Origin of the sequence: Candidatus Caccoplasma merdavium (assembly GCA_018715595.1) — a bacterium.
Classification (GTDB): Bacteria; Bacteroidota; Bacteroidia; order Bacteroidales; family UBA11471; genus Caccoplasma; species Caccoplasma merdavium.
In genome coordinates, this window is sequence record DVLI01000002.1 from 1 (window position 1) to 57,671 (window position 57,671).

The following is a 57,671-nucleotide window of genomic DNA, read 5'->3' on the forward strand; positions in this document are numbered from 1 at the left end:
TCTTTGAGCTCTTCTCCGCTGACGGCGGGAACGATGGTTTCGGCTCCGATGGCATAAAGTACCCACAGGAGCATGCCCAGGAGGAGGGCCGATGCGGTCTTGTCGATGCGCAGCGGGTGCTCGAGCGCGATCGCCAGGTAGCCGATGATGAACAGTACGGTAATAGCAACTAACATGGTAATTAAATTTTTTAAGTTAAGAAATAAAATTGTATTTCAAATTGCAATGCAAAGGTAGCAAAATAATAAAAACGTCTCTGCGAAGAGACGTTTTTATTTTAATTATTTTTCGCGAACGATGATGTTTATGGGTGTCCCGGTAAAATTCCATTTGTCCCGGATCTTGTTTTCGAGAAAATGCTTGTAGGGATCTTTCACCCATTGCGGAAGGTTGCAGAAGAAAATAAAGGTGGGGACGGGAGTCCCTTTAAGTTGGGTTACATACTTTATTTTCACATACTTGCCTTTGTTTGCAGGGGGCGGATAGTTCTCGATGACAGCGAGCATCTCTTCGTTGAGGCGAGCCGTGGGTACATGGCGATGCCGGTTTTTATACACTTCCGACGCACATTCAAGGACTTTGAATATGCGTTGCTTGGTGAGAGCCGAAGCATACACGATGGGGAAGTCGGTAAAAGGTGCCAAACGGGCGCGTATGGCATTTTCAAAGGTTTTGATGGCTTGTGTGCTCTTGTCTTCGACAAGGTCCCATTTGTTGATGCAGACCACCAGCCCTTTCTTGTTTTTCTGTATGAGCGAGAAAATGTTGAGGTCCTGGCTCTCGATGCCGCGGGTGGCGTCGATCATGAGTATGCACACGTCGGAGTTTTCGATGGCTCGTATCGAACGTATCACCGAGTAATACTCGATGTCTTCATTGACTTTGCCTTTTTTGCGGATACCGGCCGTGTCGATGATGTAGAAGTCGAATCCGAATTTGTTGTATCGCGTATTGACCGAGTCGCGTGTCGTGCCGGCGATGTCGGTGACGATGTAACGGTCTTCTCCTATGAATGCGTTGATGATCGATGACTTGCCGGCGTTGGGACGTCCTACTACGGCAATGCGGGGAATCTCTTCTTCGAGTTCTTCTTCGGTGACTTTGGTGGGGAAGAGGGCTACTGTCGCGTCGAGCAGCTCGCCCGTGCCCGAGCCGTTGATGGCCGATATGCAGAAGGGGTCGCCCAATCCGAAGGAGTAGAATTCGGCCGAGCTGTATTGTGAAGCGTTGTTTTCGACCTTGTTGGCGACCAGCAGCGTCGGCTTTTTGCTGCGTCGCAGTATGGCGGCCACTTTGTCGTCGAGGTCGGTGATGCCGTGTGTGGCATCGACGACAAAGAGTATGACGTCGGCCTCTTCGATGGCGATGGCTACTTGTTTGTTGATTTCTTCTTCGAAGATGTCGTCGGAGTTGACCACCCACCCGCCGGTGTCGACGATCGAAAATTCGTGCCCCACCCAGTTCACCTTGCCATATTGGCGGTCGCGCGTGGTGCCGGCCTCGTCATTGACGATGGCTTGACGGCTTTGGGTGAGCCGGTTGAAGAGGGTCGATTTCCCCACATTGGGGCGGCCTACGATAGCTACTAAATTTCCCATAGTTATCTTGTTTTGTTCAGTTGGCAGAATTATCGGTCTCAGTCGAGCTGGTAACCGAATGTTTTTAGTTTGCTCTCTTTGTTGCGCCAGTCTTTTTCGACTTTGACATAGAGTTCGAGATATACCTTTTTCTCAAAGAAGGCTTCGATGTCTTTGCGTGCCAAGGTTCCCACCTGTTTCAGCATTTTCCCGCCTTTGCCTATGATGATGCCTTTTTGCGAATCGCGTTCGACGAAGATGACGGCCATGATGTGTATCTGCTTGTCGTCTTCCTTGAATTGTTCCACGGCCACTTCGCAGGCATAGGGTATCTCCTTGTCGTAGGTGAGGAGTATTTTTTCGCGAATGATTTCGGTTACGAAAAAACGGGCGGGCTTGTCGGTGAGGGCGTCTTTCTCAAAGAACGGTGGCGAGGGGGGCAACAGCTCTTTGATGCGGCGCATCAGGTAGTCGATGTTGAAGCGGTGCTGTGCCGATACCGGGATTATCTCGGCCTTGGGCAGCCGTTCCTTCCAGTTCTCGACGAGCGTTTCGAGTTGCGACTGGTCTTGCAGAAGGTCGATTTTGTTGATGAGGAGTATGACCGGTATGGTCTCTTGCGAGACACGTTCGAGAAATTCCGGATTTTTGTCGGGGGTTTCCACGACATCGGTGACATAGAGCAAGATGTCGGCGTCGGTGAGGGCCGATTGCGAGAAGTTGAGCATCGATTCTTGCAATTTGTAGTGCGGGGCGAGCACTCCCGGCGTGTCGGAGTAGACGATTTGCATGTCGTCGGTGTTTACGATGCCCATGATGCGATGGCGGGTTGTCTGTGCTTTGGAGGTGATAATCGAGATGCGTTCGCCCACGAGCGAATTCATCAGGGTCGATTTCCCCACGTTGGGATTTCCCACGATATTTACAAATCCGGCTTTATGTGTCATAGTCGTGTAGCTTGGATTGAAAAAAGGCGGCATATCTTGCCGCCTTTTTTGGTTTTTATGAAAAACACTCGACGGGTGTTTCTTCTTATACGGTTTCTTCGTTGTCTTCGTTGTCGGCCGGCGTGTCGGCAATCTCCTGCACGTCTTTGGGATCATATCCCCATTTCAGGTAGACCGAGCCCCAGATGAATCCGGCGCCGAACGAGGTGAGAATGATTTTGTCGCCTTTCTTGAAGTTCTTTTCCCAGTCGGCCAGGCACAAAGGTATCGAGGCGGCGCTGGTGTTGCCATATTTCTCGATGGTGACGATGACTTTCTTGGGGTCGATGTTCATGCGCTCGGCAATGGCCTCGATGATACGGAGGTTGGCCTGATGCGGGATAAACCAGTCGATGGTGTCGACCGAGAGGTTGTTGCGTTGAAGTATCTCTTCCGAGACTTGGAGCATCGACGAGACGGCGTATTTGTAGACGATGCGGCCTTCTTGGTAGACGAAGTGCTCGCGATGATCTACGGTTTCGTGGCTGGCGGGGCGTACCGAGCCGCCGGCTTTCATGTGGAGGAAGGGAAGTCCTACGCCATCGGTGCGGATAAGCGTGTCTTTCACGCCAAAGTCTTCTTCGGTGGCAACCACCAGGGCTGCGGCACCACCGTCGCCAAAGAGCGGACAGGTCGAGCGGTCTTGATAGTCGGTGATTGACGACATTTTTTCGGTGGCAACCACCATTACCTTTTTACACATTCCGCTGCGGATATAGGCCGTGGCGGCTTGCAAGGCAACGATAAATCCCGAGCAGGCGGCCTGTATGTCATAGCAGAAGGCGTTGTTGATGCCGGCTTTGCGGGCTACAATCGATGCGGTAGAGGGAAAACGGTAGTCGGGGGTGGAGGTGGCGCAGATGACGGCGTTGATTTCTCCGGGGTCGGTATTGGTTTTGCGCAATACCTTTTTCACGGCTCGTGAACCCATTTTTGAGCTCCCCAGCCCTTCTCCTTTCAGTATGTGACGGGTCTTGATACCTACGCGGGTGGTAATCCATTCGTCGGTGGTATCGACCATTTTCGAAAGTTCTTCGTTGGTGAGAATGTCTTCGGGCACATAAGAGGCTACGCCCGCAATCATAGCATTTACCATAGCAGTAAAAAAGAAATAAGCACACTAAATATTGTGTGTGTCGAAATATTTAGTGTGCTTTATTAAAGGTTATACAATCAGTTCAAAAGCCGAGAGGGAAGCCTCTCTGGCGCAAAACCTCTAAAAAGTCACACTTTTTAGATGGCTGCTTCTTTCTCGATGGCTTGTTTGCCGCGATAGTAACCGCATTCTCCGCATACGGTGTGATAGATGTGCCAAGCACCGCAGTTGGGGCATACAACCAGGGTGGGGGCTACAGCCTTGTCGTGGGTTCTTCTTTTGGCTGTTCTCGTTTTCGATTGTCTTCTTTTAGGATGTGCCATTTCTGTATAGGTTTAATTATTTGTTTCCTTTTAGTCCTTTCAATGCGTTCCATCGCGGGTCTATGGGTGCCTCGTCGTCTTGCTCCGAGACGGTTGCGCTGTGAACCTTTAACAGGTTTTCCATTTCGGGATTGCACATGCCTTCGGGGTGCGTGTGTTTCAACGGAATGGTGAGGGCGATACATTCATAGAGATACCACGCCAGGTTGATAGTGCCTTCGCTTTCGGGTACCACGATGAGGTTTTCGTCCTCTTCGCTGTACGATTCCCCGAATTTCACATAAAGGGTATTTTCGGTCTCTACCGGCAACTCCATGTCGTCGAGACATCGGTCGCACGGAATGATGATGTGCCCTTTGATGGCGAAGTGCAGCTCGAACGTGTCGCCGGTGCGCTTCAACGTAAGCCCGACATTTACCTCTCCTTTGTCTATCTCGTGAGAGTCGGTTTCTGCAAAGAAGTCTTCGCCGAGGGCATATTCGTAGGTGTGTGTTCCCTCACTCAGGCTTTTTAATGCAATCGTGTATTTGTCGGTCTTTCCCACAGTTCACTGCTATTAAAACCCTGCAAAGGTACAAAAAATAATTGTTCTCGTGCAAAATCCTTATAAAAAAAGATTTTTATCTCGTTTTTTTGTCGCCTCGACGGTTGGTTTTCTTTCTGAGGGTGATGGTGTTACCGTTGCCGTTATGTCCGTTTCATCTCTATGCGGAAAGTCGTTCCTTTGCCGATTTCCGACTCTTTGACGTAGATGCGGCCGTTGTGGTACTCTTCGATGATGCGTTTCACAAGGGTGAGCCCCAGTCCCCAGCCCCGGCGCTTGGTGGTATAGCCCGGGTGGAATATGGTTTTGAACCGGTTGCGGGCAATGCCTTTGCCGGTGTCTTTGACGTCGATGTAATATCGGGATTCATCGTGGGTGAGGGTGATGTCGATATTTCCTTCGCCGTCCATGGCGTCGATGGCGTTTTTGCAAAGATTCTCGAAGACCCATTCTATGAGCGGACGGCACAGGGGTTGCGGTTCCAATTTCTCTTCGGGGGTGTGCATCGTGATGTGCACTTTCCCCGAGATGCGGTGCTGCATGTAGTCGACGGCCGTGTCGATGACTTCCTTCACGTCGGCCGGCTCACGCTCGGGTTGGGAGCCGATTTTCGAGAAACGCTCGGCGATGGTCGACAGCCGTTGCACGTCTTTCCCCATGTCGTCGATGATTTCCGGGTCGGTGCCTTGTGATTCGAGCATGTCGAGCCATGCCATGAGTGATGAGAGGGGGGTTCCCAACTGGTGGGCGGTCTCTTTTGAGAGTCCTACCCACACTTTGTTTTGCTCGGCTTTCTTGCTGCTCATCAGCGCCACATAGGCGATGACGAGGAAGAGTATCATGACTCCGAGTTGTATGTAGGGAAAGTAGGAAAGCCGTTTTAGCAGCGTGGAGTCGTCGTAGTAGAGGTATTGCGACGTGTCGTTGTCGATATAGATTTCGATGACCTGCTCTTTGTCGCGGAGTGATTGTAATTTTTTTTGCAGGAATTGTTCGCCGTGCCGGTTGGGAATTTCGAGGTTGTGGGTTTGCAGGACTTGCCCTTGGTCATCGGCGATGATAATCGGAATGGTGGTGTTGCTTTGCAGAATCTTCAAGATGAGATTCATGTCGACATTTGTCACATTGCTGGCTGCCGAGCGGGTGGCTTCGGCCCAAATCTCCATCTTGTTGTGTTCTTCGGTCGACAGGTCTTCGACCAGTCGGTTCGATATGATGAGGAATAGGGCGACCAAAAGGAGCGAAACCGCCAGAAATGCGATTTTCAGTTTTTGCCTGACGTCATAGAGATTGCCGTGTGCCATCGTTCAGTGTGTTTAAAAGAGGTGAATCTGTTTTAATAAACGTTTGCCGTCTTTTTTTATTGCGCCATTTGGGGCTCTTGTGTGCGATTGCTTTCTTGTCGGGCTCGTGAGGTGGGTCGATTGTCTTGCCGCCTCGCTTTTCGTTGTGCGGTGCGGGGGGGGGGTAAAAGAAGAGACACCGGAGAATGCTCTCCGGTGTCTCTTTCTTGTCGGACAATCGAGCCGGTGTCTTATTCTGCATTCAACGTGAAACGACGGAATGCTGTTACCGTGAGCTCTTTGTTTTGGGCTTTGAGGTATTGCTCGATGGTGTGTTTGGGGTCTTTTACGAATTCCTGTTGCAGGAGGGTAAATTCTTTGTAGTATTTCTGCAACGAACCTTGTGCGATGCGGTCGATGAGGTTTTCGGGTTTGCCGGCTTCGCGGGCTTTTTCGCGGGCGATTTCGAGTTCTTTCTCGATGATGTGGGCGGGAACCTCTTCGGGACGTACCGAGATGGGGTTCATGGCAGCTACCTGCATGGCCACGTCGCGGGCTACTTGGTAATCGACATCGGCCAAGTTGAATCCTACGATGGTAGCCAGCTTGTTACCCGGGTGAATGTAGAAGATGGTCGAAGCGGCCGAGAGAGAATCGAAGTAACCGAGTTCCATCTTTTCACCGGTGACACCGCTTTGGTCGGTCACGAGTTCGGCGATGGTGCGGCCGTCGAGTTTGAGGGCTTTGAGAGCTTCGAGGTCGGCGGGTTTGTTTTCGATGGCGGCATCGAGGATTTTTTGGGTGAGGGCAACGAAGTCTTTGTTTTGGGCAACGAAGTCGGTCTCGCATTTCAGGGCCACGATAGCGGCGTAGTCGCCTTTGTTTGCAGCAAGAACGCAGCCTTCGGCGGCTTCGCGGTCTTCACGTTTGGCGGCGATAGCCTGACCTCTTTTGCGAATGATTTCTATGGCACCGTCGAAGTCGTTGTTGGCTTCTTCAAGTGCTTTTTTGCAGTCCATCATACCGGCTCCGGTCATTTTGCGGAGCTTGGTAATATCTGCCATTGTAACAGCCATAATATTTTTCTTTTTAAAGGTTTCTATAAGTAACAAAGAGCAAGTCCCGTAGGTTTTTGCGGGGCTCACTCTTTGCCGGTAGTTGTATGTGTCTGCGGTAGGGCGATGCGATTATTCTTCGTCTTCGTCCTGCTCTTTCATTACTTTTGCAGCAACATTGGCGTTGAGGGCCTCGTCGTCTTCGGCTTTGGTGCGTTTGATGCGGGTCTTACGCTCTTTTTTTGCCGGAGCTTCGCCTTGTGCTTCTGCGGCTTCTGCATCTACTTTCTCGATTTTGCGTTCTTCGAGACCTTCGGCAATGGCACCGCATACGGCGTTGAGGATTACCTCAATCGATTTGGTGGCATCGTCGTTGGCGGGAATGACGAAGTCGATGTTCGTGGGGTCGGAGTTGGTGTCGACCATGGCGAATACGGGAATACCCAAGCGGTTGGCTTCACGCACGGCGATGTGCTCTTTCATCACGTCGACAACGAAGAGGGCCGACGGCAGACGGGTCAGGTCGGCGATGCTGCCGAGGGTTTTTTCGAGTTTGGCGCGTTGACGGGTTACTTGCAGTTTCTCCCGTTTCGAGAGGTTGTCGAAGGTTCCGTCTTTGATCATTTTGTCGATCGAGGCCATTTTCTTCACCGCCTTGCGAATGGTGGGGAAGTTGGTGAGCATACCGCCCGGCCAACGCTCGATAACGTAGGGCATGCCTATTTCGGTAGCTTTGGCGGCGAGAACCTCTTTGGCTTGCTTTTTGGTGGCAACAAAGAGGATTTTTTTGCCCGATTTGGCGATTTGTTTCAATGCAGCAGCTGCTTCATCGATTTTGGCGACCGTCTTGTAGAGGTCGATGATGTGGATACCGTTGCGCTCCATGAAGATGTAAGGAGCCATAGCCGGGTTCCATTTTCTTTTCAGGTGGCCAAAGTGTACGCCGGCTTCTAATAATTGGTCAAATGTTGTAATTGCCATTGTTGTTTGTTGTTTGCTTGTTTACTTTCTACTGAATCAATCTCCGGGTAGTCGTTGCCGGCGTCGTCGCCTCGTGTGCGTGGCACGCCTCTTTGCAGCAGAATCCCGAAAATTTGGATACTAAACGTTGCATACTTGCCGAGGAATAGCTCGCAAATACCATTAACGTTTGCTGAACTGGAATCTCTTTCTTGCTTTGGGTTGTCCCGGTTTCTTGCGTTCAACAGTACGCGGGTCGCGAGTCATGAAACCTTCGGCTTTGAGAGCGGGTTTGTCCTCGGGATTGATTTTCACCAATGCGCGGGCGATAGCCAAGCGGAGAGCTTCGGCTTGGCCTTTGAATCCGCCACCGTCGATGTTCACCTTGATGTCATATTTCTCGGCGACACCCAGTTTGGTGAGGGGTTGTTTCACGATGTACTGCAGAATGCTCGAAGGGAAATATGCAGCAAGATCTTTGTTGTTGATGGTAATGACACCGGTTCCCGCTTTTACGAATACGCGGGCAACAGCGGCTTTACGTCTTCCTATTGCATTAACTATTTCCATACGGCTTATTTAAGGGTGTTAATATCTATAACTTTGGGTTGTTGTGCTTCGTGCGGGTGTTCGCTGCCGGCATATACATAGAGGTTGCGCAACAACTGGTCGCCCAGACGATTTTTGGGAAGCATACCTTTTACTACCTTATGGAAGAGGTATTTGGGACCTTTCTTCATGAGGTCGGCCGGTGTATGCAGGTGTTGGCCGCCGGGATAACCCGTGAAACGGATATAGATGCGGTCATTCCATTTTTTGCCGGTAAGTTCCACTTTGTCGGCATTGATGATGATGACATTGTCGCCACAATCTACATGCGGAGTGTAGCTGGGTTTGTATTTTCCTCTCAGGAGTTTGGCTACCTTGGCGGCGATGCGACCCAAAGATTGGCCGGTGGCATCTACCACAACCCATTCTTTTTGGGCGGTTGCCTTGTTCACCGAAATGGTTTTGTAACTTAACGTATCCACTTTGTTAATTCTTTAATTGTTAATTACTTATTGACGCGCTTTCCAACGAAGCCCAGGCCAAAGGGCTGTCGCTGTTGCCACGTCGGGTTGCTTTTGTGGTAATAATCGGACTGCAAAGGTACGCTTTTTATCTGTATTCCAAAACATTTCCATCAGATTTTTTTCTTTTTCTCTTTCCTCTCTTCGCCCCTTGTCCTTTTTCGCGGCTGCGCGACTGTTCTCTCTCTTGGCGTGTGGCAAAGGCCGGCTTTGCACTTTGAGGAATATAAATTTGCCCGATTGGCGATATTGTCTTATTTTCGTCCGTGAAGTAAAAGAAGAATACCTACCATGAAATCTCTTGTCTGTGTTTTTTCTCTGGTTTTGCTCTCCGTGACGGGCTGTCATCTGGTGTCGAAGTCGCCGTCACCCTCCCTGTCGACGATGGCAGGGGCGTTTTCTGTTCCTCCCGACTCGACCCGCACCAAAGTGTGGTGGTTCCATGGCGAGACCGAGACCACCCGCGAGGGTATCACGGCCGACCTCGAAGCCTTCCGCCGTGCCGGTGTGGGCGGGGTGGTCTACTACGACCAGGTGCACAACAAAAAGACGCCCGGGGCACTTCGGGCTCTCTCGCCCGAGTGGTGGGAGATGCTGGTTTTCTCGGCTCGTGAAGCCGAGCGCCTGGGACTCTCCTTTGAATGCCACGTTTCCAACGGCTATGTCGCCGGCGGGCCTTGGATTACGCCCGAGCTGGGCATGCAGATGTTGTTGGCCACCGACACGTTGCTCGAAGGCGGCGCTGATATTGAGACGCCGCTACCCCTCCCGGCGTCGTCTTGTTATAAAGATGTGGCCGTATTGGCTTTCCCTGTCCCGGCGGCGTGGAACGATGACAGCCGGCGGGTTGCCCCCAGGTTGTCGTCGAATATCTCTTCGCTCGACGTGGCCTCTCTTTTTGCCCCGGGGAAGAAGCTGACAAAAATACCTTCGCAGGGACCGGGTGAATCGGTCTATGTCACACTCGACTTCGGCCGTCGTTTTACGGCTCGTTCCATTACCTACCAAGTCGCCCCGAGAGGGAAGGCCACGACCAGTGCCACCAATGTGCCCGGCCCTCCCGGTGAAGTGTTTGTGGGTACCGGCTATCAGGTGCTTCCGCCGCTGGGACAACTCGAAGTCTCCGACGACGGAACCCATTACCGCAAGGTGTGTGATTTGGCTCCTATATACAAGGCTCATTCGTCGTGGCGACAGAAAACCGTCGCCTTCCCCGCGGTCACGGCTCGTTATTTCAGACTCAACCTGCACGACTGGCAGACGCCCGACCGGCCGCAACTCGATATGCAGTTGGGCGACGTGCGCTTGTCTTCGCGGGCGTCGGTCGATGACTGGGAAGAGAAAGCCGGACTTTATTCCGAGTATATTGATGGCGATTCCACTCCTTCCTACACGGCGGCCGAGGTCATCGATCCGGCAACCGTGCTCGACCTCTCGGCTTGCCTGGGTGACGATGGTGTGTTGCGTTGGCAGGCTCCCAAGGGTACTTGGGCCGTGCTGCGTTTTGCCCATGTGCCCACCGACAGCAAGACGAAACACGGACGTCCCGAACTTCGGGGCTTGGAGTGCGACAAGATGTCGGTGACCGCGGCCGAGTTGCAATGGAAACACTATTTCGGCGCCATTGCCGACACGTTGGCCCGTCACGGCATTGCCTTGCGGGGTATGGCCATGGACAGCCACGAAGCCGGTTCGCAAAACTGGACGCCCGGTTTCGAGCGGGAATTCCTGGCTCGTCGCGGGTATGATTTGAAGAGATATTTGCCCGTGATGGCCGGCTATGTCGTGGGGTCGCCGCGGGAGTCCAATGCCGTACTTTACGATGTGCGCCGCACCATGGCCGACCTTATTGCCGATAATTATTATGCGACGTTCGACCGTCTGTGTCGGGAGCGTGGTCTCGATTTCACGGCCCAGGCCACCGGCAACGCCCTTTGCATCGTGGCCGACCCCATACAGGCCAAAGGCCGGGTGTCGAAACCGCAAGGGGAGTTTTGGGCGATTCACCCTGACGGTAATTACGACATCAAGGAGTGTTCGTCGGCTGCCCATCTCTATGCCAAACCCATTGCTTCGGGCGAAGCCTTCACCGATGCCAAGTTTTCGCACTCCTTGTCCTATATCAAGTCTTTGGCCGATTATGCCTACTGTTTTGGTATCAATGAGTTTGTTGTTTGCGCTTCGGCCTACCAGCCCTGGCTCGACCGTATTCCCGGCAATACCGGGGGCGGACGTCATTATTGTCTCCACCGCAACAATTCCTTTTGGCCGTATAGCCGCCCGTTTTGGGATTATCAGGCACGGTGTGCCTACCTCATGCGGCAGGGACGGCCGGTTGTCGACTTGGCGGTCTATTTGGGGGAGAATGCCCCGGTGAAAATCCTGACCTATCGCTTGCCCGACATTCCTTCGGGCTATGATTTCGATGCCTTTACTTCCGATGCCCTCTTTACGCGCATGGCCGTTCGTGACGGTCGGGTGGTGCTGCCCGACGGCATGAGCTATCGCATGGTGGTCTTGCCCCGCAATGGGGAACTGACGCTGGCCGCGTTGGAAAAAATCGCTTCTTTCGTCAAAGCCGGAGTCCCGGTCTATGGCTCCCGGCCGATAGCCTCTCCGGCGCAACGCGACATTCCTTGCCGCCGCGAATATGACTTCTGGGTGAAGACGCTTTGGGGTGAGGAGGATACTCCGCGGGGAAGTCATTCCTATGGCCGCGGAAAGGTTTATTGGGGCATGCCTCTGTCCGAAGCCGTGCAGCAAGCCGGCCTCGTGCCCGATGTGGCGATGAGGCGGGGCGACGTGAAGGCCGACAAGCTCTATTTTGCCCATCGCCGCACCTCCGTTGCCGACATTTATTTTCTCGATAATCACACCGACAGTGGGTGGGTCGATACCTTGACATTCCGCACCCCTTTCCGGCAGGCCGAGTTGTGGAATCCTGTCGAGGGGCGTTGCTATGCCTTGCCGTTGCTCTCGGCCGATTCCCACACCGTGACGCTCCCTCTGCGCATGGCACCGCGTGAATCTTATTTTGTCGTGCTGGCCGACTCGTCGCGCACGTTACCCCCGGTGACTTGGCAAGCGACGCAACGGGAGGAGCCTGTCGCTGGGCCGTGGCAGGTCTACTTCGACCCCGAAAAAGGCGGGGCGGGAGAGGTGACGTTCGACGAGCTCGTCGATTGGTCGACGCATGCCGATTCCCGCATTCGGTATTATTCGGGGACGGCGGTTTATCGCGGTCGCCTCATGGTGCAGCGTCGCGATGCCGCGGAGAAGGTTTTCTTGCGCTTTTCGTCTCTCGGAGCCGTGGCGCGGGTCATCGTGAACGGCCAAGAGGCGGGTATCGTGTGGTGTTCGCCTTGGGAGACCGACCTCACCCCGTTTGTGCGGGAAGGCGACAACGAAATAGAAATCGAGGTGGCCAATTCGTTGATGAATCGCATGATAGGCGATGCCGCCCTGCCGGCCGAGGAACGTCTGACCTATGCCTATCCCGAGATTGTCACCCCGGCCGACACCCTGGTCGCCTCGGGTATCATCGGGCCGGTGTCGTTGCTCTACCGCGGCAAGGAGGGGCAGTGAAATGCTCTCCTTCCCGAAAAACGACAGGGCAGTCTCTTGCGGGACTGCCCTGTCGGGTATAAAGATGTAGCCGTTTTTAGAATTCGGCGTTTTTGGGGGTGCGGGGGAACGGTATCACGTCGCGAATGTTGGACATGCCGGTGACGAAGAGCATGAGCCGCTCAAATCCCAGTCCGAAACCGGCGTGCGGGCAAGTTCCGTATTTGCGGGTGTCGAGATACCACCACATGTCTTTCATCGGGATTTTCAGCTCGTCGATGCGGGCGAGCAGTTTGTCGTAGTTTTCTTCACGCACGCTGCCGCCGATGATTTCGCCTATCTGCGGGAAGAGGACGTCGGTGCCTTGTACGGTCTTGCCGTCTTCGTTCTGTTTCATGTAGAAGGCTTTTATCTCTTTGGGGTAGTTGATCATGATGACCGGTTTCTTGAAGTGCTCTTCGACGAGGAAGCGTTCGTGTTCGCTGGCCAGGTCGCAGCCCCAGTAAACGGGGAACTCAAATTTGTGGCCGTTGGCGATGGCCTCTTCGAGTATCTTGATGCCTTCGGTGTAGGGCAGGTGCACAAACTCGGTCTCGACTACTTTCTGCAAGCGTTCGATGAGACCTTTGTCGAACATGTCGTTGAGGAATTGCAGGTCGTCCTGGCAATGTTCGAGGGCCCATTTCACGCAATATTTGATAAATTCCTCTTCGAGGGCCATCAGGTCGTCGAGGTCGGCAAAGGCCACTTCGGGTTCGACCATCCAGAACTCGGCCAAGTGGCGCGGGGTGTTGGAGTTCTCGGCACGGAAGGTGGGGCCAAAGGTGTAGATGGCACCCAGGGCGGTGGCGGCAAGCTCCCCTTCGAGTTGTCCCGAGACGGTGAGGCTGGCTTGCTTGCCGAAGAAGTCGTCGTCGTAGATGATGGAGCCGTTCTCGTCTTTTTTCAGGTTGTAGAGGTTCTTGGTGGTTACCTGGAACATCTGTCCGGCACCCTCACAGTCCGAGGCGGTGATGATGGGCGTGTGGAAGTAGACGAACCCTCTCTCGTGGAAGAACGTGTGTATGGCGTAGGCCATCTGGTGCCGCATGCGGAAGATGGCGCCAAAGGTGTTGGTGCGGGGACGCAGGTGGGCAATCTCGCGCAGGAACTCCATGGTGTGGCCTTTCTTTTGCAGCGGATAGGTCTGCGGGTCGGCCGTGCCATATACTTCGAGCGTTTCGGCTTGTACTTCGGCCTCTTGCCCTTTGCCTTGCGACTCGACCAAGCGGCCGGTTACGGCGATGCAGGCTCCCGTGGTTACGGGTTTCAAGGTCTCTTCGTCGAATTTTTCAAGGTCTACGACGATTTGCAGGTTCTTTATGGTGGAGCCGTCGTTCAGGGCGATGAATCCTACTTGTTTGTTTCCGCGACGGGTGCGTACCCAGCCTTTTACCAGCACGGTTGTGCCTATGGGCTTGGTGCGGAACAGGTCGGCGATGCGAGTGCGTTTAAGCGTTTCCATATATCTTATCTTCTTGTTCTTGATTTATATCTTGTTGGTAATTGTTATTCGAAAGAACCCATTTTCAGGAAATTCACTTCTTGTTGGGTCAGGTAACGCCAGCGTCCGCGGGGCAGGTTTTTCTTGGTGAGGCCGGCGAAATATACGCGGTCGAGTTTCACCACGCGGTAGCCCAGCGACTCGAAGATGCGGCGCACGACCCGGTTGCGGCCCGAGTGGATTTCGATGCCTACTTGGTTACGGTCGGTTTCGGTGGCGTAGCTGATGGCGTCGGCATGTATGGGGCCGTCTTCGAGTTCGATGCCGTCGGCGATGCGTTGCATGTCTTCCTCGGTCACGTCACGGTCGAGCCATACATGGTAGATTTTCTTTTTCACAAACTTCGGGTGCGTCAGTTTCGAGGCCAGGTCGCCGTCGTTGGTGAGCAGCAGCACGCCGGTGGTGTTGCGGTCGAGGCGGCCTACGGGATAGATGCGTTCGGTGCAGGCATTGCGCACGATGTCCATGACGGTGAGGCGGCCTTGGGGGTCGTCCGAGGTCGTTACGCAATCTTTGGGCTTGTTGAGCAACACATAGATTTTGTGCTCGGGCAGCACCACTTTGTCGTTGTGGGTGACGACATCGTTGCGGGTGATTTTCGTTCCCAATTCGGTCACCACTTCGCCGTTGACTTTGATTTCGCCCTTCTGTATGAACTCATCGGCTTCTCGGCGCGAGCACACGCCCGAGTTGGCCAGGAACTTGTTGAGACGTATCGGCTCGTTGGGGTCGACCATGCTCTCGTCATAGACGATGCGGCGGGGTATGACCACTCGTTGCTGGCGGTTGTTGCCTCCGCCGTAGGAGCGGCGTTGGTTGCCGCCATAGGGCTTGTTGTAGCCTCCGCCGCGGTTGTTGAATCCCTGACGGTTGCCTCCTTGTTGGCGGAACGGACGGCTCTCGCCCACGGTGTTGTAGTTGGGCTCTTCGCCGTTATCGGCGTGCGGGCGGTAGGGGCGGCGGTTGTTATAGTTGTTGCGGTTGTAACCTCCTTGGTAGTTGTCGGGGCGGTTGTAGCCGCCCTGGCGTTCGCCATAGTTGCGGTTGTAGCCGTAGTCGTTGGTTGCGTAACGGTTGAAGTTGTCCTCGCCGGCGGTATTGTTGTCGGCATTGTAGTTGCGCTGGTAATGGTTGCCTCCGCCGTAATTGTCGTTCCGGCGGTTGTAGTTGCGGTTATCGTTGTTGTAGGGTCGGCGGTTGTAGTTGTAGTCGTTGTCGTTGTCGTTGCGACGGGTGTAATTTACCTTTTCGTATTTTTCATTGCCACCTTCGCGGCTGGCTGCCCCTCTTGCCTCTCCGATGCGCGGGCGACGGGGTTTCTGTCCTTTTTCCATAATGAATTTTATTCTCTAAAATAACATCTTCTGTCCTCGCGGACAGTCGTTTGTGTTTAACAATCTTTTGAGTGCAAAGATGCAAATATTTTTTTTAAAACAAGTGCTTTGAGTTGTTTTTCTTTATTTATAACACTTTCAGACGATATTTGTTTTCTAAAACGGCGCTCTTTCTTTGTTAATGGTAATTTTCGGGAACGACGCTGTGAATCTGAAAAACCTTTCGTACCTTTGCCGCCAATGTCGTGAATTTATTTTTAATATCATTTTATATGGAAACAATCAAACCCGGACAATTTGTCGAATTGACCTATGATCTTTTTGTGGGTTCAGAGAATGAACTGATGGAAAGTGCCACTGCCGAGGCCCCATTTCAATTTGTATTTGGGGTGGACCAAATGCTTCCCTCGTTCGAATCGCATATCAAGGATTTGAAAGTGGGCGATACTTTCGATTTTGTGATTCCTTGCAACGACGCTTACGGCGAGCGTGACGAGGAGCATGTCTTGGAACTTGACAAGAAGATGTTCGAGGTCGATGGTAAATTTGATGACGAATATATTTTCCCGGGCAATACCGTTCCTATGATGGACGCCAATGGCAACCGCCTCAACGGTTCGGTGCTCGAAGTGAAGGACAATATCGTGGTGATGGATTTCAATCACCCCCTTGCCGGTGAAGACCTGCACTTTGTGGGTACCGTCAAGACGGTGCGTCCCGCCACGCCCGAGGAGCTCAACCCCGTTCATTCCTGCGGTTGCGGTTGCGACAGTTGCGGCGGCGGTTGTGGCGACCATGGCCATGACGGTTGCGAGGGTGGCTGCTGCCATTGATACCCTTGCTGTTGATGTGACAGAGGGGAGAGTCTCGATGGCTCTCCCCTCTGTCGTTTTGGGTCATGAAGGCAGGTGGTTAATGAAGCATCTCGGCCAGTTGCCGCAATTCGTTGGGAATCGATTTGCGTTTGTAGAGAATGTTATACACGGCATTCAGAATGGGCATTTCTACCTGCAACTTTTCGTTGATTTCGGTAATGCACTTGGTGCCGTAGTAGCCTTCGGCAATCATCTCCATCTCGGTCTGTGCGGCCTTTACCGAGTATCCTTTGCCAATCATGGTGCCGAAAAGGAAGTTGCGGCTGAACCGTGAATAGGCTGTTACCAGCAGGTCGCCCAGATAGGCCGGCTCGCAGATGTTGCGGGGCATGGGGTTGGCCACGTTCACAAACCGTTGGAGTTCCTGAATGGCGTTCGACACCAGTACGGCTTGCAAGTTGTCGCCATACTTCATGCCGTTGCATATTCCGGCCGCAATGGCATAGACGTTTTTCAGCACGGCGGCATATTCGATGCCTTCGACGTCGGTCGAGGTGGTGGTGCGCATGAACGGGGTGCGCAGCAGGTCGGCCGCGATTTGGGCGTTGCGCAGGTCGGGGCATCCGATGGTGAGGTAGGAGAGGCGTTCGAGGGCCACCTCCTCGGCGTGGCAGGGGCCGCCGATGACAGCCAGGAGATTGCCGGGTACCTTGAAGTTCTTTTTCAGGTAATCGGTAATGATTTGGTTTTCATCGGGTACGATGCCTTTGATGGCCGAGATGATGAATTTGTCTTGCAGGGCTTTGCTTTTCAGCTTTTTGAGCTGGGCCTTGATGTAGGGCGACGGTGTGACCAGTATCAGCGTGTCAGACTCCTTGACGACATTGTTGATGTCGACAGAGAATCCGATGCGGCTGATTTCGAATTTCACGCTCGACAGGTACATCGGGTTCCTTCCCGAACGGATAAACTCCTCGATGGTGTTTTCGTTGCGGATATACCAGTTGATGGAGTCGGCATTGCACAAGACAAGTTTTGCAATGGCGGTAGCCCAAGTGCCGCCTCCGATGATGGCTACTTTTCCCGGGAGATTCATCGTTATTCCTCCTCTATTTTGGTTCGTCCTCTTCTATCGGGCATTTTCGACCCATGCTTTCACCTCTTCGGGGGTGGGGTTGGCCAGTTCGAGTTTGAACTTTTTGTTCAGCCCGCACAGGTCTTGTTGAAGTTTGTTGGGGTTGGCTCCCGACAAGGCTTCGAGGGTGAGATACCCGGCTTTCTGTATGGCCGGAATCCATTCTTTGGGAACGCCGATGCCGATGTATGCGCTTTCGGGGTCTTTCTTCTGGGTTTTCTCGGGACGCATCTGCGGGAAGAAGAGAACTTCCTGTATGGTCGATTGCCCCGTCATGAGCATGACGAGACGGTCCATGCCGATGCCCATGCCCGATGTGGGGGGCATACCGTATTCGAGGGCGCGTATGAAATCGTTGTCGATAAACATCGCTTCGTCGTCGCCTTTTTCCGAGAGCCGCAGTTGCTCTTCGAAGCGGTAACGCTGGTCGATGGGGTCGTTGAGCTCGGAGTAGGCGTTGCACAACTCTTTCCCGTTGACCATCAACTCGAAGCGCTCGGTCAGCTCGGGGTTGTTGCGGTGACGCTTGGTGAGCGGCGACATCTCGATGGGATAGTCGGTGATGAAGGTGGGTTGAATGAAGTGCCCTTCGCATTTCTCGCCGAAAATCTCGTCGATGAGTTTGCCTTTGCCCATGGTGTCGTCGATTTCGATGTCGAGACGGTGGCACACGTCGCGCAGCTGCTCTTCGTCCATGCCGGTGATGTCGACCCCGGTAAACTCCTTGATGGCGTCGGTCATCGTGATGCGTTTATAGGGAGCCTTGAAGTCGATGAGGTTGTCGCCCACCTGCACCTGGGTAGTGCCGTTCACGTCGAGGGCGATTTTTTCGAGCATCTGTTCGGTGAAGTTCATCATCCAGTTATAGTCCTTGTAGGAGACGTATATCTCCATGCAGGTGAACTCGGGGTTGTGCGTGCGGTCCATGCCTTCGTTGCGGAAGTTCTTCGAGAACTCATACACCCCTTCGAATCCGCCCACGATGAGGCGTTTGAGGTAAAGCTCGTCGGCGATGCGCAGGTAGAGCGGTATGTCGAGCGCGTTGTGGTGGGTGATGAAGGGCCGTGCGGCGGCACCGCCGGGAATCGATTGGAGAATGGGGGTTTCTACCTCCATGTAGCCGCGCGAGTTGAAAAATTCGCGCATGGAGTTGTAGACCCGGTTGCGCTTGATGAAAATCTCTTTTACTCCTTCGTTCACGACGAGGTCGACGTAGCGTTGGCGGTAACGCAGTTCGGGGTCTTCGAAGGCATCGTAGACGACACCGTCTTTTATCTTCACGATGGGCAGCGGGCGTAACGATTTCGACAAGACGGTGAGCTCTTGTGCGTGAATGGTGATTTCTCCCATTTGGGTGCGGAACACAAAACCTTTGATGCCGATGAAGTCTCCGATGTCGAGCAGCTTTTTGAATACGGTGTTGTAAAGTTCTTTGTCTTCACCGGGGCAGAGGTCGTCGCGGGAGATGTAGACCTGTATGCGGCCTTTCGAGTCTTTGAGTTCGATAAAGGAGGCCTTGCCCATGATGCGGCGGCTCATGATGCGGCCGGCAACCGATACTTCGCGGCGGGGGGCGTCGTCGGAGAATGTTTCTTTGATTTCGTCGGTATAAGCGTTTACGAGGTATTCGGCGGCAGGATAGGGGTCGATGCCCATCTTGCGCATTTCGTCGAGGCTGTTGCGACGAATGATTTCTTGTTCGCTCAGTTCGAGTATGTTCATTGGTTTCTTAATTTCTTTCCAGCTCGGGAGATGGGTTTTCTCCCGGGCTGGGTTAATGTATGATTTCTTGGGTGGAACGGCTTCCGGGTGTTAAGCCTCGCGGCCGTGGCAGTTCTTGTATTTCTTTCCGCTTCCGCAGGGGCAGGGGTCGTTGCGCCCTATCTTGGGGGCGGCTTTTACCGGTTCGGGGCGACGTTGCGGGGCATTGGGTTGAGCGCCGTTGGCCGGCTGTCCACCGCCTATTTGGTCTTTTTGGGTGCGGTAGCGGCTGTAATCCTGACGGGCTGCGGGGGCGGCCTCCTTCACTTGTTGCGGGTCGCGCATGGGAATCTGCCCGCGCATGAGAATCGATATGGTCTTGGTGTTGATGGTGTTGATCATCTCCTTGAAGAGCCCGAACGATTCGAGTTTGAAGATGAGCAGCGGGTCTTTCTGCTCGTAGCTGGCGTTCTGTACCGACTGGCGCAGTTGGTCGAGATCGCGCAGGTGCTCTTTCCAGGCTTCGTCGATGGTGTGCAGGAGTATCGATTTCTGGAAGGCTTTGTTCACGGCTTTCGATTCGCTCTCGTAGGCTTCTTTCAGATTACATACTATATTATATATGCGTTTGCCGTCGGTGATGGGAATGACGATGTTGTCGTAGCGGTCGCCCTGCTCTTCATAGACGCGCTTGATGACCGGGTTGGCCACGGCGGCAAGCGTGTCGATTTTGCGCTTGAAGGCGGCGATGACGGCTTCGTACAGGGCTTCGGTGAGAACGTTCTCTTTTTCCGAACGCAGGGCGTTGGCGTCGAACGGCACTTCGATGGCGAAGGTTTTCAGCACGTTGGCCTGCAACCCTTCGTAGTCGCCGGCTTGGGCATATTCTTCGACGAGAGCCTGGGCGGCGTCGTACATCATGTTGACGATGTCGATGCCGATGCGTTCGCCCATGAGGGCGTGGTGGCGTTTCTTGTAGATGACTTCGCGTTGGGCATTCATCACGTCGTCGTATTCGAGCAGGCGTTTACGAATACCGAAGTTGTTCTCTTCTACTTTGCGTTGGGCCCGTTCGATCGATTTGGAAATCATCGGGTGCTCAATCATCTCGCCCTCTTCAAATCCGAGACGGTCCATCACCTTGGCGATGCGTTCGGAGCTGAACAGTCGCATGAGGTTGTCTTCGAGCGATACATAGAAGACCGAAGAACCCGGGTCGCCTTGACGTCCCGAACGTCCGCGCAACTGGCGGTCGACGCGGCGTGACTCGTGGCGTTCGGTACCGATGATGGCCAGACCTCCGGCTTCGCGCACGGCCTCGGAGAGCTTGATGTCGGTACCACGACCGGCCATGTTGGTGGCGATGGTCACCGTGCCGCTCTGTCCGGCTTGGGCCACGATGTCGGCCTCTTTCTGGTGGAGCTTGGCGTTGAGGACGTTGTGCTTGATTTTCCGCAGGGTAAGCATGCGGCTCAGCAATTCCGATATTTCGACCGAGGTGGTACCTACGAGCACGGGACGACCCTGCTCGACCATCTTGGCGATTTCTTCGATGACGGCGTTGTATTTTTCGCGTTTGGTCTTGTATACGCGGTCGTTGAGGTCTTCACGGATAACGGGCTTGTTGGTGGGAATGGTTACCACGTCGAGCTTGTAGATGTCCCAGAACTCGCCGGCTTCGGTCTCGGCCGTACCGGTCATGCCGGCCAGCTTGTGGTACATGCGGAAGTAGTTTTGCAGCGTGATGGTGGCAAACGTCTGGGTGGCGGCTTCCACTTTTACATGCTCTTTGGCTTCGATGGCCTGGTGCAGTCCGTCGGAGTAGCGGCGGCCTTCCATGATACGGCCGGTCTGCTCGTCGACGATTTTCACCTTGTTGTCGATGACCACATACTCGTCGTCGCGCTCGAAGAGGGCGTAGGCTTTGAGCAGCTGGTGCACGGTGTGCACGCGCTCGGCCTTGATGGCGTATTCCTGCGTGATTTGGTCTTTGCGTTCTTGGCGTTCGGCGTCGGAGAGCCCCATGTTGTCGAGCTCGGCCAGTTGGGCGCCGATGTCGGGGAGGACAAAGAATTGCGGGTCGTCGCTGTCGCCGGTAATCATGTCGAGACCTTTGTCGGTGAGGTCTACTCCGTTGTTTTTCTCGTCGATGACGAAGTAGAGCGGGTCGGTGACGATGGGCATGTTGCGGTTGTTCTCCTGCATGTAGTATTCCTCGGTTTCGAGCATGAGCGATTTGATGCCCGGCTCGCTGAGGTATTTGATGAGGGCCGAGTTCTTGGGCAGGCCCTTGAAAGTGCGGAACAACAGCAGGGCGCCCTCTTTACGCACCTCTTTGTCTTCGGAGGCGATTTTTATCTTGGCGTCGGCCAGCAATTTGGTGGCCAATGCTTTTTGGGCTTTGTAGAGCGACTCGACTTTGGGTTGCAGCTCCTCGAAGAGTTGTACCTCGCCTTTGGGCACGGGGCCTGAGATGATGAGCGGGGTACGGGCGTCGTCGATGAGCACCGAGTCGACCTCGTCGACGATGGCGTAGTTGTGGGCTCTTTGCACGAGGTCCTGGGGGGTGATGGACATGTTGTCGCGCAGGTAGTCGAAGCCGAACTCGTTGTTCGTTCCGAAAGTGATGTCGGCGTTGTAGGCGCGGCGGCGTTCTTCGGAGTTGGGCTGGTGCTTGTCGATGCAGTCGACCGAGAGGCCGTGGAACATGTAGAGCGGGCCCATCCACTCCGAGTCACGTTTGGCCAGGTAGTCGTTCACCGTGACCACATGCACGCCGTTGCCGGTAAGGGCGTTGAGGAACACCGGCAGGGTGGCCACGAGGGTCTTGCCTTCACCGGTGGCCATCTCGGCGATTTTGCCTTTGTGCAGTACGACACCACCGAAGAGTTGCACGTCATAGTGCACCATGTTCCAGGTGATTTCGTTGCCGCCGGCTACCCAATGGTTCTGGTAGATGGCCTTGTCTCCTTCGATGTGCACGAAGTCGTGCCCTTTGGCGGCGAGGTCGCGGTCGAATGGGGTGGCGGTGACTTCGATTCGTTCGTTCTCGGCAAACAGCTTGGCGGTGGCTTTGACCAGGGCGAACACTTGCGGAAGCGCTTCGTCGAGGGCTTTCTCGTATTTGTCGAGAATGACCTTTTCGAGCTTGTCGACCTCTTCCCACATATTCTCGCGCTCGTCGTACTCCACGTTTTCGATGTTTTGCTTGATTTCGGCGATGCGGGCCTTTTCGGGGGCGACGCTCTCCTGTATGTGAGCTCTGATGTCGGTGACGCGCTGGCGCAGTTCATCGTTGCTGAGCGATTCGATTTTGGCGTACTCGGCCAAGATGCGGTCGACGTACGGTTGTATTTCGCGTAAGTCGCGTTGCGACTTGTTTCCAAATAATTTTTTCAGAATGTCATTAAAACCCATAGTGGTATTACGGTTGTGTTATTTAGTGCGGTTATATAAAATGGCGCATGTGCCACCCCTCTTTCGAGGCAGGAGGACACAATACGGTGCAAAGATAGTGAAAATGCTTGAATTTCGGGCTTTTTCTCCCATAAAATAGCTTTAAGGGCGCACTTCCTCTCGCTTGGAGGGTCGAGGGGTGCCGCGGTGGGCGGGAGGGGAGGGTCAGAGACGTCCGTTTTTCTGCTCGATTTTGAGCCATGCGATGCTGCGGACTGCCGGTATGAGCGCCAATGGGATAAAGGCCGGATTGAACTTTTGCGGCAGGAATGGCATCGCCACGAGGGTCGCCAACGTGACGAGCAGCAGCAGCGACATGAGCTGCGTCGTGATGCGCTTGCGGGGGGCAAATGCTTCGCACAGGGCAATGACCCACAGCAGGGGGTGGCACCACAAGACCGAGTAGTTGGGCGATGTGGCCGGGTGTATCGAGATGAAGATAAGGAAAAACAACACGCAGCCGAATAGCCCATAGAGCCCGAAGATCACATAGTCGGGGGCGCGTATGTGGCGGCCCCGGCCATACTCCCACATCGAGAATACGACGACAAGGGCGAAGAGCAGCGTGAAGACGACGGTGGGCGTAAACGGCGTCGGGGCGTTCTCGTCGAGAGCGCCTTGGGCACCGGCATAGGTATGGGTCTCTCCGGTCAATAACCGCACCGTACCGTCGCTTTCGATGATACGCGCCTCCTCGGCGCAACTGCGGTAAATCGAGGGGAGGAACATTTGTTCCCGAAGGGTGAGGGTGCGGTCGAGCGGAGCTCCCAATGCGAGGTCGATGCCGAAGGTCAGCCACGGGTGGTTGCGGGTGTGGCGGTGTATGAGCTCCCTGAATGTCGTCGTGGTCGTGTCGCTTGGGTTGTAGGCAATCTGGCCTGAGATGCAGCGCTCTATTTTGTCGCGCGGACGGGTGGCGCAGTTGTCGAAGAGAAAGTTGTAGCGGTAGATGCGTCGGCCGGGCTCCATGTTCAGGAGCAACGTGTCGAGCAGTCGGCCTGCCTCGTCGCCCGAGAGCAGAAGCTCCTGCTCATACACCGTGCTGCCGCGCAGCACATAGCTGTAAACGAAGTCTCTGTATCCTGCGGCACCGATGCTGTAATCGGTCTCCCCCTTGGTGAAACGGTAGAAAAAATGGGGGGCGTTGAAGTCGAACACGCCGTAGTGGAAGACAATATCGTTGCGGCCGTCGCGTATGCGTATGCCGGTGTGGCCGAAAAGCTCATACGACTGGCTTCCCGGTGCGGCCGTGAGGAGCGATACGCGCAGGCTGTCGACCCGCTCGGCTACGGCGGGAACGCAGAAAATAAGTGACAGCAGGCAAAAGTAAAACTTCCTCATGGCGTTTTTTCTGATGCGGCAATGCCGGGTTGTCCTTGTACGCTTCCCGGCGGCTTGTGTGCATTTTCGGCCGATAAAGGTACGCTTTTTTTCAAAAGTAACCATTGCTATCCCGCTCTTTTTGCATTTGTGCTCGATTCTGCGAAAAATATTTTCCTATTGTTTGCCGATTTCTGTGAAAATATCTAATTTTGAGAAAAAGAAAAACACAAGTAATCGAAATACTATGGAAACAATCAGATTTTCTTACGAAAAAGCCCTTGGTAAGGGGGCTGTTGAGGCTGTGGCCGCAGAAGCTGCCGCCGCACAGGAGACATTGCACGCCGGTAATGGCAAAGGAAACGACTTCTTGGGGTGGCTCCATCTGCCCTCGTCGATAACCCCGGCTTTCCTCGATGAGGTCGAGGCCGTGGCCGCCTCTCTGCGGGAACGTTGCGAGGTGGTTGTCGCTATCGGCATCGGCGGCAGCTACCTGGGTGCCAAAATGGTGGTGGAGGCGCTGTCCGACTCATTTGCCCACCTCAAAGCAGCCGGCGGCACACAAGTGCTTTTCGCCGGTCAGAACATCGGAGAAGACTACCTTTATGAATTGCAGGAACTTCTTCGCGGCAAACAGTTCGGCCTCATCAACATTTCCAAGTCGGGAACCACGACCGAACCGGCCATCGCTTTCCGCCTGTTGAAAAAACAACTCGAAGACCAGGTAGGAAAAGCCGAGGCACAAAAACGCATCGTGGCCGTGACCGACGCTGCCCGGGGTGCCCTGCGCAAACTGGCCGACATGGAAGGTTACAAGACCTTTGTCATTCCCGATAACGTGGGCGGGCGTTTCTCGGTGCTCACTCCCGTGGGTTTGCTGCCCATAGCCGTGGCCGGTTTCGACATCAAACAACTCGTGGGCGGCGCTGCCGACATGGAAAAAGCCTGCGCCGAAACGGTACCTGCCGGGCAAAATCTCGCCTTGCAATATGCTTCGGCCCGCAACGTGCTTTATCGCCAAGGCAAGAAGGTCGAAATTCTGGTCAACTTCAATCCGAAGCTGCACTTCCTCGCCGAGTGGTGGAAGCAACTCTATGGCGAGAGCGAAGGAAAAGACCACAAGGGTATATTCCCGGCTTCGGTCGATTTTACTACCGACCTCCATTCGATGGGTCAATGGATTCAAGATGGCGAACGCACGATTTTCGAAACCGTCGTTTCGGTGAAGAATATGAAGCACGAATTGGCGATTCCTGCCGATGAGGAGAATCTCGATGGCCTGAATTTCCTGGCCGGGAAGCGCATCGATGCCGTCAATAAGATGGCCGAATTGGGTACGCAGATTGCCCACGTCGACGGCGGCGTTCCCAACTTGAAGATAGAAATACCCGCCATTACCGAATATTATCTCGGGCAACTTATCTATTTCTTCGAGAAAGCCTGTGGCATTAGCGGCTATATGCTGGGTGTCAATCCGTTCGACCAGCCCGGTGTAGAGGCTTACAAGAAGAATATGTTTGCCTTGCTCGATAAACCCGGATACGAAGCCGAGAGCAAAGCCATCAAGGCTCGCTTGTAAACCGGACATGATGTAAAGCGGCCGCGCTTTTCGGGGCACGGCCGCTTTTTTCTAACAACCTTTTTTGACCGAATGACATCGGGCGACTTTTTAAAAATCTTTTATGGACAGAACGACAAGTATAATTCTCTTTATTGTTTGTGTAATTGCGGTTGTAATGCTCTCTTATTTCGATTTGCGTTCCGACGTGAATTCCTGGTGGCCTGCTTTGAAAAATTCATGGTTGGGCATTTTATTCTATCTGTCAATTTTGGCGGTTATCCTCCTTTTTGTATGGCTCTATTTCTTGGCGAATTGATGACGTGGAAAAATTTTTAACAGATTCTTATGGACAAAACGACAAGTATAATTCTCTTTATCGTCTCTTTGGCTGTTTTTGTGGCAATCATTTATTATTATGTGTTTTCCGATAAGGAATTCACTCGCTATTTTCTGAAAATGGCTGGTTTGGGAATTATAATTTTGGCGGTTGTCGTCCTTTTTATATGGCTCTACTTCTTGGCGACTTGATAAATAAAAACAGGCCGTTATTTTCATAACGACCTGTCTTGAAAAGCGAGCGGCAAACGGGGTTCGAACCCGCGACCCTCAGCTTGGGAAGCTGATGCTCTACCAACTGAGCTACTGCCGCCTGTTTCCTTGTTGGAAATGCGACAGCAAAGTTAGTACATTTTTCTCTTTTTGCAACAAAGAATGTGTTTTTTATTTATTCCTGTTGCTTCTGAGGCTGGTTACAGTCGTGCCGCTCTTTGGGGGCGCTTATTTCTTTTTCTTCTTTTGCCCTCTCTGCGTTTTTGTTTTTTTGTCACCATCTCCCAGTTTGTCTATACCGAACATGTCTTCGTAGGCACTGAACGGTGTGCGGGTGTCGTTTGCCTCTGACGAAGAGGCTCCCGTCTCCGGCTCTCGGCCTAAATTGCCGTTCCCCGGGGAAAATTCACCATTCGGGTCGCTCTCTCGTGGAATCATTCTGAGGCCGTTGGGGTCGATGGTTCCGGGATTCTGATAGGGACGGACATAGGTGCCCGGCGCGGCAAGCGGTCCTCGGCGGTAAGTGGCGAAGGGGATTCTTACGGGGGTGTTATCGATGTGCAGACCCTCATTTTCGATGGCATTGCGGACGATGGGGCTGAGTGTGCTCCTTTCGACTCGTATCGGCCTGTTGAAACGATAATAACCGATGTCTGGAATGGAGAGGTTGTCGGGGTGAGCGTTCGTTGTGCCATTTATCATTCCCGATTCGTCGGGAATTTCTCTGAATATTTTTCGCGTACCAGCTTTGTTCATTGCGTGACCAACTGCGGTGGTTCCCAAGCCGGTCATAGCTCCTATGGCGGCACCTCTCAATGCATTCGAGGCGATCTCTCCGGCCGTGAGGTCGTCGCCTAAAATGAGATTTTGTCCGATGTCGTTAGATGCCGAGCCGATACCTCCGGCGATTCCTTGCGCGGCGATGTTTTTACCCAAGCGGTTGAAAAAGGGCTGTGTGGCGCGTATGCCTTTCATGGGGAGGAGCAGAGAAGTCCCGATGTCGACGCCGGCACCCAAAGCCGTTTGGCCGAGGCGCTGTGCCGTGGAAACATCTTCTCCGGTTCTTTCTTCGATAAGGTCGGCCTGCATATTGGTGCGTGCCCAGTTTTGAATAGTCGCATCGCCCGTACCCCCTAAGATGGCAAAGGGTGCAGTAATCGGATTTCTTGTGGCCGCGGCGGTGATGAGTGTTTTGGGAATTTCCCAGCCGATGCTGCCCACCGTACCCCAGCCTTTGGTCGGCCGGTAGTTTTTCTGTTCTTCGATGGCTTCGGCCATGCGTTGGATGCCCGTGCCGCCTTGGGCGATGTAGTCGTTGCGCCAGGCTTCGGCCTCTTCGGGGGTAGCGCCCTTGTAGTATTGCTGTTGCATGGCATACAGTCCGCGTATTTTTTCAGAGTCTTTCAAGATGGCCGCTTCATCTTCGGGGGTTCCTTCGCCGGCTTCGATGCGGTTCTGACGTTCGGCAATGCCTCGGCGCAACGTTTTTATGGAGCGGTTTATCTCCTGCACGTTGCCCCGGCTCAGTTCGGGATTCTCGTCGAGCGCCTGCAAGCCGTACCGGATTTCGTCTTCGTAATTTATGTTTTTCAGGAAGCGTCCATAACCGTAGCTGTAATTGTTTTTCCATTGGTCGAACGCTTGCTTGAAACCTTCCCCGAATGTCGTAATGGGTTGCGGCTCGGCCGGTACACTGTCCGGTTGGACGTTTTGTGACAAGAGGGCGATGTTGGGGGCTTGCGGGTATTCTCCGGGTGTGAAATGGTACACGGGATAGGCGATGTAGTCTCGCGGGTCGGTCCAATACTCGGGAATGATATATTCGAGCGTGCTTGCCGGTTCGGGAGTGACCACCGACAGATTGTCGGCAGGCATTCCGTAGTGAGAATAGTGGCCCAGCTGTCGTTGCAGTGTACTGTCGATTCGGGCCCAAGGTTTATGTGGATTGCTCATGGATAATGGGGTTAGATGGGTGAATACATTCTTTCGACCTGTTTCTCGGCCTCTTGCGGGGTCATGCCGCGGGCAATCATCAGGTTGAAAAGGTGGAATTTCTGTTGGTCCGACGCATCGCGTGTTGAGCCTGTCGGCTCAACGGGGGTGAGTCGTCGGGGTGGGGGCGTCATTTGTGACGGCAGTCGCCGCAAGATATAGAGAAAGCCCTCTTGTTGCGGATAGTCGCGGTGTGAACGGCAATGTTGCACGATAAGTTCTTCGAGTCGTTGGCCATTGTCGCCCGGCAGTTCGATTTCATTCTCTTTCCGGGGCCTTTTTGCCAGCAGGGTGAGCGTTTCGCCCAGTTGGTCGAACAGGTTGGCCGGGTTGCTGTTACCGTGCAACTTCGACATGAGACTGTTGAAAAAGCCTTTTCCGGTTGCCACGCCGTGACGAATGTCGCGTGTCTCGCGGTCGGCATGTTCTGTTTTTTTCATATCTCCTCCTTTCTTATGGGTTTAAACTCCTGCTCCCAGTGCGCTGCCGGCACTTCCTACAAGGGCGGAGGCAATTCGTGTGTAATTGTCGAGTGCTTGTGACATGGAGTCGTGTGCCGCTTGTCGGAACTGGTTGGCTTGTTGCGCCCACAGGTTATATTCCTGGTTGTTGAGGGCCATGGAGTTGTTGATGTAATTGTTGAGCACGTTGCTTTTCCAGTTCGACATGTTTGCGCCTATCTGGCTGTAAGTGTTGCCCATGAGGGTGGCGGCATTGTTTTGTTGGGCGGCGAGAGCTTCGGGCGTGGAGCCCATGACGGCGGCCATGCTGTAATTCATCGCGTTTTGTTGACGCATCTGGTCCTGCATGCTGCGCATCATCGATTGCACGTCCGAGCGGTTCATGTAGTCTCCGTAATACTCGCTGTTAAAGAAATTGTCGAGTTGCGCTTGCTGGCTGTTGAGCGTGTTCAGTGCCTGGGTTTGAGCGTTTTCGGCTGCACGTCGGTTACGGGCGTTGCGGATAATGCCGCTGAGTAAATTGACAATCATAATATCTCTTCATTTTTTTTGAGGTTAATACTGCTTTTTGTAAAGAATCACATCACGCCGCAAATATCACCCCGTAAATTTGTGACTCGATGTGATATTTATAAAATCGTAGAAACTATGAAGAAAAACCAATCATTGCCGGACGGAAATCCGGCACACGGACCCCTCGACCGTCGCGAAGAGATGCTCGAACTTTGCTATAACCGACTGAAAGAATTGATACCCGAATGCACCAGTGAAGTAAATCTGTTGAAGTGCATCGAGATTCTCGAAAAACAGGGCCATGCTTCTGCCCAGGCGGAAGGCGAAGCGGCCTTGTCGGTGATTACCGACACGCTCGACCGACTGGCGGCCCTGCGCCGATGATTTGATAAAAAACACACCCGAGGTCGCCTTTGCCGCTGCATCTTTGCCGATAAAAAAAGGAATCATGAATCTGACCGCAGACGAAATCAATGACATGCTGGCCGAGAACGACCGTCGCAAGCGTCTCCGTTCGCAGCCTTATCACCCCGAGACGGGCGAAGGGGCTGTCGTGGGCGAACGCATCGTCATGCATCTGCCCGACGCACCGATACCGTTGCAGCATATCCCGCGGGAGATGCTCGACGAGGTCGAGCTCGTGCAGGGGCTGCGCCGGTGCGGTTCCATCGCCTCTTTTATCGAGAAGGAACTGGGACGTTTGCCCTGTACGCATTGGAAAGAAGAGGTGTGGCGGCGTTGGGTGAAGGTGCGTATCCGGTACGATTTCGAGTTTTGGGCCGTGATGTTTGTCCGCATCAAGGACAAGATGGGCGATGGCGATGTGCCGTTCCGGCTCAATCTCCCGCAGCGCAAGTTGCTCATGCGGCTCGAATCGCAGCGTCGTGCCGGGAAACCCGTGCGCCTGATTTTGCTGAAAGCCCGCCAGTGGGGCGGTTCCACGCTCGTGCAGCTCTATATGGCCTGGATACAGCTGGTGCACCGCAAGAACTGGCACAGTGTGATATGTGCCCACCTCAAAGATGCGGCAGCGCATATAAAAGGAATATACACCAAGTTGCTCGACAATTATCCCGCTTGGCTCATGCCCGATGGGGTGGCTCCCCGCTTCCGCCCATACGAGCGTACCGGCAATACTTCGGTCATCGAAGGGTCGGGTAGCCGGGTGACTGTCACCTCGGCCGAGACCCCCGAGTCGGTGCGGGGGTCCGATGCCGTCATGGCCCATCTTTCCGAGGTCGCTTTTTGGCCCCGCACCCGACTGCGCTCGCCCGAGTCGCTGGTGCGCGCCATCTGCGGGTCGGTGGCTTTGCTGCCCGACTCGCTCGTGGTCATGGAGAGCACGGCCAACGGCACGGGAAACTATTTCCACCAGGAGTGCGAGCGCGCCAAGCGGGGCGAGAGCGACAAGGAGTTCTTGTTCGTTCCCTGGTACGACATCGAGATGTATGCCCTGCCGGTCGACGACCCCGCGGCCTTTGCCGCGTCGCTCGACGACTACGAACGTTCCTTGTGGCAGCGCGGCGCCACCCTCGAAGCGATTGCCTGGTACCGGCAGAAGCGCAAGGAGTATCCCGACCATGCCGACATGATGGCCGAATACCCTTCCGATGATGTCGAGGCGTTCAATCACAGCGGTGAACGTGTCTTCGACATACGGCAGGTGCAGCGGTTGCGGGAGAACTGCCGACCGCCCGACCGGGTGGGCGAACTTTATGGCGCCAAGACCTTCGGCCGGGAATCGCTGCAAGAGCTGCATTTTGTCGATGAGGCGGCCGGGAAGTTGCAGGTGTGGGCACTGCCCGACGATGCGGCGCGAGTCCGTGACCGTTATGTCGCCGTTGTCGACATCGGTGGCCGGTCGGTCTCGGCCGACTATTCGGTGATTGTCGTCTTCGACCGCTATTGGCAGATGTATGGCGGGGTGCCCGAGGTCGTCGCACAGTGGCGCGGGCACATCGACCACGACCTGTTGGCCTGGAAAGCGGCCCAAATCGCCGCATTCTATCAGGAAGCCCTGTTGGTCATCGAGAGCAATACCCTCGAAACCGAACACACCGACGGCGAGCATACCGAGTATATACTCGATACCCTCTCCGATGCCTATTCGCACCTCTATGCGCGCACCTCTTCCGAGATGATTCGCTCCTCGGCGCCTTCGCGCTGGGGCTTTCACATGAACCGTTCGACCAAAACGCTTATCATCAACCATCAGATACAGATGCTGCGCGAGAGCGGCTATGTAGAGCGAGACCTGCTGGCCTGCTACGAGCACGACGTTTTCGAACGCAAACCCAACGGCAGTTTCGGCGCCATGGACGGCCACCACGACGACATACTCATCACCCGCTGCATCGGCACCTATATCTGTTATACCGAGCCGTTGCCCGTACCGGTCGGCGATAACCGAAAGAGCCGCCGCCGACCATCACAACCTCTCAGTGAGGCCAGTATGTAGAGAAAAATAATAAAATCGGCAGCAAAAAATTTGGGTTATTGAAAATTAGTGCATAACTTTGCGGCTCTTATTCCGTGACGGGTACATAAGAGCGGTTCACGACGAACGGCCACCCGGCGGAGGTAACCTGTAATTATTTAAACAGATGTACGTAATTGTAGAAATCCAAGGACAGCAGTTCAAAGCCGAAGCCGGCAAGAGACTCTATGTTCACCGTTTGGACGCTGAGCAAGGTGCTGCTGTCGAGTTTGACAAAGTATTGTTGGTCGACAACGACGGAGCCGTAAAAGTTGGTGCTCCCACCGTAGAAGGTGCAAAGGTCGTTTGCGAAGTCCTCTCTCATCTCAAAGGCGAACGTATCATCGTCTTCAAGAAGAAAAGAAGAAAAGGTTATCGTAAACGCAACGGTCACCGTCAATGCTTTACCGAAGTGTTAATTAAAGATATTGTTGCTTAAACCACTGATTAAACGAGAAGAAAATGGCACACAAGAAAGGTGTCGGTAGTTCAAAGAACGGCCGCGAATCAGAAAGTAAAAGATTAGGTGTGAAAGTCTTTGGCGGACAAGTAGCGAAAGCTGGAAATATCCTCGTGCGTCAGAGAGGTACGGTACACCACCCCGGAGTAAACGTAGGTATGGGCAAAGACCACACCTTGTTTGCACTCATCGACGGTGTCGTAGTGTTCCGTAAGAAACAAGACAACCGTTCATACGTTTCGGTTGAACCCCAAAACTAAGAATATTCCTCAGAGGTGACGCTTGTCGTTGCAAACAAGGAACATAGAAAAGTCAAGGAAACAGGGTATCGGTTATGCCGATACCCTGTTTCGTTTTGAGGACTCGCTTTCTTCCCGCAGAGAGGTTCCTCTTTTGACTCTTTTTCACCTCTTTATCGACAATAATAATTTGAGGGTCGCCTCGAAAAGCGTATCTTTGCGCCCAAATATAAATTCGGTTTAGCCTATGACGATGCATGCCACCCCCGAACGTCCTTGTCGCGTACTTTTTGTCTGCTTGGGCAACATCTGCCGTTCCCCGGCCGCCGAAGGCATTATGCGACACATGGTCGAGGAGCGTGGCCTCTCGACCGCGTTTTACATCGACTCGGCCGGTACTTACGGCGGCCATGCCGGAGAGCTGCCCGATGCCCGCATGCGCAGCCATGCCGCGCGGCGGGGTTATCGTCTCGACCATCGTTCCCGTCCCATAACGGCTGACGACTTCGACCGCTTCGATGTCATCATAGGCATGGACGACATGAATATCGAGAACTTGCGCCGTTTGGCACCCGATGCCGACTCCCTGTCGAAGATTCACCGCATGACCGACTATGCTCGCCGGTATGGCCACGATTATGTGCCCGACCCCTATTACAGTGGAGCCGATGGTTTTGAGCTGGTGCTCGATTTGCTCGAAGATGCGTGCGGCGGGCTGATAGATGCCCTTTCGGCCCCCGATGCTTAATCGGCAGGAACTTAATTTTTTTTGCTTATGAAGAAATGGATATTTTTGATATGTCTCCTTTTCTCTTGTGAGAGTTGGATAGCTGCTCGCTCCCACACCGATGGAGATACTTTGACACAGATTTTCCCCGACATCGAGGCGGTGCGACAGGCGGTGCAGAATCCCGAGTCGCCCTGTTTCTATCCACGGCTCATTGCCCGGTACATGCAGCGTGATACCACGCTTACCACCGAGGAATACCGTTGCCTCTATCTGGGCTATTCGTTCCAAGACGATTATGACCCTTATCGGGTGTCGTCTTACGAAATGTCGCTCGATACCCTTTATCGGCGCAATGACCTCACGGCGGCCGAATGCGAGAAACTCATTCGATATGCCGGTCAGGTGTTGGCCGACAATCCTTTCGACCTGCGCCGCATGGCCGTCCTGGTCTATGCCAACACGATGCTCGGCAATCACGCCGAAGTGAATTTCTGGCAGACACGCATTCACCATCTTGTCGATGCCATACTCTCTACCGGAGACGGTCGCACGCCCGAGACAGCCTGGTATGTTATCGAGCCGGTACATGCCTATGATATACTCAATACGTTAGGTGTCGTTGCCGAAGCCTACGAGTTCGAGCCCCCATGTTACGATTACATTCAGGTTTATGACCTCATTGGCAATGCTCGCGGGTTTTACTTCAATGTCAGCCGCATACTCGAAGAGTACCAGCGTAAGTTTGGCACGGAGTGAGCGGCTGAGCTGGAACAAGGAAATGAAAAAGGAGGGGAAATTTCCCCTCCTTTTTCATTTTTGTATCTTGAATATCGGAAAAATCCGGTTCAGCGGTTTGTCGGGCAATGTTATTTCCAAACCGTCGGCCGTGCGGGAGAATTTTCGCGTTGCGGAACCATTCGGGTACCTGATAGGACGACAATGACTCCCATGTGGGTCGGAATTGCCCCTGCATCATGGGCTCATCGTCTTCTGTGACGGGTACTTGATAAGTCTGTGCCGACATGAGTCCGGCGGAGAAAATCAGTGATAAGGAAAAGAGTTTGAGTTTCATGGCAGTTTTTCAGGTATCTCTGTTTTTAACAAAGATAGTGATAATAAGAGACAAATAGATATTTGCCGGGAAATTTTCACACGACAATGATGAGCCCCCTTTCTCCATGACGAGTGGCGGGAAATCTTCCCGCCACTCGTCATGGAGAGAATTGGACAACAAAGAAATTTATTGTGCCGACAGCAGGGCTTGCAAAAGCGGTTGCTGTAATGCCTGGGCTCCATTTGAGCCGTTCGGGCTTGTGAGCCCGAGGGCTTGCTGCTTTTGTCTCTCTTCTTTTTCTTTCTCGATGCTTTGCAGCAGACGGTCGGAGAAGGGGAAGGCTCCGTTTTCGAGCAAGGTTTCGAGGGAGATTTGTCCCATGCGGAAGAGTTGCAGCAAGAACTCGTTCGAGGCCGAACGGAATACCGGCGAGGCTGTCGACTCGGTGATGTTGATGTCGACCTCGGCGTGCTGCACTTCGTCGGGCGTGTAAGGTACCTGGCTCTCGTCGACCTTGTCGCCGGCAATGTCGAGGTAACGTTGGCGGTCGTAGTATTGCTGCACGGTTTTCAGCAGTTTGGTGTCGCGATTTTCCCGGAAACTTTTGAACGACTCGAAGATGTCGATGAGGTTGATGCCGGCATTCTGCACCTGTTGCATGTAGAGGTTGGCCGGCGTCCCGGGCGAGGGTGTCTGTCCCTGCATGGCGCCGTGCACGCCCGATATGTCGTCGAGCAGTTTCATTTGCAGGTTGAGCAGTTCGTATGCGCCCACGTTGGTGGCGTTCACGGCAACTTGCTGCGGCAGGGCTTCGCCCGGCTTGGGCTTGAAGAGAATCACCCCGTTGTAGCGGGTCCACTCTTCGGCGATGTCTTCGATGGTCATGCCATCGGGAATTTGGTTCTCGGGGAAGAGAAGTACCCCTTTGGCGCTCGACCCCATGATGAAGTCGACCAGGGTGATGAGGCGGTTGATGTAGCGTTGCTGGTCGATGACATCTTCGACAAATGAGTGTATCTCCCCGTCGATGAGCGGGTAGAGTTTGAAAGCATAAGGGTGTTCGCCGTGCCAGTAGGGCGTTTCTCCCTCGGCCAGTACCTCCCCGAAGGGGGTGAAGAAGCGGTAGTACCAGAATTGGTCGACAAACCATTCGGTATCGATGAGGGGTACATCTTCCCGTGCGATGCCTCTGCTGCGGGCCTCGTTGATGCGCCGGCGGTTTTCCTCGGCGATTTCGTCGGCACGGGCGACCTCTTCCTTGTAATAGCTTCCCGAGAGCCGGTCGTGGCACCTGAGCCGTTCCCGGCTTTCGAGACGCCACACCTCGATGATGCGGCACAGGTGCGTGTCGGCGGGCATGAAAAAGTCGATGTTGTCGAGTCGTTCGCTCGACAGGTTCTCGTAGTTTTCCCTGATGTGGCTCTCGGTGGCGTTGCCGTACATTTCGCGCAACTCTTCTCCGCGTTTGCGTGAGCCGTGGGCAAAGTGCGTGAGCACTTGGGCGACAGGCACGTCGTGCAGTTCGCCGATGAGGGTGCAATCCCAGTGTCGCGGGTCTTCGATGTTGTTGAAGAAGATGCGATTGGGATTTACCTCGTCGATCCACACATCGGTTTTGTCGTGCCGTTTCCCGTACCCTATTTTATGGAAGCAGCTTCCCGAGATGAGGAACTCTTCGAGCGAGCGTCCGTCGATTTCCCACAGGTGGTTGTGTTGGTGCACATATTGCAGGGCCGCGCTCAGGACCTCGCTCAGCGGCTGGTCTTTCCGGTTGCGGGCGATGCACACCGGTTGGGTCTGTACCGAACGGAACTGGCCCACGACATTTTTTACCAGTTTGCGTATCAGGTTGTTTTTCAGCGGGACTTTCCCTTGCTCTTTCAAGTATTGCTCTTCGCTCAGGGTGCGTCCGTCGGGCAGGTCGATGTTGTCGCCCCATTGGTTGCCGAAGGTGTAATTGCGGCTGCGGGTGCGGGTATGGCGGTAACGGTCGAGGTTGTCCCAGGCGCGTTTGGCTTGCCACAAGACTTCGAGGTCGGTCTCGTCGGGCTCTTTTTTCCCTTGTGTATCGACCGAGGCGATGCTTTTCCCGGGCTGCTGTTGCGGCATCAGGTTCCGGTTGTTGAAAATGCGATAATTGGTTTCTTTCATAAAAATATAAAATTGGTTTGACGTGGAGCGGCCGGGCCGCAATGATTTTTCACGGGACAAATAAAGCGATGAATTTTCCCCGCGGCATGTGAAGTTTATAAAAAGCGTCCGCCTGCGACCGATTTGATAAATTCCCCACGGAGCCCCTTGGCTCGTGGCATACATTTGTTGCTGTCATAACCAACTTTTAAATTACGAAAATATGCAAGACCAAAAACGATTACAGATAACCGGTATGTCGGCTCTTTTGCCGCCGGCAATTTCAACCGACGGGGAGTGCAGTCATGTTGTCAATCTCCGTTGCCGCGATGGCGTGTGGTCTCCAGTCGGCACGCCGGCCTGTTGCTACACGCCGACCGATGCGTCGCATCGCCTTGTCTTCGTCCATGTGAACGAGGCTTACAAGCACTATTTTACCTACGACGGTACGACTCTCTTTTATGAAGCAGAGGAGACCGATGGCGCGATTGTGCCCCTGAAAAGCCCTTCGGGTTTTCAAATCTCCGGATTGGAGCGCATCGAGGCGGTGGGAAATGCCATGGTTGTCTTCACCGATAAGGAGATGCAATACCTTTTCTATGTCGACGGCACCTATCGCTTTCTCGGAGAGCGCCCCGATTTTCCCGAGATTACATTTACCCTGAAAGAGAAGACCTCCCGCTCGGAATTTTGGAACGACTATGTGCTGGTCTCCTCTTCTACGCCCGATGCAAACTTTATCCTCTCCGACAACGATAAGTTGCGGTTCACCTCCTTGGTTTACGGTACATACAGCCGGGCCAAGAGTGCGTTGCTCGACGATGGATACCTTTCTTTCCCGTTTATGGTGCGCTATGCCCTGCGGCTTTATGACGACAGCTATATCTATCCCTCGCCCCCTGTGCTGATGTGTGGTTCCGATGTTTTGCCTTTCGATAATAACTTGGCTTCGATGTGCAAGGTCGATGATAAGAAGGTGGTGCAACTCTATCACAACCCCTTCACCCTCTCGGGAGAGAAGGTCTATTACACCGTGAACAAGGCCAATCTCGAAGCGTGGAGCGATGTGATAAAGGGGGTTGATGTCTTTTTCTCCCGGGAGTTGCCCGTAGTGAAAGATGCTACCATCGAGTCATATTACCTCGTTCAGGAGCCTGACGGAAATGGAGACCCGGTGCCGGTCATGCGGTTTGCGATGCCTTTGCTTCCGGACGATGAACAACGGGAGCAGATTGTGAACGAGTCGCTCTTTTATAAAGTGGCCTCGTTCGACATAGAAGAGTTGACGGCCGACCCCGAGACGTCGGCTCCGTTGACCTATACCTGCTCGCTCTCGAACCTTGTGCAGCAGCGCAATCTCCCGCTCGACAACTTCTCACTGCATACCCTTCGGGCCAAGGAGTCGTGTGTTTACAATGGACGCCTTCACTTGGGGAATGTGACGACCCGCTTTTTCGATGGGTATCCGCTTTCACTTTTCTCGACGGAACAAGAGAATTATCGAGGAAGTACACCTACATCTCATTCCATGCAGGGCTTTATGCGGATAACACTGAAAGGAACGACAGGGCAGAGCCAGATGTTTGTCCCTTTCGAGCCTGGTACATATCGACTCACACCTTATCTTTCCTATCCCGACAGTCGGGCTGTGAGAATTGAGATTTTGGGCTTTAATCAATCGGGATCTCCCCGTTATTATGGCCGATTTCCACTGAAAGCCGCACCCAACGAAAACATGGCATATTATCTCAATCCCGAATTTTCTCCCATACAACTGACCTTGGACTTTTCTTCAATGGACGGGTCATTTCAACCTGAGGTAAAAAATCCCGAAGAGCACATTCCCGGCAAGTTGCGGGTATCGGCCGTGTATAATCCGTTTACCTTCCCCCAGACCCTCACCTATACGCTCTCCTCGGGGGCGATTCTCGGCATGGCGGCGGCAACGGCAGCCCTCTCGCAAGGACAGTATGGCGAGTTCCCCCTTTATGTCTTTACCAGCGATGGCATATGGGCTTTGCGGCAGGGCAGCGGCGAGGTGTTGTATGCCAGCCAGTCGCCGGTGAATCGCGAAGTGGCCCTTTCGCCCCGACACATCATCTCGGTCGATGATGCCGTGCTCTATCTCTCCGACCAGGGATTGATGGCCTTGCTCGGTTCCGATTCGGAACTCTTGTCGCGACCCTTCGACGGGACTCCCGATACCCTGCCGGGGCCGGCTCTTTCGGTGCTCGATGCAATGGAGCCGGTGATGACGTCGGCCGTCGACAATACGCCCTTCCGCACGTTTGTGGAGAATGCCGAGATAGGATATAATTACATCGAGAAGGAGTTGCTTTTCCTGTCGCCGGGCTATTCCTATATGTGGGTGTTCGATTTGTTGTCGGCGCAATGGACGCGGCGCAGTGCCTCGTATGTCTCGTTTTATTCGCTTTATCCGACATTGTTGGCCGTCGATGATGAGTCGCGGGTGTATGACCTGTGCGATGAGCAGGCGGCCAATAGGGTGGAGGTGGCGCTTGTGACACGGGCCATCAAGCTGTTGCCCGATGTGGAGAAACGGATACCCCGGTGGGCCTTGCGTTGCAGCGACGATAACGCCTCGCTCGCCTTTTCGCTTTGGGCCTCGAACCGCGCCGATGAGGGATATGGAGCCATTTTCAGGGCACGAGCCGAAGGGGCTATCCCCGGCCGCGTTTCCTTGCGTACCATAGCTCCGCCATATAAATATCATCGGCTTTCGCTCTCGGGCGTGGTCTCTTCTCGGTTCCATCTCGATGCCGTCGATGTGGTGTACGAGCCGGTGTATTCATCGAAGCTCATATAAAAGTCCCCCTCGCCGCACACTCCTGTGCGGCGAGGGGGACTCGATGAGAAATTGTCGCAGGTCAGAACATTTGTGCCACCCGCTTTACGGCGGCGACAAAAGCCTCGCACTCTTCGATGGTGTTGTAGAGGGCAAAAGAGGCGCGCAGCGTGCCTACGATGCCAAAGCGTTCCATGAGCGGTTGGGCGCAATGGTGACCCGAACGCAGGGCAAATCCCAGCTTGTCGAGCAGCATGCCCATGTCGTAGGGGTGAATGTCGCGGACGAGAAACGAGATGACGCCGCATTTCTGAGGGGCGGTCCCGTAAATGCGTATGCCGTCGATTTCTTCCAGCAGCCGGCGGGTGGTATATTGCAGCAGCTCCTGTTCGTGGGCGGCGATGTTTTCTATGCCGATGCGGTCGATGTAGTCGAGGGCACTGGCAAAGGCCATCGTACCGATGTAATCGGGTGTCCCTGCCTCGAACTTGAACGGCAGCTCGTTGAAGGTCGTCTTCTCGAAGGTCACATGCCCTATCATCTCGCCGCCACCTTGATAAGGGGGTATGGCATTGAGCCATTTCTCTTTGCCGTAGAGGACGCCGATGCCCGTGGGCCCATACATTTTATGAGCCGAGAGCACATAGAAGTCGACGTCGAGTGCCTGCACGTCGACCCGGTGGTGCAGGGCGCCTTGTGCGCCGTCGATGAGCACCGGTACCTGGTGGCGGTGGGCCATGTCGATAATCTCCTTGATGGGATTGACCGTTCCCAGGACATTCGACACATGGGTGATGGAGACCAGTCGGGTCTTTTCGTTGAAAGCCGAGGCAAGCGCCTCCATGTCGAGCACGCCCCGGTCGTCGATGGGTATGACGCGCAAGGCAATCTTCCGCTCGCTTTGCAGCAGTTGCCACGGCACGATGTTGGCGTGGTGTTCCATCTCCGAGATGATGACTTCGTCGCCGTCGTGGAGGAATGCCTCTCCGAAGGAGTGCGCCACGAGATTGATCGACTCGGTCGTGCCGCGGGTGAAGATAATCTCTTTTTCGCTGGCGGCGTTGAGGAATTGTTGTACGCGTCGGCGCGCATGTTCATGACCGTCGGTGGCTTCTTGGCTCAGGCGGTGCACGCCGCGGTGCACGTTGGCATTGATGCGGGTGTAGCCGTCGGTGATGGTCTCGATGACGCAGCGCGGTTTCTGGGAGGTGGCGGCATTGTCGAGGTAGACCAGCGGCTTGCCGTAGACTTCACGCGCAAGAATGGGAAAGTCTTCTCTTATTTTGTCGATGTCGAGCATGATATGTCTCCTTCCTTTATTGGCAGATGCGGCAGCCGGCACATTTGTCGAGGGTGCCTCTGAACCGGCGTTCGACCATCTTGTGCAACCTCTCCCGCAGGCTTTCGATGCGCACCTTCTCGATGACATCGTGTGTGAAGGCCACCATGAGCAACATGCGGGCTTCGGCTTCGGGTATTCCTCGCGAACGCATGTAGAAAAGGGCGTTCGTGTCGAGTTGCCCGGTCGTTGCGCCGTGGCTGCACTTCACGTCGTCGGCATAGATTTCGAGTTGCGGTTGGGTATAGATGTGAGCCTCCTTGGTGGTGCAGAGGTTGCGGTTGGTCTGTATGGCTGAGGTCTTTTGGGCGCCCTGTCGCACGAGAATGCGGCCGTTGAATACCCCTGTGGCCGAGTCTTCGAGTACATACTTGAAGAGCTCGTCGCTGGTGCAGTGGGCGGCTTTGTGGTCGATGAAGGTGAAGTTGTCGACGGCCTGACGCTTGTCGGCCACCGCCATGCCGTAGAGATGCGTCTCGGCGCCTTCGCCTTCGAGCGTGATGGTGAAGTTGTTGCGCGTGTAGCCGTTGTGCAGGGTGATGCCGTTGACCAGCACGTTCGATGAGCGTTCTTGGCGTATGAACGTCGATGCGACGCGATGGGTGTTGAGGGTCGACTCTTCGAGGTCGTAGTAGTCGAACTTGGCGTCGGGACCTACAAAAATCTCATTGACAGCCGAGGTCAGGAAATGCCCTTTGTCGAGCGTGTGGTCACATGCGAGCAGATGGGCCTGTGCCCCCTCTTCGAGCACGATGAGCATGCGCAGGTTGGCCATGAAGTCGTGCGAGCCGTGGGTGAGGTGTACGATTTGCAGCGGCTCTTCGATTTTTACATGACGGGGCACATAGAGAAAGAATCCGTCTTGCACGAGGGCCGTGTTGAGTGCCACGGTGCCGTCTTTCCCGGTGCCGGCCAGGCGGCCGTAGTAGCGGTCGACCAAGTCGGGGTAGCGGGTGGCTGCTTCGCAGAGGCTGCAAGCCAATACGCCCTCGGGCAGGGGCTTGGTGTTGTTGCCCGAGAATATGTCGCCGACGAAGAAGTAGGGCTGGCTTTCGAGGTCGGGAACGGCACATCGGAAACTCTCTTTTATTGTGGCTTGCGGGGCGATGCGTGCCAAGTTGAGCCCGTAGTCGGGCGCATAGAAGGCTTCGATGTCGGTGTGCAGGAACTCCTCTTGCCGCTTGTGGGGCAAACCCAGCCGTTCGAAGTCGCGCATGGCGGCATCGCGTCGGCTGTTCAACACGGCAGCCGAGTGGCGGTCGATGAGTTCCCGGTGCTGGCGGTAGAGGTCGATATATTGTTGTGCGGCATTCATAGGTGAAAGTTTTTAAGCGTCAACCTCTTTTTTTATCCAGTCGTAGCCCTTCTCTTCGAGTTCGAGCGCCAACTCGGGGCCGCCCGATTTGACGATGCGGCCCTTGTAGAGTACATGCACGAAGTCGGGGGCGATGTAGTCGAGCAGCCGCTGGTAATGGGTGATGACGATGGTGGCGTTTTGGTCCGATTTCAGTTGGTTGACCCCTTGCGATACGATGCGCAGGGCGTCGATGTCGAGGCCGCTGTCGGTCTCGTCGAGAATCGACAGCCGGGGTTGCAACATGGCCATCTGGAATATCTCGTTCCGTTTTTTCTCTCCGCCCGAGAATCCTTCATTGACCGAGCGGCTGGCCAGTTTGTTGTCGAGCTCGACAATGGCGCGTTTTTCGCGCATCATTTTCAGGAAATCGGTGGCCGACAGAGGTTCTTCGCCCCAGTATTTGCGTTTGGCATTGATGGCGGCACGCATGAAATTGACCATGCTGACTCCCGGTATCTCCACCGGGTATTGGAAACTGAGGAAGAGCCCTTCGTGGGCGCGGTCTTCGGGTGAGAGCGACAGCAGGTCTTTCCCGCAAAATTCGACACTTCCCTCGGTGACTTCAAAAGCCGGATTCCCGGTGAGTACCGACGACAGCGTGCTTTTTCCCGAACCGTTGGGCCCCATGATGGCGTGCACCTCTCCTTGTTTTACCGTCAGGTCGATGCCTTTCAATATCTCTTTGCCGTTGATGCTGGCGTGCAGATTTTTTATGGTGAGCATATGTCAGTATTTTTTTATTCTTTCCTTGTGCCCGGGCGAGACGCCGGCCTCTTATCCGACCGAACCTTCGAGCGTGATTTGCAATAGTTTCTGGGCCTCTACGGCAAACTCCATGGGCAGTTTGTTCATCACTTCCTTGGCATATCCGTTCACGATGAGGCCCACGGCTTCTTCGGTGGGAATGCCCCGCTGGTTGCAGTAGAAGATTTGTTCTTCGTTGATTTTCGACGTCGTTGCTTCGTGTTCCACGATGGCGGTGTCGTTCTTGATGTCCATGTAGGGGAACGTGTGGGCTCCGCATTGGTCGCTCAGCAACAGGCTGTCGCATTGGGTGTAGTTGCGGGCATTGTCGGCGCCGGGAGCCACGCGCACCAGTCCGCGGTAGCTGTTTTGGCTCTTGCCGGCCGAGATACCCTTCGACACGATGGTGCTGCGGGTGTTTTTCCCGATGTGTATCATCTTGGTGCCGGTGTCGGCTTGTTGGAAATTATTGGTCACGGCAACCGAATAAAATTCGCCGATGGAGTTGTCTCCGGCCAAAATGCAGCTGGGATATTTCCAAGTGATGGCCGAGCCGGTCTCTACCTGGGTCCAGGATATTTTGGAGTGGTCGCCTTTGCACAGTCCCCGCTTGGTGACGAAATTGTAGATGCCGCCGCGCCCCTCTTTGTCGCCGGGGTACCAGTTCTGCACGGTCGAGTATTTTACTTCGGCCCGTTCGTGGGCGCGTATCTCGACGATGGCGGCGTGCAGCTGGTTTTCGTCGCGCATGGGGGCGGTGCAACCTTCGAGGTAGCTTACATAACTGTCGTCGTCGGCGATGATGAGGGTGCGTTCGAATTGACCGGTGTTGGCCGCATTGATGCGGAAGTAGGTCGACAGCTCCATGGGGCAACGCACTCCTTTGGGAATGTATACGAACGAGCCGTCGCTGAATACCGCCGAGTTGAGGGCGGCAAAGAAGTTGTCGCGATAGGGAACCACCGTGCCCAGGTATTGGCGCACCAGGTCGGGGTAGTCTTTCACGGCCTCGCTGATGGAGCAGAAAATGACCCCCAGTTCGGCCAGTTTCTCCTTGAAGGTGGTTTTTACCGAGACGCTGTCCATGACCGCGTCGACGGCGATGCCCGAGAGTTTCATTTGCTCTTCGAGCGAAATGCCCAGTTTGTTGAAGGTGTCGAGCAGTTCGGGGTCGACCTCGTCGAGACTCTTGGGCGACTCTTTCTTCTTGGGGGCGGCGTAGTAGCTGATGGCTTGGTAGTCGATTTCGGGAATGTCGAGGTGCGCCCAGTGGGGCATTTCGAGCGTTTTCCAGTAGGCAAAGGCTTTGAGCCGGAAGTCGAGCAACCATTCGGGCTCGTGTTTCTTGGCCGATATGAGCCGCACCACGCCTTCGTTCAGACCCCGGGGAATTACTTCGGTGTCGATGTCGGTGACAAAGCCGTATTTGTAATCCGACGAGGTGACTTCATCGATGATTTTATCCGTGTCTCCATTCCCTTTGGGAACTTGGGGCACCGGTTGTCCGTTATGCGGGGAATTGATATTGTCTTTTTTCATTGTCGGGTACATGACGCAGTTGGGGCGATAGGCCCCGGTTTAAGGTAAGAACGACGGAAGGTCGTCTTTGTTTATTTCCGGCAGGGAGATTTGTATGTCGGGCAATTCGACCCGTTCTTTCGACCAGTCGATGACCACGGGAGCCACCTTCATGACCATTTGGCTCAGTCGGGCTTCCTGAGGGATTTGAGGTACGACCTGCTTGTCTCCCTGCGATAATATGGTATAGAGGTTGAGCAGCGCGCTGATGACAAGCAGGTATTTGAAGAAGCAGAAAATGCAGCCGGCGATGCGGTCGAACCACCCCAGGTGCAGCATGAGAAGCGTCTTTTTGAGCAGCCGCGCCAACAGGTTGCACCCGAAGAGCAACACCAGGAATGAGATGAGATAGGCCAGCTGGTGGGTGATGCGCGGGCCGGCGAAGTCGAACTGGTTGAGCAGGTTCTCGAACAGGGGCGCGAAGAGGTTGGCAAACAAGATGGCCACAATCAGCCCGCCAAGTGCTCCCAGTTGTTGCACGATGCCTTTGTGGTACCCGTGCACCAAACCGTATGCAAGAATGGCGCCAACGATAATATCTATGAATTCTACGTTCATCGTTGTTCTTTCGGGAAAAGGAGATAAGGCGGCCCGTGCGGTGTCGCAGAAGCCGCCTTATCGGGTTTTGTCAGAGTGTCTTTTTAACCTCTACTTCTTCGTAGGCTTCGATAAGGTCGCCTACCTTTATGTCGTTGTAGTTGGCGATATTGAGACCGCACTCATAGCCTGAGGCAACTTCTTTCACGTCGTCCTTGAAGCGTTTGAGTGAGCCGAGCTCGCCGGTGTATATGACGATGCCGTCGCGTATGAGGCGCACCTTGTTGGTGCGTTTTATCTTGCCTTCTTTCACGATACCGCCGGCAACGGTACCCACTTTTGAGATGTGGAAGGTCTCGCGCACTTCGACCGTGGCGGTCACTTCTTCCTTGATTTCGGGTGAGAGCATGCCTTCCATGGCGGCTTTTACCTCCTCGATGGCGTCGTAGATAATCGAGTAGAGACGTATGTCGACGCCCTCTTTCTCGGCCAGTTTGCGGGCGGCCATGGAGGGGCGCACTTGGAAGCCGACGATGATGGCGTTGGAGGCGGCAGCCAGGGTGACGTCCGATTCGGAGATTTGGCCTACGGCTTTGTGCAGGACGTTGACTTGTATCTCCTCGGTCGACAACTTGATGAGCGAGTCGCTGAGGGCTTCGATGGAACCGTCGACGTCGCCTTTCACGATGATGTTCAACTCCTGGAAGTTGCCGATGGCGATGCGGCGTCCGATGTCGTCGAGGGTGAGCAGCTTGTGGGTGCGCAGACCCTGTTCGCGTTGCAACTGTTCGCGTTTGGTGGCAATCTCGCGGGCTTCTTGCTCGCTTTCCAATACCTTGAACTGGTCACCGGCCGTGGGGGCGCCGTTCAATCCCAAGATGAGCACAGGTGCCGAAGGCCCGGCCTCCTTGATGCGGGCGTTACGTTCGTTGAACATCGCTTTGACGCGGCCAAACTGGGTGCCGGCCAATACGACGTCGCCCGTGTGCAGGGTTCCGTTTTCGACCAGTACCGTGGCTACATATCCGCGGCCGCGGTCGAGGGCCGATTCGATAATCGAACCTGTGGCCCGGCGGTTGGGGTTGGCTTTCAAGTCGAGCATTTCGGCTTCGAGCAGCACCTTCTCCATCAGTTCCTTCACGCCGGTTCCTTTCTTGGCCGAGATGTCCTGCGACTGGTATTTTCCGCCCCACTCTTCGACCAGGTAGTTCATGTTGGCCAGCTCCTCCTTGATTTTGTCGGGGTTGGCGTTTGGCTTGTCTATCTTGTTGATGGCAAAGACGATAGGTACGCCCGCGGCCGAGGCGTGGTTGATGGCTTCGACCGTTTGGGGCATGACGTTGTCGTCGGCAGCCACGATGATGATGGCGATGTCGGTGACTTTGGCACCGCGGGCACGCATGGCGGTGAAGGCTTCGTGACCCGGCGTGTCGAGGAAGGTGATGCGACGGCCGTCATCGAGAACGACGTTGTAGGCGCCGATGTGCTGGGTGATGCCTCCTGCTTCACCCGCGATGACGTTGGCGTTGCGTATGTAGTCGAGGAGCGAGGTCTTTCCGTGGTCGACGTGACCCATGACGGTCACGATGGGCGGACGCTGCGTGAGGTCTTCTTCGCGGTCGGCCTCTTCTTCCATGGCTTCGGCCACTTCGGCGCTCACATATTCGGTTTTGAACCCGAATTCTTCGGCCACGATGTTGATGGTCTCGGCGTCGAGGCGCTGGTTGATCGATACCATGATACCGAGGCTCATGCAGGTGGCGATGACATTGTTTACCGGCACGTTCATGAGACTGGCCAGGTCATTGGCCGTCACAAACTCGGTGAGTTTCAGGATATGGCTTTCTTCCATCTCCCGTTCGGCCGCCTCTTGGGCTTTGGTCGAGAAGGCTTCCCGTTTCTCTTTCCGCCATTTGGCGCTTTTCTTTTGACCTTTGGCGGTGAGGCGGGCGAGGGTCTCTTTGATTTGTTTTTGCACGTCTTCTTCGTTGACTTCGGCTTTTATGGGCTTTTTCAACTTCGAGGGCTGTTGCTGTTTGCCGTTGTTGTGGCGGTCGCTGCTGTAAGAGTTGTCGATATTGTGTTCGATGTCGATGCGCTCTTTCTTGATGCGTTTGCGTTTTTTGCGTTCCCCGTCGTTTTCGGTATTGTCGTTTGGTGGCGTGGCCGGGCGCTTGTTGTTGTCGACGCGCTGTTTTTCTTTGGCTTCACGCTCCTTGCGTTTCTCTTCTTTGCTTTTTTTCTTCGGACGGGTCTGTTGGTTGATGGCCGATAGGTCGATTTTGCCGACGACGTTGATACCCGGCGTCTTGACCGTGCTCAACTTGAATATATTGTCGCCTTTCTCGGCAGGAGCGGCCTCTTTGGTTTCTTCCGACGCTTCTGCTGCGGCTTCTTGCTGCGTTACTTCGTTTGGGCCTTCAACCTCTTCGGTCGTGGTTTCTGCCTCGGGCTCATCGTCTTCTTCGTCGTAGCTCTCTTCTTCATCGTTCCAGGTGTCGTCTTCTTCGGCATCGGTTTCTTCCGGTGCGGGTTCCGATGTTTCGGTCGGGGCTTCAACAGGAGACTCTACGGTAACTTCCGGCTCTTCGACCTCAGGTTCCTCTACGGGTTGCGCTTTGGGCTCTTCGGCCTTCTTGTGCAAGCTGTCCAAGTCGATTTTGCCGACGGCTTTGATGTGGGGTTTGAGCGATTCGTCGATAATTGTCTCGATTTCCTGAGGCTCGTTGTTACTCTCTTCCTGTGCGGCTTTTTTCTCTTTTTGCCGTTCCTGGCTGATGCGTTCCGACTCGATTTTCAGGTTTTTGTCGGAGCTGAATTCTTTGACGAGCAATTCATATTGCTCGTCGGTGATTTTGGTGTTCGGGGTCAGTTCGATCTCGAAACCTTTCTTTCGCAGGAACGCGGCTACCGTCTGTATGCCTACGTTTAAGTCTCTTGTTACTTTATTTAACCTTATCGACATAGTTCCATTTTAACGTTGATGAATCTGGTTGGCCACTTTTCTTTTCCTCTTGTGGCTGCGAGAGCATAGAACCCGAGCTTTTCGGCTCGATGGGCGGAAACCGGAGGGTTATGCCTCCTCGTCGGTTTCGTCAAATTCCGCTTTCAGAATTTTGATGACTTCATCGACCGTGTCTTCTTCGAGGTCGGCGCCTTCGATGAGCTCCTCACGGCTCTTGGCCAATACGCTCTTGGCGGTGGCGCAGCCGATGCTTTTCAGGGCTTCGATGACCCATTCGTCGATTTCGTCTTTGAATTCATCGAGGTAGATGTCTTCTTCTTCGCCCTCGTCGATGTCGCGGTACACGTCGATGGTGTAGCCGGTGAGCATGCTGGCGAGTTTGATGTTGAGGCCGCCTTTTCCGATGGCGAGCGATACCTCTTCGGGTTTGAGGAACACCTCGGCCTTTTTCTCCTCTTCGTTGAGGCGTATCGAGGATATTTTGGCGGGGTTCAAGGCTCGTTGTATGAAGAGCGACGTGTTGGTCGTGTAGTTGATGACGTCGATGTTCTCGTTGCGCAACTCTCTCACGATGCCGTGTATGCGCGACCCTTTCACACCTACGCAGGCGCCTACCGGGTCGATGCGTTCGTCATACGATTCGACGGCGATTTTTGCCCGTTCGCCGGGAATGCGGGCCACCTTGTGTATGGTGATGAGGCCGTCGTGTATCTCGGGCACTTCGAGCTCGAAGAGTCGGTGCAGGAAATTTTCCGAGGTGCGCGACACGATGATTTTGGGGTTGTTGTTCTTGTTGTCGACCTGCAAGATGACGGCGCGGGCGGTTTCACCCTTGCGGTAGAAGTCGCCGGGAATCTGCTCGGTCTTGGGAAGAATGAGCTCGTTGCCCTCGTCGTCGATGAGGAGCATCTCCTTTTTCCATATTTGATATACTTCGGCGCTGACGAGCTGGCCGATTTTGTCTTTGTATTGGTTGTAAATGGCGTCTTTTTGGAGTTCCAGAATCTTCGATGCGAGAGTCTGGCGCAGGTTCAGAATGGCACGGCGGCCGAATTTCTCGAAGAATACCTCGTCGGTCACCTCTTCGCCCACTTCATAGTCGGCGTCGATTTTCTTCGCTTCCGACAGGGAGATTTGCAGGTTGGGGTCTTCGACCTTGTCGTCTTCGACCACTTCGCGGTTGCGCCATATCTCGAAGTCGCCTTTGTCGGGGTTGACGATGATGTCGAAGTTTTCGTCGGTACCGAACATCTTTGCTAACACGTTGCGGAAAGACTCTTCCAACACGCTGATCATGGTGGTACGGTCGATGTTTTTCAGTTCCTTGAATTCGGCGAAGGTGTCGACCATGCTGATTGTTTCCTCTTTCTTGGCCATTTTATTTGAATCTGATTAGGTATTTTGTATATTTAATTTCGTTGTAGGGGAAAGTCAAATCTTCTTCGACTTCGATTTTGCGCTTGGCGCCTTCGGGTTTCACCTTCTTGGTGACGGTGACGACAAAGCCCGTTTCGTCGGCGGCTTTGAGCACGCCGTTGAGTTTCTGCCCGGCGCGGGTGAGCACCTCGACTTCATTGCCGATGTTTTTTTTGTACTGCCGCACGACTTTGAACGGCGAGGTTATGCCGGCCGAGCCGACTTCAAGTTCATAATCTTCGACATCTCGGTCGAGACGGCTTTCGATGAAGCGGTGCAATGCGGTGCAGCGGTCTATGTCCACGCCTTCGTCGTTGTCGACTTCGACCACGATGCGGTTGTCGGGGGAGACGGTGATGTCGACGATGAACAGGTCGGTTGCCGCAATGCCCTCTTTCACGATTTCTTCTACAATCTGGGTGTCTATCATATCACAAGGTTATCGGCCGGTTCAGAATAAAACGAGGGGACAAACTTGTCCCCTCTCTTACGCGGCTCATTTACGAGGCAAATATAGTCATTTCCTTCGGTGTGCGCAAACCTTCCTCTCTTATTTTGTACGCGAAAGAGGTTTTTGATATGAATATTTATTGTTTTTTAACAATATACCCTTCCTTCATTGCCCGGTCGGGAAGGGAAACTGGCGTAGTTCTTTTCTCAATATCAACTCGTTTCCGTTGCAATAGCAATTGCATATTTCATGGAATCGCGCGTTGTGGCTCATCTCGCTCAGATGGGCGAGCTCGTGCAGAATGACGTAGTCGATGAGTCGGTCGGGCAGGTACATGAGGTGGTAGGAGAGGGTGATGCGGCGGTCGCTGCGACACGCGCCCAGGCGTCGGACTCCTCGCCCGATGATTACGCCGTTGTAGCGGTTGCCCGTTTGGCGGGCCCACTGTTCGAGCCGTTGGGGCAGGAAGTTCTCGGCGGCTTTTTTGAGGTGCCGGTGTATTTCCCGCGCGATGGCCTTCTGCATGAGGGGCGTGCGCCAGTCGATGCCCGCAGGCACCATGATGAGCACCCTCCCGGGGAGTTGCCGGCTGCATACGTTCGTATATGTGCCGTTCGATATTTCGATGGTGAAAGTGCGGGTGGGGATCATGTCGCCCGGACTTAAAAGTGATTGTCTTTTTCGGCGCATGAGCTTGCGCAGGACGTCACGTTTTTCGTCGATGATTTTGAGCACCGCCTCCCGGCGGGTGTGCGGCGGAACGGTAACCGACAGGCTGTCGTTCCGGGCCCTGAAAATGAGGTGCCGCGCTGTGGCGCGTTCGCGCAGGGTGATGAGTCCGAACTCGGGGTCGGTAATGGTGTTGGTGGAAGATTTCATGTCGGCAAAGTTATGCAAATGTCGGGAAAGATGTTGTGCACGATGCCGTCTCTTTTCAGAAGTCGTTACAAAGGCAATTCCCCATGGAGAAATCGTTCGCCCTGTTGCCGCGCACTCTCTCATGGGTGCCTCTTTTACCGGAAGTCGCGGCGGTTTACGGCGACGGCTGTTTCCCCTGTGTGCGGGTCCGATTGCCGCAAAAACATGGTGCTCGTCGTCCCTGACTTACCTTACCGGCAGAGTATGGAGAGGAGTTTCGCGAGGTAGGAGAGGTGGTTGGCTTCGATGTAACGGTCATCTCCCGGGTCGGCCAGTGAGATGAGATAGCTGGCAAATTGAAGGCGGGTTTCGAGCTCTTCGATGTTTCCGAATACCTCATAGGGGTCGACCGATGTGATTTCCAGGATTTCGGGGTAGAAGTCGTATTTTTTGCAGACGTTCTCGATGAGGTTGTGTTTGTCTTTGTTGCATGAGGGGCGATTTCCCGAAAGTATAATCATGGCTTGCAAAAGAGCGGCCAATTCTCTTTTGTTGGGTCTTTTGTTTATCATACAAATAATTTTGGCTTGTATGACAAAAGTAGTAAAATTTGTATCGTTTTTGCCTTTTTTAGGGAGATAATGTATGATTTGTTTAGTTAATAAAACTAAATTAATAGTTTCCCGGGAATTGGAGGCGAAGGTCGAAAGGCGGGGACGGGGCGGAGACGCGTTTATCCGTTGCTTCTCAAATCGACCCCCCACATGAGTTTCTTGCGCAGCGTGTCGGTAAAGAGGTGTTTGTCGCGTTTGATGATGCGTATGGGGAAAGGGGCCTTGCACAGGGTGATGCTTTCGCCCGAATATTTCTCTTCGGAGCGGCCGTCGAGGCTCACCAGGAAATGGCGGTTGCGACCTTCGGCCACGAGCGTTATCTCGGCATTGTCGCCAATGACCAGTGGCCGCACGTTGAGGCTGTGCGGTGCCACGGGGGTGATGATGAAGTTGGCCGCGTTGGGGGCGACGATGGGGCCGCCCACGCTCAGGGAGTAACCCGTCGAGCCGGTAGGGGTGGCGACCAGCAGACCGTCGGCCTGGTAGGTGTTCAGGAACGAGCCGTCGAGATAGGCGTGTATGGTAATCATCGAAGAGGTGTCGAGTTTGAGCACGGCCACCTCATTCAGGGCATAGGGCCACGCGGCGTGGCTGCCGTCGGAGACGTGCAGCAGGGCTCTCTCTTCGATGTGATAGCGCCCTTCCATGATTTCGTCGATGGCCTGTGCCATCTCGCTGCATTGTACGTCGGCCAGGAAACCCATGCGGCCGAGGTTGATGCCGAGAATGGGGATTCCCTTGTCACCGATGCGCTCGGCCGTTTTCAGGAACGTGCCGTCCCCGCCGAGGCTCAGGGCGATGTCGGCTTCGAAATCATTTCCCGAGAGAACCGCGGCTCCCGGTTCTGTTATGCCCATGTCGTGCATGATTCTGAGAAATTCCCGGTCGATGAGCAGTTGGGGGGCGTATTTTTTCAGAGAAGAAAACAGGGTGTTGATTTCTTCTTTTTTGTCTGTGGCGTAGGATTTTCCGAAAATGACGATTCTCATGGGAGCGGTGCTGGTCGTTTGGGAGTGGAAATTTTGTGAAATATGCTGCAAATGTGGAATAGTTTTTTTCAAAATTGAACAAAAGCTATTACTTTTGCGAGTAATATTCGTGTACAAAAGTAAGAAAAAAAACAGTACCCGCATATCGAAATCCGAAAAACGGAATAACTCCTAATGTTATTATGACACAACTCAGCGTAAATGTAAACAAAGTCGCCACCTTGCGCAATGCCCGTGGCGGGCAAGTCCCCGATGTGTTGAAGGTCGCTCTCGATTGCGAACAGTTCGGCGCGCAAGGCATTACCGTGCACCCGCGCCCCGACGAACGCCATATCCGTTATGCCGACGTCTATGCCTTGCGCCCGGCCCTGCACACCGAATTCAACATCGAAGGCAATCCCATCGGCAAGTTTGTCGACCTCGTCTTGCAGGTAAAACCGGCCCAGGTGACCATGGTCCCCGATGCGGTCGATGCCATTACCTCCAATGCGGGGTGGGACACGCGTCGGAATTTCGATTTCCTCAGTGAGACGGTCGACCGTTTCAACCATGCCGGCATACGCACCTCGATATTCGTCGATGCCGACCTCGAAATGATTGAGTGGGCCGCCAAGACGGGAACCGACCGCGTAGAGCTCTACACCGAGCCCTATGCTTCGGGCTATGCCGCCGACCGGGAAAAGGCCGTCGCCCCCTTTGTCGAAGCCGCCAAGTTGGCTCACAAGTTGGGCATGGGAGTAAATGCCGGTCACGACCTCAGCCTCGAAAACCTGCGCTATTTCCACGAGCAGGTTCCTTATGTCGATGAGGTGTCGATAGGCCATGCCTTGATATGCGACGCCCTCTATTATGGCCTCGAAGAGACGATTCGTCGCTATTTGGATTGCTTGAAATAAATCTCATACGATAATTCTTTACACAAAAAAACTTGCCATGACACTTTTGTTATCTCTTTTGGCTCAAACCAACATGGTGGAACCCGTGCAGGCTGCGGCCCTCGAAGCCCAAACCGCCGTGCCGCCGCTCAACTTGTGGTCGCTTTCGCTCAAAGGCGGTTTCATCATGATACCAATCGTTTTGCTTTCCCTGGTGACGATTTATATCTTCGTCGAGCGGTGGCTTGTCTTGCGCGATGCCGCCCGTCAGGACGACACCTTCATGCAACGCATCAAAGACTACATACATGCCGGTGACATCGACTCGGCGCTGAACCTTTGCAAGAAAAACCCCACTCCGGTCGCCCGCCTTATCGAGAAGGGTATCACCCGTCTGGGTCGTCCCATGAACGACGTGTTGGTCGCCATCGAAAATGTGGGAAATATCGAAGTGGCCAAGCTCGAACGCCGCTTTACCTGGATAGCCACCACCGCCGCCGGCGCTCCCATGCTCGGCTTCCTCGGCACGGTAACCGGTATGGTCAATGCCTTTTACAGCATGGCGGCCGCCGGTGAAGCCGCCGACATCACCACGTTGTCGAGCGGTATCTACGAAGCCCTCGTCACGACGGTGGCCGGATTGGTCGTGGGTATCATCGCCATGTTTGCCTACAATTACCTGGTTTCCCGGGTCAATACGGTTGTCAACCAGCTCGAAGCCAGTACCATGGAGTTTATGGATTTGCTCAACGAACCCGCCAACAAGAAATAAGAGAGGAGGATTGCCATGGCTCTTAAACGCAAAAACCGCATCGAAGCTACATTCAGCATGGCATCGATGACCGATGTGATTTTCCTCCTGCTCATATTCTTTATGGTCACCTCGACCTTTGTGTTCCCCAACGCCATCAAGGTAAACCTGCCGCAGAGCAAGCAGGAGATGAGCGTGAAACCCTTGGCGCGTGTCACGATTGATGCTTCGCTCAACTATTATGTCTCGGTGGGGAAGTCCAAAGCCGTGAAGGTGGCTTATGAAGAACTGGCGGCCTATTTGATTGAAGCGCGCAATCAGGACCCCGAAATGTATTTCGCCCTTTATGCCGACGAGAGTGTGCCCTACCGCGAAATCATGAAAGTGCTCAATGTCGCCAGCGACAACCAGTTGCGCATGGTATTGGCTACCCAACCCGTGAAAGAGTAAAAGACAAGACGTGGAAGAAAAAAAGAAAAATCGGTTGATTGCCTCCGCGGTGACGATAGCAGTGCATGTGGCCATCTTGCTGTTGCTGCTTTTCTATACCCTGTCGGCTCCGGAGATTCGCGAAGACGACGGCAGCGGCATCGTGTTGCAACTCGGCGTTATCGATGCCGAAGCCGGGACCTTTACGCCGATGGCGGCCGCACCTCCGCCCCAACCCGTCGATGCCGAGCCGGTTGTTACGCAGGACATCGAAGAGACGGTCTCGCTCGATGAGGAGAAACCCGAGCCCGAGGTGGCTCCCGACCTCTCGGAGAAGAAGGCCGAGCCGCAACCCGAGCCCGAGACTTCGCCCATCGATGACCTTTGGGCCGATGCCCTCAGCAAGGGAAAAACGGCCGACAGCATAGCCGCGAACGACCAAAAGAAAGGCTCGCCCCAAGGCAATGCGGCCGCGGGAGCCACGGTCGGTTCGCCCGGTTATGGCGATTACGATTTGGGCGGCCGCGGACTCGTGGGGCGTTTGCCCAAGCCCGAATATTCAGGCACCAACGACGAGGGAACCATTGTCGTGGAAGTGCTTGTCGCTCCCGACGGCCGCGTCGTGCAGGCCAATGTCACCCCCTCGGGCAGCAAGGGGACTGCCGCTTCCAATGCCACTTTGCGCAGCCGCGCCGAAGCCGCTGCCCGTCGCGCCGTCTTTGAACGCAAGGCATCGGGCAATGAAAACCAGTGGGGAAGCATTACCTATTATTTCAAACAGAACTGATTCTTTCCTTGAAAACGGTCGGCCGGCATGCGTTTCGACGCCTGTCGCCCGTCTTGAAAAGCAATCCGATGGGACTTGAATGATGCGATGAACAACGGAATCATTTTACTTGTCATATTAGCCGCCTACTTTGCCGTACTGTTGCTTATCGGCCGTTTCTCGGGTGGAAAATCCGATGACAACAACAATTTCTTCTTGGCCGGTAAATCCTCTCCGTGGTGGCTGGTGGCCATCGGCATGATAGGAACCTCCATCTCGGGGGTGACCTTCATTTCGGTGCCCGGAATGCCGCTCACCATCGATATGACCTATATGCAGACGGTCTTGGGCTTTCTCGTCGGATATATCATTATCGCCCGCGTTTTGCTCCCGCTCTACTACCGCCTCGAACTCACATCGATTTACACCTATCTCGAACGCCGTTTCGGAATCCGTTCATACAAGACCGGCGCCGCTTTTTTCTTCATCTCCAAGATTATCGGGGCTGCTGCCCGCCTGTACCTCGTCGTCATGATTTTGCAGCACATCGTGCTGGCCGATTGGCATATTCCCTTTTGGCTCACGGCGTTGGTTGTCGTGCTCCTGATATGGCTCTATTCCCATCGCAGCGGCATGCGCACGATTGTGCGCACCGATGCGTTGCAGACGCTCTTCATGATAGGAGCCCTGTTGCTCATTCTTGTCCAGCTTATGACGCGCATGCACCTCGGTGCGGGCGATGTTGTCGATACGGTGCGCAACAGCGGTCTCGAACGCATCTTTGTCTTCGACGACTGGCACACGAAGCAGAATTTCTTCAAGCAGTTTTTCAGCGGGATATTCATTACCATAGTCATGTCGGGGCTCGACCAGGACATCATGCAGAAAAATCTCTCGATACGCACGTTGCGCGAAGCGCAGAAGAACATGTATATCTATGGCACCGCCTTTGTGCCGGTCAATTTGCTCTTCCTGGTATTGGGCATTTTGCTGGTCGCTTTTGCCGGGGAGCAGGGAATCGCTCTCCCCGAAAAGACCGACGAACTGTTGCCGATGATGGCGACCGACCATCTCGGTTTCGGGGTGTTGCTCCTGTTTAGCGTGGGTATCGTGGCGGCCGCTTTTTCGAGCGCCGACTCGGCATTGACGGCACTCACGACTTCGTTTTGTGTCGATATGCTGGGCGTGAATCGTCGCCCGGCCGATGAGGCCGTGACCATTCGCAAACGGGCCCATATCGCTATTTCGCTGCTCTTTTTTGCTATCATGTGCGTTATCGAGGCGCTCAACGATACCAGCGTCATCGACGCCATCTATACGATTGCCGGATATACCTACGGGCCGTTGCTGGGCCTTTTCGTATATGGCCTCTTTATGAAAGGCTCTCCGCGCGACCGTTATATTCCCTGGGTGGCTCTTGCCTCACCCATATTGTGCTATCTTTTGCAACGGTGGCTTGCCGCCGCCTGTGGTTATTACATGGGCTATGAATTGTTGATGTTGAACGGCTTGATAACCTTTGTCGGATTGATGCTTTTGGCTGTCGGCCGACCCGTTGCGCCTTATTTCATGAATAAACGATGATAAAAGAAGAACCTCATATCACGGTCGGTATTCAGCACGACACGACGTTGAATTTCCGTCTGCACGATACCTTCGCGACACCGGAGGGTCGGACCTTCCCCGCGGGAGAATATCAGGCCCGATTGTCCTCCGACGGGAAAAACCTTTGTCTGGGCGATGACAGTTTCGACACGCTCACGCTGCTTCCGGCCGCTCCCGATGCCCTGTTTGACCTGCCCCAGGTGACCATCGGGGTCGAGTTCCATTGGCAGCGGCAGGAGTGCCAGACGTTCGGCGGGATTTTGCGTCTTGTGGTCGATGGGGGAGAAATCCATGCCATCAACGAAGTGCCCCTCGAAACTTACCTGACCAGTGTCATCTCCTCGGAAATGAATGCGACCTCGTCGCTCGAATTGTTGAAAGCGCATGCCGTCATCTCACGCAGTTGGCTGTTGGCCCAGTTGCCCCGTCTCATCGGTCGCCGTCAGGCGGCTCGCCGGTCGCGCGGGAAAATCGACTCTCCCGGCGAGATAGTCCGCTGGTACGACCGTGGCGACCATACCCTTTTCGATGTCTGTGCCGATGACCATTGCCAGCGTTATCAGGGGCTGACGCGTGTGGCCACTCCGCAGGTGGTCGAGGCGGTGGCCTCGACGCGTGGAGAGGTGTTGTGCTATGCGGGCGAGGTGTGCGATGCCCGTTTCTCGAAATGCTGCGGCGGTGTGACCGAACGTTTTGAAAATTGCTGGGGCAATGAGCCGCATGATTATCTCCGGCCGGTCTATGACGCTCCCGGCGGCCATCGCTCGGCCGACCTCACCATCGAGAGCGAGGCTCGTCGTTTCATCGCCACCCGTCCCGATGTTTTTTGCAATACCCGTGATGCCGCCATTCTCTCGCAGGTGCTCAACAGTTACGACCGCGAAACCCCCGATTTCTTCCGCTGGCAGGTGCGCTATTCCGTGGCGGAACTCTCGTCGCTGGTAGCCCGCCGCTCGGGTATCGACTTCGGGACCATACTCGCGCTCGAACCTGTCGAGCGGGGACCTTCGGCACGCATCGTGCGCCTGCGTATCATCGGCACACGTCGCGAAATGATTGTCGGGAAGGAACTCTACATACGCCGCATCTTGTCGCCCACGCACTTGTATAGCTCGGCTTTCGTGGTGCGGCGCGAAGGCGATGATTTTGTTTTCGACGGAGCCGGTTGGGGGCATGGCGTGGGTCTTTGCCAAATCGGCGCCGCCGTGATGGCCCATCGCGGATATGATTACCGCACGATACTTCGCCATTATTATCCCGGAACCTCTCTCGATGTGTATTATCACTGATTTCTTGCCGGAGAAACAGTGAAGTTTCTAAAAAAATCATTACCTTGCGCAAGATAACAAGAGACCGATTATGATATTGATCGCCGATAGCGGGTCGACCAAGACCGAATGGTCGCTGGTGGGAAGAAACGGGGTGGAACGCACGTTCCGCACTGCGGGTATCAATCCCTATCTCCTCGGCGAAGATGAGGTGCGTCGTATCCTTACCCGTGAAGTCCTTGTCGAGTTGCCCATCGAGCGCATCACCGAGGTCTATTTCTATGGAGCCGGTTGCGTGGGGCGTCCTGCCGAGACGCTGTGCGTGCAACTGCATCGGGTCATCGGCCCCGAGACGGTCGAGGTGAACAGCGATTTGCTGGCGGCGGCCCGCGCCCT

General features: G+C 54.4%; 49 protein-coding genes and 1 tRNA gene (1 of these 50 running past the window's edge). 17 read left to right on the forward strand and 33 right to left on the reverse strand.

Annotation, left to right across the window (positions count from 1 at the left end; all coding sequences use genetic code 11):
• The 11 genes from IAD09_00205 to rplM all read right to left on the reverse strand — a co-directional run.
• On the reverse strand, positions 1–176 hold a 176-nt coding region (locus IAD09_00205; GenBank protein ID HIT80660.1), incomplete at its 3' end, for a sodium:proton antiporter.
• 105 nt (positions 177–281) lie between these two features.
• A complete protein-coding gene (gene der / locus IAD09_00210) occupies positions 282–1,598 on the reverse strand; it encodes a ribosome biogenesis GTPase Der (GenBank protein ID HIT80661.1) in 1,317 nt (438 codons plus the stop codon).
• A 38-nt stretch (positions 1,599–1,636) separates the two neighbouring features.
• On the reverse strand, positions 1,637–2,524 hold the full coding sequence (gene era / locus IAD09_00215) for a GTPase Era (protein ID HIT80662.1): 888 nt from the start codon (positions 2,522–2,524) through the stop codon (positions 1,637–1,639).
• An 85-nt stretch (positions 2,525–2,609) separates the two neighbouring features.
• On the reverse strand, positions 2,610–3,659 hold the full coding sequence (locus tag IAD09_00220) for a ketoacyl-ACP synthase III (protein ID HIT80663.1): 1,050 nt from the start codon (positions 3,657–3,659) through the stop codon (positions 2,610–2,612).
• 137 nt (positions 3,660–3,796) lie between these two features.
• Positions 3,797–3,982 (reverse strand): 50S ribosomal protein L32, encoded by a 186-nt coding sequence (gene rpmF / locus IAD09_00225; GenBank protein HIT80664.1) that lies wholly within the window; start codon positions 3,980–3,982, stop codon positions 3,797–3,799.
• A gap of 16 nt (positions 3,983–3,998) precedes the next feature.
• Entirely contained in the window at positions 3,999–4,526 is a 528-nt protein-coding gene (locus IAD09_00230; GenBank protein HIT80665.1) for a DUF177 domain-containing protein, read from the reverse strand.
• Between the two features lie 143 nt (positions 4,527–4,669).
• Positions 4,670–5,830 carry a HAMP domain-containing histidine kinase gene (locus IAD09_00235; protein ID HIT80666.1) on the reverse strand — a complete coding sequence of 387 codons (1,161 nt, stop codon included), beginning with the start codon at positions 5,828–5,830 and terminating at the stop codon, positions 4,670–4,672.
• A 230-nt stretch (positions 5,831–6,060) separates the two neighbouring features.
• Positions 6,061–6,885: an elongation factor Ts gene (locus IAD09_00240; protein ID HIT80667.1), complete on the reverse strand. Its 825-nt coding sequence runs from the start codon at positions 6,883–6,885 to the stop codon at positions 6,061–6,063.
• A 111-nt stretch (positions 6,886–6,996) separates the two neighbouring features.
• Complete coding sequence (gene rpsB, locus IAD09_00245; GenBank protein HIT80668.1) at positions 6,997–7,845, reverse strand: 30S ribosomal protein S2; 849 nt, start codon at positions 7,843–7,845, stop codon at positions 6,997–6,999.
• A 162-nt stretch (positions 7,846–8,007) separates the two neighbouring features.
• Positions 8,008–8,394, reverse strand: a complete 387-nt coding sequence (rpsI, locus tag IAD09_00250) for a 30S ribosomal protein S9 (protein HIT80669.1) — start codon at positions 8,392–8,394, stop codon at positions 8,008–8,010.
• A 5-nt stretch (positions 8,395–8,399) separates the two neighbouring features.
• Positions 8,400–8,855, reverse strand: coding sequence for a 50S ribosomal protein L13 (gene rplM / locus IAD09_00255; GenBank protein HIT80670.1), 456 nt, complete (start codon positions 8,853–8,855; stop codon positions 8,400–8,402).
• 330 nt (positions 8,856–9,185) lie between these two features.
• Between rplM and IAD09_00260 the strand changes: the two genes are divergently transcribed.
• Complete coding sequence (locus tag IAD09_00260; protein ID HIT80671.1) at positions 9,186–12,479, forward strand: glycosyl hydrolase family 2; 3,294 nt, start codon at positions 9,186–9,188, stop codon at positions 12,477–12,479.
• Between the two features lie 76 nt (positions 12,480–12,555).
• Here IAD09_00260 and asnS read toward each other — a convergent pair whose 3' ends face one another.
• A complete protein-coding gene (gene asnS / locus IAD09_00265; protein ID HIT80672.1) occupies positions 12,556–13,962 on the reverse strand; it encodes an asparagine--tRNA ligase in 1,407 nt (468 codons plus the stop codon).
• Positions 13,963–14,006: 44 nt separating this feature from the next.
• On the reverse strand, positions 14,007–15,335 hold the full coding sequence (locus IAD09_00270) for an rRNA pseudouridine synthase (GenBank protein ID HIT80673.1): 1,329 nt from the start codon (positions 15,333–15,335) through the stop codon (positions 14,007–14,009).
• Positions 15,336–15,607: 272 nt separating this feature from the next.
• On the opposite strand from IAD09_00270, the gene IAD09_00275 reads away from it, so the two are divergent.
• The gene (locus tag IAD09_00275; GenBank protein HIT80674.1) at positions 15,608–16,168 is read left to right on the forward strand and encodes an FKBP-type peptidyl-prolyl cis-trans isomerase; all 561 of its coding nucleotides are present in this window, start codon (positions 15,608–15,610) and stop codon (positions 16,166–16,168) included.
• A gap of 79 nt (positions 16,169–16,247) precedes the next feature.
• Here IAD09_00275 and IAD09_00280 read toward each other — a convergent pair whose 3' ends face one another.
• The 4 genes from IAD09_00280 to IAD09_00295 form a co-directional block, all read right to left on the reverse strand.
• Positions 16,248–17,246, reverse strand: coding sequence for an NAD(P)H-dependent glycerol-3-phosphate dehydrogenase (locus IAD09_00280; GenBank protein ID HIT80675.1), 999 nt, complete (start codon positions 17,244–17,246; stop codon positions 16,248–16,250).
• Positions 17,247–17,279: 33 nt separating this feature from the next.
• Positions 17,280–19,007 carry a lysine--tRNA ligase gene (lysS, locus tag IAD09_00285; protein ID HIT80676.1) on the reverse strand — a complete coding sequence of 576 codons (1,728 nt, stop codon included), beginning with the start codon at positions 19,005–19,007 and terminating at the stop codon, positions 17,280–17,282.
• Between the two features lie 90 nt (positions 19,008–19,097).
• A complete protein-coding gene (gene secA, locus IAD09_00290; protein HIT80677.1) occupies positions 19,098–22,403 on the reverse strand; it encodes a preprotein translocase subunit SecA in 3,306 nt (1,101 codons plus the stop codon).
• Between the two features lie 204 nt (positions 22,404–22,607).
• Positions 22,608–23,783: a DUF4105 domain-containing protein gene (locus tag IAD09_00295; protein ID HIT80678.1), complete on the reverse strand. Its 1,176-nt coding sequence runs from the start codon at positions 23,781–23,783 to the stop codon at positions 22,608–22,610.
• A gap of 226 nt (positions 23,784–24,009) precedes the next feature.
• On the opposite strand from IAD09_00295, the gene IAD09_00300 reads away from it, so the two are divergent.
• The gene (locus IAD09_00300; protein ID HIT80679.1) at positions 24,010–25,341 is read left to right on the forward strand and encodes a glucose-6-phosphate isomerase; all 1,332 of its coding nucleotides are present in this window, start codon (positions 24,010–24,012) and stop codon (positions 25,339–25,341) included.
• Positions 25,342–25,899: 558 nt separating this feature from the next.
• On the opposite strand, the gene IAD09_00305 is transcribed toward IAD09_00300, so the two are convergent.
• The 4 genes from IAD09_00305 to IAD09_00320 form a co-directional block, all read right to left on the reverse strand.
• Positions 25,900–25,972 (reverse strand) — tRNA-Gly (locus IAD09_00305).
• Between the two features lie 128 nt (positions 25,973–26,100).
• Complete coding sequence (locus IAD09_00310; protein ID HIT80680.1) at positions 26,101–27,825, reverse strand: hypothetical protein; 1,725 nt, start codon at positions 27,823–27,825, stop codon at positions 26,101–26,103.
• An 11-nt stretch (positions 27,826–27,836) separates the two neighbouring features.
• Positions 27,837–28,304: a hypothetical protein gene (locus tag IAD09_00315; GenBank protein HIT80681.1), complete on the reverse strand. Its 468-nt coding sequence runs from the start codon at positions 28,302–28,304 to the stop codon at positions 27,837–27,839.
• Between the two features lie 21 nt (positions 28,305–28,325).
• Positions 28,326–28,856 carry a hypothetical protein gene (locus IAD09_00320; GenBank protein ID HIT80682.1) on the reverse strand — a complete coding sequence of 177 codons (531 nt, stop codon included), beginning with the start codon at positions 28,854–28,856 and terminating at the stop codon, positions 28,326–28,328.
• Positions 28,857–28,973: 117 nt separating this feature from the next.
• On the opposite strand from IAD09_00320, the gene IAD09_00325 reads away from it, so the two are divergent.
• The 6 genes from IAD09_00325 to IAD09_00350 all read left to right on the forward strand — a co-directional run bounded on the left by IAD09_00325 (position 28,974) and on the right by IAD09_00350 (position 33,499).
• Positions 28,974–29,222, forward strand: a complete 249-nt coding sequence (locus tag IAD09_00325) for a hypothetical protein (protein HIT80683.1) — start codon at positions 28,974–28,976, stop codon at positions 29,220–29,222.
• 64 nt (positions 29,223–29,286) lie between these two features.
• Complete coding sequence (locus IAD09_00330; GenBank protein HIT80684.1) at positions 29,287–31,296, forward strand: hypothetical protein; 2,010 nt, start codon at positions 29,287–29,289, stop codon at positions 31,294–31,296.
• A gap of 145 nt (positions 31,297–31,441) precedes the next feature.
• Entirely contained in the window at positions 31,442–31,753 is a 312-nt protein-coding gene (gene rplU, locus IAD09_00335; GenBank protein HIT80685.1) for a 50S ribosomal protein L21, read from the forward strand.
• A 23-nt stretch (positions 31,754–31,776) separates the two neighbouring features.
• Positions 31,777–32,034 (forward strand): 50S ribosomal protein L27, encoded by a 258-nt coding sequence (gene rpmA, locus IAD09_00340; GenBank protein HIT80686.1) that lies wholly within the window; start codon positions 31,777–31,779, stop codon positions 32,032–32,034.
• Positions 32,035–32,266: 232 nt separating this feature from the next.
• On the forward strand, positions 32,267–32,761 hold the full coding sequence (locus IAD09_00345; protein HIT80687.1) for a low molecular weight phosphotyrosine protein phosphatase: 495 nt from the start codon (positions 32,267–32,269) through the stop codon (positions 32,759–32,761).
• A gap of 27 nt (positions 32,762–32,788) precedes the next feature.
• A complete protein-coding gene (locus tag IAD09_00350) occupies positions 32,789–33,499 on the forward strand; it encodes a DUF4919 domain-containing protein (GenBank protein HIT80688.1) in 711 nt (236 codons plus the stop codon).
• Positions 33,500–33,983: 484 nt separating this feature from the next.
• Here the strand turns inward: IAD09_00350 and IAD09_00355 are convergent, their stop codons facing one another.
• On the reverse strand, positions 33,984–35,948 hold the full coding sequence (locus IAD09_00355; protein ID HIT80689.1) for a hypothetical protein: 1,965 nt from the start codon (positions 35,946–35,948) through the stop codon (positions 33,984–33,986).
• Positions 35,949–36,150: 202 nt separating this feature from the next.
• Between IAD09_00355 and IAD09_00360 the strand changes: the two genes are divergently transcribed.
• A complete protein-coding gene (locus IAD09_00360; protein HIT80690.1) occupies positions 36,151–38,754 on the forward strand; it encodes a hypothetical protein in 2,604 nt (867 codons plus the stop codon).
• Positions 38,755–38,815: 61 nt separating this feature from the next.
• Here IAD09_00360 and IAD09_00365 read toward each other — a convergent pair whose 3' ends face one another.
• The 11 genes from IAD09_00365 to IAD09_00415 all read right to left on the reverse strand — a co-directional run bounded on the left by IAD09_00365 (position 38,816) and on the right by IAD09_00415 (position 51,581).
• Positions 38,816–40,033, reverse strand: coding sequence for a cysteine desulfurase (locus IAD09_00365; GenBank protein HIT80691.1), 1,218 nt, complete (start codon positions 40,031–40,033; stop codon positions 38,816–38,818).
• A 16-nt stretch (positions 40,034–40,049) separates the two neighbouring features.
• Positions 40,050–41,387, reverse strand: a complete 1,338-nt coding sequence (gene sufD, locus IAD09_00370) for a Fe-S cluster assembly protein SufD (GenBank protein ID HIT80692.1) — start codon at positions 41,385–41,387, stop codon at positions 40,050–40,052.
• Between the two features lie 12 nt (positions 41,388–41,399).
• Entirely contained in the window at positions 41,400–42,152 is a 753-nt protein-coding gene (sufC, locus tag IAD09_00375; protein ID HIT80693.1) for a Fe-S cluster assembly ATPase SufC, read from the reverse strand.
• Positions 42,153–42,203: 51 nt separating this feature from the next.
• The gene (sufB, locus tag IAD09_00380; protein ID HIT80694.1) at positions 42,204–43,712 is read right to left on the reverse strand and encodes a Fe-S cluster assembly protein SufB; all 1,509 of its coding nucleotides are present in this window, start codon (positions 43,710–43,712) and stop codon (positions 42,204–42,206) included.
• 39 nt (positions 43,713–43,751) lie between these two features.
• The gene (locus IAD09_00385) at positions 43,752–44,309 is read right to left on the reverse strand and encodes a CvpA family protein (protein ID HIT80695.1); all 558 of its coding nucleotides are present in this window, start codon (positions 44,307–44,309) and stop codon (positions 43,752–43,754) included.
• Between the two features lie 70 nt (positions 44,310–44,379).
• A complete protein-coding gene (gene infB / locus IAD09_00390) occupies positions 44,380–47,253 on the reverse strand; it encodes a translation initiation factor IF-2 (protein HIT80696.1) in 2,874 nt (957 codons plus the stop codon).
• Positions 47,254–47,361: 108 nt separating this feature from the next.
• Positions 47,362–48,630 (reverse strand): transcription termination/antitermination protein NusA, encoded by a 1,269-nt coding sequence (nusA, locus tag IAD09_00395; protein ID HIT80697.1) that lies wholly within the window; start codon positions 48,628–48,630, stop codon positions 47,362–47,364.
• A gap of 1 nt (position 48,631) precedes the next feature.
• Positions 48,632–49,099, reverse strand: coding sequence for a ribosome assembly cofactor RimP (rimP, locus tag IAD09_00400; GenBank protein ID HIT80698.1), 468 nt, complete (start codon positions 49,097–49,099; stop codon positions 48,632–48,634).
• A gap of 186 nt (positions 49,100–49,285) precedes the next feature.
• Positions 49,286–49,999, reverse strand: coding sequence for a DUF45 domain-containing protein (locus tag IAD09_00405; protein HIT80699.1), 714 nt, complete (start codon positions 49,997–49,999; stop codon positions 49,286–49,288).
• A 230-nt stretch (positions 50,000–50,229) separates the two neighbouring features.
• Positions 50,230–50,550 (reverse strand): hypothetical protein, encoded by a 321-nt coding sequence (locus tag IAD09_00410; GenBank protein ID HIT80700.1) that lies wholly within the window; start codon positions 50,548–50,550, stop codon positions 50,230–50,232.
• Between the two features lie 161 nt (positions 50,551–50,711).
• Positions 50,712–51,581: an NAD kinase gene (locus IAD09_00415; GenBank protein HIT80701.1), complete on the reverse strand. Its 870-nt coding sequence runs from the start codon at positions 51,579–51,581 to the stop codon at positions 50,712–50,714.
• Positions 51,582–51,763: 182 nt separating this feature from the next.
• Between IAD09_00415 and IAD09_00420 the strand changes: the two genes are divergently transcribed.
• From IAD09_00420 to IAD09_00450, 7 genes are all read left to right on the forward strand, one after another.
• A complete protein-coding gene (locus tag IAD09_00420) occupies positions 51,764–52,477 on the forward strand; it encodes a pyridoxine 5'-phosphate synthase (protein ID HIT80702.1) in 714 nt (237 codons plus the stop codon).
• A gap of 37 nt (positions 52,478–52,514) precedes the next feature.
• Positions 52,515–53,228: a MotA/TolQ/ExbB proton channel family protein gene (locus tag IAD09_00425; protein HIT80703.1), complete on the forward strand. Its 714-nt coding sequence runs from the start codon at positions 52,515–52,517 to the stop codon at positions 53,226–53,228.
• Between the two features lie 15 nt (positions 53,229–53,243).
• The gene (locus IAD09_00430) at positions 53,244–53,657 is read left to right on the forward strand and encodes a biopolymer transporter ExbD (protein HIT80704.1); all 414 of its coding nucleotides are present in this window, start codon (positions 53,244–53,246) and stop codon (positions 53,655–53,657) included.
• Positions 53,658–53,667: 10 nt separating this feature from the next.
• Positions 53,668–54,423, forward strand: a complete 756-nt coding sequence (locus IAD09_00435; protein ID HIT80705.1) for a hypothetical protein — start codon at positions 53,668–53,670, stop codon at positions 54,421–54,423.
• An 87-nt stretch (positions 54,424–54,510) separates the two neighbouring features.
• On the forward strand, positions 54,511–55,986 hold the full coding sequence (locus IAD09_00440) for a sodium:solute symporter (protein HIT80706.1): 1,476 nt from the start codon (positions 54,511–54,513) through the stop codon (positions 55,984–55,986).
• Complete coding sequence (locus IAD09_00445; GenBank protein ID HIT80707.1) at positions 55,983–57,296, forward strand: SpoIID/LytB domain-containing protein; 1,314 nt, start codon at positions 55,983–55,985, stop codon at positions 57,294–57,296. Before IAD09_00440 ends, IAD09_00445 begins: the two co-directional genes overlap by 4 nt.
• Positions 57,297–57,366: 70 nt before the next feature.
• Positions 57,367–57,671 carry the start of an ATPase gene (locus IAD09_00450; GenBank protein ID HIT80708.1) on the forward strand. Its footprint extends 544 nt past the window's final position, so the window shows 305 of its 849 coding nt (coding positions 1–305); it begins with the start codon at positions 57,367–57,369; the stop codon falls past the right edge of the window.

Excerpts from the sequence above, each read along its gene's own strand:
- IAD09_00345 (HIT80687.1), top strand. The coding sequence starts at position 32,267 with ATGCATGCCACCCCCGAACGTCCTTGTCGCGTACTTTTTGTCTGCTTG.
- IAD09_00270 (HIT80673.1), bottom strand. The coding sequence starts at position 15,335 with ATGGAAAAAGGACAGAAACCCCGTCGCCCGCGCATCGGAGAGGCAAGA.
- rpmF (HIT80664.1), bottom strand. The coding sequence starts at position 3,982 with ATGGCACATCCTAAAAGAAGACAATCGAAAACGAGAACAGCCAAAAGA.
- IAD09_00425 (HIT80703.1), top strand. The coding sequence starts at position 52,515 with ATGACACTTTTGTTATCTCTTTTGGCTCAAACCAACATGGTGGAACCC.
- lysS (HIT80676.1), bottom strand. The coding sequence starts at position 19,007 with ATGAACATACTCGAACTGAGCGAACAAGAAATCATTCGTCGCAACAGC.
- sufC (HIT80693.1), bottom strand. The coding sequence starts at position 42,152 with ATGCTCACCATAAAAAATCTGCACGCCAGCATCAACGGCAAAGAGATA.
- IAD09_00315 (HIT80681.1), bottom strand. The coding sequence starts at position 28,304 with ATGAAAAAAACAGAACATGCCGACCGCGAGACACGCGACATTCGTCAC.
- IAD09_00445 (HIT80707.1), top strand. The coding sequence starts at position 55,983 with ATGATAAAAGAAGAACCTCATATCACGGTCGGTATTCAGCACGACACG.
- rplU (HIT80685.1), top strand. The coding sequence starts at position 31,442 with ATGTACGTAATTGTAGAAATCCAAGGACAGCAGTTCAAAGCCGAAGCC.
- IAD09_00355 (HIT80689.1), bottom strand. The coding sequence starts at position 35,948 with ATGAAAGAAACCAATTATCGCATTTTCAACAACCGGAACCTGATGCCG.
- der (HIT80661.1), bottom strand. The coding sequence starts at position 1,598 with ATGGGAAATTTAGTAGCTATCGTAGGCCGCCCCAATGTGGGGAAATCG.
- IAD09_00365 (HIT80691.1), bottom strand. The coding sequence starts at position 40,033 with ATGCTCGACATCGACAAAATAAGAGAAGACTTTCCCATTCTTGCGCGT.
- IAD09_00410 (HIT80700.1), bottom strand. The coding sequence starts at position 50,550 with ATGATAAACAAAAGACCCAACAAAAGAGAATTGGCCGCTCTTTTGCAA.
- IAD09_00310 (HIT80680.1), bottom strand. The coding sequence starts at position 27,825 with ATGAGCAATCCACATAAACCTTGGGCCCGAATCGACAGTACACTGCAA.
- IAD09_00295 (HIT80678.1), bottom strand. The coding sequence starts at position 23,783 with ATGAGGAAGTTTTACTTTTGCCTGCTGTCACTTATTTTCTGCGTTCCC.
- IAD09_00330 (HIT80684.1), top strand. The coding sequence starts at position 29,287 with ATGAATCTGACCGCAGACGAAATCAATGACATGCTGGCCGAGAACGAC.
- era (HIT80662.1), bottom strand. The coding sequence starts at position 2,524 with ATGACACATAAAGCCGGATTTGTAAATATCGTGGGAAATCCCAACGTG.
- IAD09_00430 (HIT80704.1), top strand. The coding sequence starts at position 53,244 with ATGGCTCTTAAACGCAAAAACCGCATCGAAGCTACATTCAGCATGGCA.
- rpsI (HIT80669.1), bottom strand. The coding sequence starts at position 8,394 with ATGGAAATAGTTAATGCAATAGGAAGACGTAAAGCCGCTGTTGCCCGC.
- IAD09_00320 (HIT80682.1), bottom strand. The coding sequence starts at position 28,856 with ATGATTGTCAATTTACTCAGCGGCATTATCCGCAACGCCCGTAACCGA.
- sufD (HIT80692.1), bottom strand. The coding sequence starts at position 41,387 with ATGAATGCCGCACAACAATATATCGACCTCTACCGCCAGCACCGGGAA.
- rpmA (HIT80686.1), top strand. The coding sequence starts at position 31,777 with ATGGCACACAAGAAAGGTGTCGGTAGTTCAAAGAACGGCCGCGAATCA.
- IAD09_00240 (HIT80667.1), bottom strand. The coding sequence starts at position 6,885 with ATGGCTGTTACAATGGCAGATATTACCAAGCTCCGCAAAATGACCGGA.
- IAD09_00415 (HIT80701.1), bottom strand. The coding sequence starts at position 51,581 with ATGAGAATCGTCATTTTCGGAAAATCCTACGCCACAGACAAAAAAGAA.
- IAD09_00235 (HIT80666.1), bottom strand. The coding sequence starts at position 5,830 with ATGGCACACGGCAATCTCTATGACGTCAGGCAAAAACTGAAAATCGCA.
- IAD09_00420 (HIT80702.1), top strand. The coding sequence starts at position 51,764 with ATGACACAACTCAGCGTAAATGTAAACAAAGTCGCCACCTTGCGCAAT.
- infB (HIT80696.1), bottom strand. The coding sequence starts at position 47,253 with ATGTCGATAAGGTTAAATAAAGTAACAAGAGACTTAAACGTAGGCATA.
- secA (HIT80677.1), bottom strand. The coding sequence starts at position 22,403 with ATGGGTTTTAATGACATTCTGAAAAAATTATTTGGAAACAAGTCGCAA.
- IAD09_00300 (HIT80679.1), top strand. The coding sequence starts at position 24,010 with ATGGAAACAATCAGATTTTCTTACGAAAAAGCCCTTGGTAAGGGGGCT.
- IAD09_00350 (HIT80688.1), top strand. The coding sequence starts at position 32,789 with ATGAAGAAATGGATATTTTTGATATGTCTCCTTTTCTCTTGTGAGAGT.
- nusA (HIT80697.1), bottom strand. The coding sequence starts at position 48,630 with ATGGCCAAGAAAGAGGAAACAATCAGCATGGTCGACACCTTCGCCGAA.
- IAD09_00360 (HIT80690.1), top strand. The coding sequence starts at position 36,151 with ATGCAAGACCAAAAACGATTACAGATAACCGGTATGTCGGCTCTTTTG.
- IAD09_00405 (HIT80699.1), bottom strand. The coding sequence starts at position 49,999 with ATGAAATCTTCCACCAACACCATTACCGACCCCGAGTTCGGACTCATC.
- IAD09_00260 (HIT80671.1), top strand. The coding sequence starts at position 9,186 with ATGAAATCTCTTGTCTGTGTTTTTTCTCTGGTTTTGCTCTCCGTGACG.
- asnS (HIT80672.1), bottom strand. The coding sequence starts at position 13,962 with ATGGAAACGCTTAAACGCACTCGCATCGCCGACCTGTTCCGCACCAAG.
- IAD09_00325 (HIT80683.1), top strand. The coding sequence starts at position 28,974 with ATGAAGAAAAACCAATCATTGCCGGACGGAAATCCGGCACACGGACCC.
- rpsB (HIT80668.1), bottom strand. The coding sequence starts at position 7,845 with ATGGCAATTACAACATTTGACCAATTATTAGAAGCCGGCGTACACTTT.
- IAD09_00385 (HIT80695.1), bottom strand. The coding sequence starts at position 44,309 with ATGAACGTAGAATTCATAGATATTATCGTTGGCGCCATTCTTGCATAC.
- IAD09_00440 (HIT80706.1), top strand. The coding sequence starts at position 54,511 with ATGAACAACGGAATCATTTTACTTGTCATATTAGCCGCCTACTTTGCC.
- IAD09_00220 (HIT80663.1), bottom strand. The coding sequence starts at position 3,659 with ATGGTAAATGCTATGATTGCGGGCGTAGCCTCTTATGTGCCCGAAGAC.
- IAD09_00275 (HIT80674.1), top strand. The coding sequence starts at position 15,608 with ATGGAAACAATCAAACCCGGACAATTTGTCGAATTGACCTATGATCTT.
- IAD09_00280 (HIT80675.1), bottom strand. The coding sequence starts at position 17,246 with ATGAATCTCCCGGGAAAAGTAGCCATCATCGGAGGCGGCACTTGGGCT.
- sufB (HIT80694.1), bottom strand. The coding sequence starts at position 43,712 with ATGAAAAAAGACAATATCAATTCCCCGCATAACGGACAACCGGTGCCC.
- rimP (HIT80698.1), bottom strand. The coding sequence starts at position 49,099 with ATGATAGACACCCAGATTGTAGAAGAAATCGTGAAAGAGGGCATTGCG.